Here is a 57292-nt window from a genome sequence, read left to right on the forward strand (position 1 = left end):
TCATGACCAGCCTGATCAACGCCAACTCGCCGATGGTCTTCGATGGCACCATGCTGGGCGCGCTGAAAGTCTATGCCCGCGCCAATCAGGCCTGCATCGTCTCGCCGTTTATTCTGGCCGGTGCCATGAGCCCGGTAACCGCACTCGGCACGCTGGCCCAGGTGCTTGCCGAGGTTCTCGCCGGTGGGGCGCTGACGCAGCTCTGCCGTCCGGGTGCACCGCTTATCTTTGGCGCCTTCGTCAGCGCCATTTCCATGCAGTCGGGCGCACCGACGTTCGGCACCCCCGAGCCGACGTTGATCATTTCCGCCGCCGCGCAACTGGCACGCCGTCTCAACCTGCCGTTCCGTTCCGGTGGGTCGTTGTGCGCTTCGAAAGTCTCCGATGCACAGGCTGCCTACGAAAGCGCCAATACCTTGAACGCCACGGTGCTGTCAGGGGTCAATTTCGCGCTCCATTCAGCGGGTTGGCTGGAAGGCGGTCTGTCGTCGGGTTACGAGAAGTTCGTCATGGACTGCGATCAGCTGGCGATGATGCAGCGGCTTTGCGAAGGCTATGACCTGACCGACAACGGGCAGGCGCTGGACGCCGTCCGCGAAGTGGGGCCGGGCTCGCATTATCTGGGGTGTGCGCATACCCAGGCGAATTTCGAAACGGCGTTCATCCGCTCGAACCTGGCCGATAACAATTCCTACGAACAGTGGGAAGCGGAAGGTGCGCAGGATATGGCGCAGCGTGCGAATACACTGTGGAAGTCGTGGTTGGCCGAGTATCAGGAACCGGCGCTGGACCCGGCGACGGACGAAGCGCTGTTGGCCTATATCAACGAACGCAAGGCAAGTTTTCCGGATTCCAACGTCTAGGGTGCCATCCTTCGGGACGCACTGTGCGCTCCTCGGGATGAGGTTGAGATGTGTCTCATGCTGAGGAGGCCTGAAAGGCCATCTCGAATCATGGGGCGTGCCCTGCACCTTCATACTTGATCGTTCGTGCGCGAAGGCTTACCTAACGGGTAATCCCGAGTGGAACGGTTGGAGACCCATCATGCGCACGTACCTACATATCGACCTGGCAACGCAGGATGTGAAACGCGAAACCTTGGACGGTGAACAACTGGCCCGGGCCGGCCGTTATCACATTGCCAAGACGCTGTATGAACGCGGTCTTGCCACCGTCGATCCGATGTCGCCTGAAAATCCGCTGATCTTTTCGGCCGGGCCGTTCGCGGGATCGAACATGTCGAATGCCAATCGCATCAGTGTCGGCTGCAAAAGCCCGCTGACGGGTGGCATCAAGGAAGCCAATGCCGGCGGCACGTTCGGATTCGCCATGGGCCAGAGCGAGATTTGCGGTCTGACCCTGGAAAATGCCGCCGAAGACTGGGTTGTCATCTACATCACCAAGGAAGGCGAGGTCACGTTCCATGACGCCGCCAAATACATGGGTAAAGGCGTCATCGAAACAGCGGCGCTGCTGCATGACGATTTCGGCGAAAAAGTCAGCCTCGGGATCTGCGGCCCGGTAGGTGAGTATCAGGGGCTGATGTCAGGTATCTCGTTCTCCGACCCCGAGGGACGACCGGTGCGTATCGCCGCGCGCGGCGGTGTCGGCGCCGTCATGGGACTGAAAAAGGTCAAGGCGCTGGTTTGCGACAAACACAAGATGCCGAGCTTCCATGACCGCAAAGGTGTCATGCAGGGCGTCAAGGAATATACCGCCAAACTCCGCGTCGATGAAAAAGTCATCTCCATGGGCGAATACGGCACGGCCCTGGTCGCCGACGTGATGAACGGCATGGGCGGCTTGCCGACACGGAATTTCTCCAGCGGACAATTGGTCGACGCCAGCAAGGAGCGGATGCGGATGGGCGGCGATTTCATTCGCGAACAGAACATGGCACGCGGCGGCGAGCCGACGCACGCCTGCATGCCGGGCTGCATGATCAAGTGCTCGAACATCTACGTCGACAAGGACGGCAATGAACTGGTCTCACCGCTGGAATACGAAACCATCGGATTGCTTGGTACGAACTGCGGTATCACCGATCCCGATGATGTGGCGCGGCTCAACATGACGGCCAACGATCTCGGCATCGACACTATTGAGCTTGGCGCGACGCTAGGCGTGCTGATGGAAGCGGGCGAGGCCGAATTCGGCGACGTGCCTTTCATGGAAGCGGCGCTTGAGGACATCCGCACCGGCACTGAGCGCGGCAAGCTTTTGGCGCTGGGTACGGCGCGGGTTGCCGAGCATTATGGCGTCAAGCGCGTGCCGGTCATCAAAAAACAGGCGATCAGCGCCTATGATCCGCGCGTCATCGAAGTCACCGGCATTTCCATGATGTCGACGGCGCAGGGCGCGGACCACACCACCGGCAACATTCCGACGCATGAATGCGATGGGCAGACCACGGAACAACTCGTCGAAGAAAGCATGAACGTGCAGATGTTGTGCGCGGCGGCGGACAGCGTCGGGCTTTGCCTGTTCGGGCGCACCGTGACCAACATCAACCTCGATCTGATCATGAGCGCGGTCAACAATGCCGCCGGGACCGAGCTGCCTGCGGATTTCTTCAAACAACTGGGTTTAGAGACCCTGATGTTCGAGGATGCGTTCAACCGCGATGCCGGTTTCGGCGAGGAAGATGACGAACTGCCGGATTTCTTTTACGAGGAATCCCTGGCGCCGACCAAGAAACGCGCCCGTCACCACGCTGCGGAAGTCAGGCAATATCGCGCGGCATGGCTCGACAAGGCCGGTGCCGACATGGCCGTCAATCCGCTGCCGGCGAACGCGGTGTACTGACCTCAGGTTTAGTTCTTGGTTCTTCGGAACTTTTACTCAACGACCGTTTTGCCCCATTGATCGCCATTATTTCGCGCAAGTGGCCCTGTGCAGTAAGCTGTACGCGTGATCTACGTCATACGCGTGTTTCGGCATTCGTGATATCCAGCGCTGATTAAACGGGGGGCATGATGAAACTGAGAACAGGCGATCCTTGGATGCCGGCCGATCAATACGGCAAGAGCCTGAGCGGTCTGGGGGTCAATCTTCTCGTCCCCTCCATTGATGCCGAGCGCGCGTTTCAGTTGCAGGTACTGGGTGGCGAAGAAGTGTATTCGGACCCGGATTTTGCCGTGTATCGGGGCTATGGTGCCGAATGGATGCTACACGCCGATCATACCTACGCCGATCACCCGCTGCATGGCTCGTTGCGTGACGATATGCCGCGCGGCATAGGGGTGGAAATCCGGCTCTACGGCCGGGACCCGGACGTCGCCGAGGCGGCTGCGCGAGGACTTGATATGACCATTCTCGCCGGCGCCATGGACAAACCGCACGGACTTCGCGAAAGCTTTCTTATTTCACCGTCCGGGTATCTCTGGGTGCCGAGCGTTGCCCGTGCTGGAGCTGATGCATGATGAAAATAATCAGCCTTATGTGTGCCGTGCTGCTGGCGGGGGTGGTCTGCATCGTAGATGTGCGTACGGTTTACGCCGAGGATCAATCCATTGCCCTGCAAATCAAACCGCTGGCGATGCCGGCAGTCACCGACAAGGGCTACAAGGGCCGAATGACGATGACGCCTTACATGGAGGTTGTCAGCGAAGAAGCTGTTGAACGTCTGTGCGGACGGTTGCCGAGGCTGATGGATGCCATCCTTCTCGCCTTCGAAGATCAGCCCGTGCGGTTGTCCGATCCGCAAGCCGATATGAGCCAGCGCCAGGAAGCGTTGCGTATCCTTGTCGATCAGACCATCGGCACAGGCGTTTTCAAGGCTTTCTACCTTGTTCCCGGCTCCGTAAAGCGGGGCGAGGGAACGGAGATGATCGATCTTGCCGGCGCGAAACGGGAGTGCCAGCCGATCAGGGAATTGCCGTGGATCGTGACGGAGGCCGCTGAAGCTGCTGCAGTTGCAGCAATGCCTGCGCCGGCACAAATCAGACCGCCGGATTACATCGCGCCCTCACCCCTGAGTGAGGATGAGCTTTTGAAAGCCGAGGCCGAACTGATGGCCGAGGAACCGGTGCGCAGGCCGTTTCCGGGCGAGCCCGCAAAGTCCAAGCCGTTCGCATCGTCTCAGGTCATAACGGCGGTCATTCTTATCGGGCTTGGGGGAATCATGATGGTGATCGGCAGCTACATCGGCTATCAGGTCGCCAAAATCCGCCGTGAGCGCCGCCGCGAGGAACGCCGGCAAGCGCGGAGGGATCGCCGTAGTGGGGTTGACCGGCGTAGCCGTTCCGATGGTCCGCCCGTATCCGGCGAGCGCCGTCAGAGCGAAGATCGCCGCAAGCTTCAGGACCGCCGCAAGGCTGAAGACCGGCGCACGAAAAGAGACCGCCGGGAAGAGCCTGAACCGGAAAACTGAACCTGGAGTCTTTCTTGTAAGACTTGGTGACGTTAGTGTTGGCGAAAGCACTTTCACTGACGGAGAGACGTCATGGCGACCCAGCCGACTGCAAGAAAAGCGATGCCGGAACACAGCTGGACCATTACCGGCGCGTCCGCGGAAACCCGTGAGAAAGTCAAAAAAGCTGCCAGCGCCGAAGGTATGACGATCCGTGCGTGGGTCGACAAGACCCTGAATGCGGCTGCCGACGGCAAGCTTCCGGCCCGGGGCGGGCGTGCGAATTCGGCGGAAACAAAGGCTTTGGCGGAGATGTCGGCCAAGCTCGACGAGCTCATGAAACGCCTGCCGGACGATGCCAAAGCCGCCGAAAAGGCCATGGTGACACGCACAAGCGCGGCCATTCTGAAGGCCGTCGCCGCCGGATTCAACGAGATGCAGCGCGTCGCCAAGGACCAGGCGCGCATCGCCGAAGGCAAACCGGCGAAGAAGAAAGCCAAGAAAACAGCGGCCCCGACAAGCACCGGCACGGCCTGACGTTCCCGAATCAGTCCTGCATCAATATGCATGGACCTGTCTCGTTTCCCGTTTGAGCGACAGGAATTAACGCTTTTCGAGCAGCTTTGCTGGACAAAACCGCGATCGTCGCCATATTGAAAAATGTCTGCCCCCGCACGGGGGATTTTTCACGCAGACGCCGAAAACTGAACAACGATGAAGGCATCAATATGAAAATCAAAACGATGGCGCTTGCCGCGCTGGTCTCGCTCGCCGTGAGCGCTTGTGCAACCGAACAGAAAACCGACATGGCCAATGTTCTCGACGCGAAGGGGCTGCAGGCGATCTTCAAGCAGGGCGGCGGCACGTGCACATGGAAAACCGGCTCGACCGAAGGTCAGGATTTCTACTATTCGACCGATTCCAAATCCGGCGGCGAAGCCGATCGCAACATCGGTGCAGACACCATGCAGGGCACCTGGGCGCTGAAAGGCAATCAGTTGTGCGTGAATTTCGGCAGCGAAGAGTGCTCGACGCTCGAAAAAGCCGGCAAGAAGAAATACAAAGCCAACTTCGGCGGCAAGGCCTACGATCTGGGCTGCTGATTTCGGATCGTTTCCGGCGGTAGGGGCGCAGTGCAAACTGCGCCCTTTTTCGTTGGAGGTCCAAGGCTGCGTCACTATATGATTTCAAGGGGCGCACGAAGGCACACAATCCGGGATGCCGATAACGGGGAAACCGATATGAAACTGATGATGTTCGATGCCGGCGGCAAGGCGTGCCTTGGGGTGGTCGATGGCGATACGGTGATCGATGCCGGTGCCTGCGATGCGGCGCAGCCTGAAACGCTGCTGGATCTCATCAAGGCCGGACCGGATGCCCTGGCCGCACTTCGCGCCGCGACGGATAGCGCCCCCGACAGCGCCCGGCTCAAGCTGAACGATGTCACACCGGCGCTGCCGATTGAACATCCCGGCAAGTTCGTCTGCGTCGGCCTGAATTACGCCGCGCATGCCCGCGAGGGCGGGCACGATATTCCCGATTACCCGTCGCTGTTCCCGCGCTATGCGACCTCGCTGGTCGCCGCCGAAGCGCCGGTGATCCTGCCGAAGGTATCGGAGCAACTGGATTACGAGGTCGAGCTGACCATCGTCATCGGCCGGGGCGGGCGGGCGATATCCGAACAGGACGCGCTCGATCACGTCTTCGGCTACACCGTCTTCAACGACGTTTCGGTGCGCGATTACCAACGCAAGACCAAGCAGTGGACGCAGGGCAAGAACTTCGACGCTACCGGACCGCTGGGTCCCGTGGTGGTGACGCCCGAAGACCTGCCGGCGGGGGCTTCGGGTCTCAGGATCACCAGCCGCGTCAACGGCGAGACGCGTCAGGATTCCAACACCGCCGACATGATTTTTTCGACCGCCAAAATCATCGCCATCCTGTCCGAGTTCATGACCCTGGAGCCGGGCGACGTGATCGCCACCGGGACCCCGTCGGGCGTCGCGCATGCGATGCAACCGCCGGGATGGATGACGCCCGGCGATATCGTCGAGGCCGAAGTCGAGGGCATCGGCATATTGCGTAATCCGATCGCCCAGGAGGCGTAGTAAATCTGTCCGTTCCGGGGCCATCCTTCGAGACGGCCTTTCAGGCCTCCTCAGGATGAGGGGGAGTAAGATTATCCTCATGCTGAGGAGGGCGTATCGCGCCCGTCTCGAAGCATGGACTGTGTTGAAGGATTTGGGGAAGCAGAAGCCGTCATGATCCTCGAAGCGCTGCAGTACCTGACGACACCGTGCCCCAGGCACCTCAGATCATTAGGGTATCTGAAAGAGCTGATTGCGACCGAGGCCCGTTACCGTCGATGCCGCGCCGCGTGGCAGCCGCATCTCGACAAAACCCGCGCCATGATCTCAGCCGCCGCCGGAGCAGCAAGCGGCAACGAAAAGGCCGTCGTTCTCGGCGGCGGATTGTTGACGGATATCCCGCTCCGGGTGCTTGCCGCAAAATTCGCGACCGTCGTACTGGTGGATGTCTGTTTCCTCAAGCAGACACGGCGAAACGTCTGGCGTCACCCGCACATTGAAATGCAGACCTGCGATATCACGGGCGTGGCCGAAGCGGTCCGCCGTGGCGAGATACCCGATCGCGTTGTGCCGGATATGCTGTCGCTCGAAGATGCGGATCTGGTCGTTTCCGCCAATGTGATGTCGCAACTGCCGCTGGTGCCGCTGGCGTACCTGCGAAAACGGCATGGCCTGACCGATGCCGAGACGGCGCGGACGTTTGCCGAGGGCATTTTCCGCGCGCACCTGGAGTTGTTGAAGGCATGCCGGGGGACGGTCTGTCTGATCACCGAGGTCGAACGGCAGTTTCTCGACGGCGGGGTCGTGCTCGGCAGCGAAGACCCGCTATGCGGTGTGGAGCCGGACAAGAAAGGCGCCGAGGAATGGTTCTGGGATATCGCACCCCGGCCCGAGGCCTCGCCCGACTATGACATCCGGAACCGGGTGCGGGGCGTGGTGTGGTAGGGGGCGTAGCCCCCTCTCCCGGCGCGCAATCGCGCCACCCTCTCCCCAGGGAGAGGGATATGGGGGGCGACACAAAGAAATCGTCATCCCCAACTTGATTCAGGGCCCATGGGCGAAACGCACGGACGGGTTTTCATGGATGCTGAATCAAGTTCAGCATGACGGCGTGGTGAGTAGTATCACCCCACCTTCAGGCCGTATTCGGCGGAAGCATCTTCGAGCCACGTCCACAGATACGTCGAGAAACTGCGGAGCGCATAAAGCTCATACGTCGGATCGCCGTTCCTGGCCGTCGCCGTCTGCGTCAGCATCACGCCGACTTTCGAGACGATGGTCTGGGCGCACTGGCCGGGGCCGAAGTGCGACGGGTGCAAATCGAGCGCGCAGCCCTTTTGCAGCACCATGCGGGCGCAGGCACCGGAAATCTCGATGCAGGTCCGGGCATGCGTGCTATCCGTGACCGAAGCATGTAGCCCGTCCGCCTTCAGGTTTTTCATCAGGGCCTTAAGCGCGCGCTCGGCGCCTTCGGGCTTGGTGATGACCAGCCATTCGTCAGGCCCGAGCCACATGATCCGTGTCGTCGACGGCTTTCCGGCGACGGTATTGGCGGCCACGGGCGGCGCCACGCGGACGGCTTTTTCGACGGCGCCGCTAAAGACCGTATCGGCCGCGTCGCCGCGAATGTTGATCAGGCCGCGATAGGGGATTTCCCGCATCACGACGCCGGTGCCGGAAACGTCGGCGTCCTCGTGCGCGCGCGCTTCCAGTCCCAGATGGGCGAGCGGGCTTCTCAGGCGATAAGGATCAACCATTCATCCGGCTCCCTTCGGGGTCATAGAAAACGGGGGCGACGACTTCACAGGCGACGGTTTTCCCGTCGAGCGGCACATAGACGGTGTCGCCGATGCGGTTCTTGCCGCCTTTGACCAGCGCCATGGCGATGGAATGACCGAGTGCCGCCGACCAATAGCTCGACGTCACATGGCCGATCATGTCCATCGGCGGCTGGGGCCGGGTTTCGGCGACGATCTGACCGCCTTCGGGCAGCACTTCTTCCGGGTCCGCCGTGCGCAGGCCGACCAGTTGCTTGCGGTCGTCGCGCACCGTATCGGCGCGTGAAAGCGAGCGCTTGCCGATGAAGTCGGGTTTCTTTTGCGACACGATCCAGTCCATGCCGAGATCGAAGGGCGTTACCGTGCCGTCGGTTTCCTGACCGACGATGATGAAGCCTTTTTCGGCGCGCAGCACGTGCATGGTTTCTGTGCCGAACGGTGTGATGCCGTATTTCTCGCCGGCGTTCATGATGTCGGTCCACAACGACAGTCCCGCCGACGCCGGGACGTTGATTTCGTACGACAGTTCGCCGGTGAAGCTGATCCGATAGACGCGCGCCGGGATGCCGCCGACGGTGCCGTCGCGCCATGACATGAACGGGAACGCGTCGTTATCAAGATCGATGTCGCTGGTGAACTCGCCGAGCAAATCACGGGCATTGGGACCGGCAAGCTGCAACGTCGCGAACTGTTCGGTGACCGAGGTGAGGTAAACTTTCAACTCCGGCCACTCGGTCTGCAGCCATTCCTCGAGCCACGCCAGCACGCGCGCCGCGCCGCCCGACGTGGTGGTCATCAGGTAATGGTTCTCGCCCAGGCACGACGTCACGCCGTCGTCCATGATCATGCCGTCCTCGCCCAGCATGAGGCCGTAGCGGCACTTGCCCGGCGCAAGTTTGAGCCACGCATTGGTATAGACGCGGTTGAGGAATTCCGCCGCGTCGGGGCCCTGTATGTCGATCTTGCCGAGCGTCGTCGCATCGAGCATGCCGAGCGAGCGACGCACCGCCAGGCATTCCCGCGCCACGGCGTCGTGCATGCTTTCGCCGTCCTGCGGGTAATACCACGGACGCCGCCACTGGCCGACGTCTTCCCACAGGCAGCCCTGTTGTTCATGCCAGTCGTGCATCGGCGTGCGGCGGACGGGATCGAAGAATTCACCGACGGCGCGGCCCGCCAGCGCACCCATGGTGACGGGCGAGTAGGGCGGGCGGAACGTGGTCGTGCCGGTTTCGGGGATTTTCTGGCCGAGCGCGGCGGATAGGATCGCGTGGCCCGGAATATTGCCGGTCTTGCCCTGATCGGTGGCCATGCCGAGCGTGGTGTAACGTTTGGCGTGCTCGACCGAGCGATAGCCTTCGCGCGCCGCCAACTGCACATCGGCGACGGTGACGTCGTTTTGCTGGTCGAGGAAATGTTTGCCGCGCTGGCCCGCCGGTTTCGTCGTCGGTACGTACCAAAGCGTGCGCCAGGCTTCCTCGTCCACGTCGGACGTGGCGGTCGCGACAGCCGGGCGTTCCTTGGCCGTCATACCAAGCAGGGACGCCGACTCGATTCCGGCGAAATCGCCTTCGTTGAGCGCTTCCTGCAACGAGAAGTGACCGTTGGCGGCGCCGCAGCAGATCTCGGCCTGCCCGGTCTCGCCGGGGACGAACACGTCGTCGGTATCGCGCCAGGTGTTGCGACCGCCGGAATGGCTGTGCAGGTGCACGACCGGATTCCAGCCGCCGCTGGAGCCGACGGTATCGCAGGCAATGGTGCGCGACCGTCCGGTGACACCATCCGCGTCGTCGTTGAGCTTCATTACCTCGACGCCCTTGACGCGCTTGGTGCCGAGGACGGCGGTGATCGCCGAATTGTCGATGACCTCGATGCCCGCTTCGATGGCGCGGGTCACCAGCTCGCCCGCCGGGTCGGGGCGGACATCGATAATGCAGGCGACGGCACAACCCGCCGCCTTGAGGTCCAGCGCAGAGCGATAGGCATCGTCGTTGTTGGTGAAGATGACGTGACGCTTGCCGGGGCTGACGCCGTAGCGGTTCACATAGGTTCTGAGCGCGCCCGCCAGCATGCAGCCGGGCCGGTCGTTGTCGGCATAGATCAGCGGCCGTTCGATGGCCCCGGTGGCGAGGATCACACGCTTGGCACGGACGCGCCAGACGCGCTGGCGGGTGCGGCCGTCCTGACCGTGCGCGACGTTCGTGTCGCGGTTCTGGATCAGGCCGAGGAAGTTGTGATCGTAATAGCCGAACGCCGTCGTGTGCTTGAGGATGGTGACGTCGGGATTGCGCATCAGTTCGGCTTCGACGGCGGCAACCCAGTCGCTCGCCGGCTGGCCGTCGATGACCGAGGTTTCGTTCAGCAGTTGTCCGCCCAGTTCCGGCTGTTCATCGACGAGAATCACCCTGGCACCCGTCGCGGCGGCGGTGCGTGCGGCGGAAAGTCCGGCCGGTCCGGCACCGACGACGACGACATCGGCGTGTGCGTTCATCTTGTCATAGGTATCGGCATCCGGCACTTCCGGCGAGCGGCCGAGGCCGGCGGCGTGGCGGATGAAATGCTCGTATATCTTCCAGCCCGACACCGGCCACATGAAGGTCTTGTAGTAAAACCCGGCGGGCAGCATGCGGTGAAACAGGCTGTTGACGGCCATGACGTCGAACGACGGCGAGGGCCAGCAGTTGACGCTGGTCGCATCCAGACCGTCGTACAGCGGCACCCGCGTCGCCAGCATGTTGGAAATCGTGCTGGCGCCGCGTTCAAGCTGCACAAGCGCGTTGGGCTCTTCGGTGCCCGCCGTGACGATGCCGCGCGGACGGTGATACTTGAAGCTGCGCCCGACCAGCATGACGCCGTTGGCAAGCAATGCCGAGGCCAGCGTGTCGCCCGCGTAGCCGCTCATCAGACGGCCGTTGAAATAAAAGTCGATCTGGCGCGTGCGGTCGATGCGTCCTGCGTTGTGGAGACGATGGCTCTGGCTCATGACTTTTTCGCCCCCTCGGCCCGGGTTTTGTCCATGAGGGCCTTGATCTCTTTCGGCGGCTGTTCGCCCATTTTATAGATCGCCAGGATCTCGTTGCTGTGGGTGTTGCGGCAGACGTTGAACCAGCGCCGGCAACCCGCGGTGTGGACCCAGCGTTCGAGGTGCGGGCCTTTCGCGTTCTTGCGCATGAACAGGTAATCGGCCCATTCGGCGTCGCTCAGTGCTTCCGGGTTTTCCGGGCGCGCGATGTGCGCTTCGTGGCCGTAGGAAAATTCCGTTTCCTCGCGTGCGCCGCAGAAGGGGCAGGTAATAAGAAACATCGTCTGTCCTCCCCTAATGCGCCACGCCGGCGGCGCCGTGTTCATCGATCAGGTAGCCGTTAACGAAGCGGTCCAGCGAGAACGCGGCGTTCAGCTTGTGCGGTTCGTCGCGCGCGATGGTGTGCGCGAACACCCAACCCGACCCCGGCGTCGCCTTGAACCCGCCGGTGCCCCAGCCGCAGTTGAAGTAAAGGCCATCGACCGGCGTCTTTGAAATGATCGGGCTGGCGTCGGGACATGTGTCGACGATGCCGCCCCACTGGCGCATCAGGCGCATGCGGCTGAACAGCGGGAACAGCTCGCACACCGCGGCGATCTGATCTTCGATGATGTGCAGGCTGCCGCGCTGCGAATACCCGGTCGGCGCGTCGATGCCGGCGCCCATGACAAGTTCGCCCTTGTCGGACTGCGAGATGTAGCAGTGTACCGCGCCGGACATGACGACGACGTCGATGACCGGTTTCACCGGATCGGAGACCATGGCTTGTAAGGGGTGGCTTTCGATCGGCATGCGGAAACCGGCCATGTCCGACATGACGGTGCAGTGCCCGGCGACGACGACGCCGACTTTCTTGGCCTTGATCTGACCGCGCGATGTCTGCACACCGGTCACCTTGCCTTTGTCGATGTCGAAGCCGGTAACCTCGCAGTTCTGAATGATGTCGACGCCACGCGCATCGGCGGCGCGGGCCAGCCCCCAGGCCACCGCGTCGTGGCGCGCCGTGCCGCCGCGCGCCTGATAGCTGGAGCCGAGTACCGGATAGCGGATCGTCGGGTCGAGATTGATGATCGGCACCAGTTCGCGGATCTGTGCGGGTTCCAGGTATTCGCCGTCGATGCCGTTCAGCTTGTTGGCGTAGACGCGGCGCTTGGTGTCGCGGACGTCACCCAGGCTGTGCGCCAGATTCAGGACGCCGCGCTGACTGAGCATGATGTTGTAGTTGATGTCCTGGCTCAGCCCTTCGTAGAGCTTGAGCGACTTTTCATACAGATGCGCGCTCTCGTCCCACAGATAGTTGGAGCGGATGATGGTCGTGTTGCGGCCCGTGTTGCCGCCGCCGAGCCAGCCTTTCTCAACCACCGCGACATTGGTGATGCCGTGCTCCTTGGCCAGGTAATACGCGGTCGCCAGGCCGTGCCCGCCGCCGCCGACGATGACGACGTCGTATTCCTTTTTGGGATCGGGAGAGCGCCACGCCTGCTGCCAGTCGCGGTGGTAACCCATCGCGTTGCGAAGCAAACTGAATATGGAATATCTGGTCATGCCGTCCCCAACAATCGCCGCGCCGGTTAAGTTGTCCGTGTCTCCACGCTAGATGCCCTCCTTTCCCACCGTCAAGGCAGGACGTCTGTCCGTTTTACGACGCCGATCCTCATTTTTACGACCCGCGCCGGGGATCGGCCCGCGGCGGCCCCGGTGTCCGGCGGCATTATCCCGACATATTGTCGTTCCCATGCAAGTCGCTACCAGATAATGTGCGCGAATGCAGTACAAGAGGTTCCGTTCCGGCGTGGTTCTGGCGATGATGATTTTCGCCTGTTTCGCGCTGCCGGCGGCGGCGCTGGACAAGCCGCCGGGGATCGACCTCGACATCATCGATGAATTGCCGCCTGCGGACGGAACGGCACCGGCGGGCGCGGCAGAAGAGACGGAAAATCCCCTCGACCGGGATTTCAAGATCGCCCTCGAAGCATTCCAGGAGCGCGACTATGTCACCGCGCGCGAAAGGTGGTCGGAACTGTCCGATGCCGGGCACGGTATCTCCATGCACAATCTGGCGGTTCTGAAGTGGCGCGGGCAGGGCGGGCCGGTCGATAAAAAGGCGGCGCTTGAGCTGTTCCGTAACGCCGGCGATGCCGAGGTCGGGCCGTCGCTGCATGCGTTGGGCGTGCTCGCGCTGAAAGGCGCCGGCGTGCCCGCGAACCCGGCGGAAGCCGTACGTTTTTTCGAGGCGGCCTCGGCGCTGGGCCATACGCCGTCGACGTATAACCTGGCGCTGGCGCATCTGCAGGGGATCGGCGGGGCAGGTGACAAGACACTCGGCATGGAACTGCTTGAGGCAGCGGCGGAAAGCGGGCTGGCGCGCGCGCAGTACGATCTTGCGACACTGCTTTATCAAGGCACGTATGGGAAAACGGATAAGCAAGCCGCGCGCATCTGGTTCGAGCGCGCGGCCGATCAGGGCGATCCGTTCGCGTACTACAATCTGGCGCTGATGCAGCTTAATGGCGAGGGCGGCGAAAAGGATGCCGAACTTGCCGTGCTGAATTTGACGGAAGCCGCCGTGATGGGGGCGGTGCCGGCGCAGGTCCGCCTCGCGCACATGCTGGCGCGCGGCGCAAACGGTGTCGGCAAGGACGTGGTGCAGGCGTACGCGTGGTTCGCCATCGCCGGCAGCCTGGGTGCCGAGGGCGCGCTGGAGAATGCCAAGCGTCTGGCCCGCACGCTCAAGCAAAGCCAGCTCAAAGCCGCAAAGCAGGCGGCGGCGGCATTCAAACCGCGCGGACCGGCAACGTCCGCCGACACGACGAACGCGAACACAGCCAACAGCGATGCAACGGCAGCGGACGATCTGCTGAAAACACTGCAGTAGTATGGCCAATAGTATGGCCAATAGTATGGCCAATAATATGGAAAGTCGGATAAATGCTCAGTTTTCTGGTTAGAATTCTTAAATTCACCGTCAAGGCGGCGATCGTTATCGCCGGCATTGCCGTCGTGATTTCATACGCCCGGCTCAGCGAATTCGGCGACATGAGGAAGACGCTGCTGGACAAGGTGATGAATTCCTATGCCGGGCGGATCGCCATCGACGGCGATATCGAGTTGCAGATGACGTTCCCGCCGAGCGTCGCCATCGACGGGGTGCGGATCAGCAATTCCAAATGGGGCACCCGCCCGGACATGATGACGGCGCAGCGCGTCGTCGCCGAGATCGATCTGTTGCCGCTTCTGCAGGGCGACATGGCGGTCCCCCGGCTGCGCATGATCGGCGTCGATATCGTTGTCGAACAGAAACGCGACGGCACCACGAACTGGGACGAGCTGAATGATTTCGACACCGCCGCCGGACCCGCCAATCCGGCGACGCCGATGATTTTCCCGCAGATCGGCGGCGCCTCGGTCAGTGTCGCCGGCGGCACGCTGACGATTTTGAACAATGTCCTGAGCGCGCCGATCGTCCTGTCCCTGAACGGCGCCAACATCCTGACCGGCGGGATCGTGCCGTGTTTGTAAGGGGCAGTGAGTCGGCTCGCCGGTGCGGTGCAGGGGGAATGCACACGCCGTCCATGTCGATGTCGGAGAAGGTTTATAGGTGCGCGCAGGTCTACCGAAAATGTCTGCTGTTAGCCAAAAGGAGACTAGCAGCGCCTGATTTAATTGGAGGGAAACAGTGACTTGTTAGCAACACGCAAATCAGTGAACTGCATTGACCGCTAATGGATCGCTTACTTCAAAACTGAAGCTTTTCTCTCTGAATAAGCAGAGGCAGGCATCTACAACGTCAGCATCGTACTTCGTTCGCCGCCCATCGACGATTTCAGCCAATGCCTTTTCGATACCGAGACCTGCACGATAGGGGCGATGAGATGTCATGGCTTCAACGACGTCGGCAACCGCAATGATTTTTGCCTCAAGGATAATCTCGTCTCCTTTTAGTCCTCTAGGATAACCGCTGCCATCCATACGCTCATGATGCTGGTAAGCCGCCTCTGCCAATGGCCATGGCCAGTTCATTTTGATTAAAATGTCATAGCCAGCCTTCGGATGGCCCTTCACTAATTGAAACTCTAACAAAGATATTTTTCCGGACCTTGAAAGTATTTCCAACGGGATCGAGATTTTTCCGATATCGTGCAAAGACCCTGCAATCTCCAAGCCTTCCAATCGGTTCTCATCAAGGCCAAGTTCCCTGCCAATGGCAACCGCGATAATGGCTACATTTTTCTCGTGTCCGACGGTGTGGGGGTCACGCAAATTGCTAATTTCAATAGCCACTTCCACGGTACTCAGCAGTGCTAACTTGATCTCCTCTAAATGGCCTATTGCGGCACCCTCTGCCAACTTGCGTTCACGAATATCACGAATATTGCATTGAATAACCTTCGTGCCTTCGCAATCGTAAGAATTGCTGATGAACTCAACGGCAATGACAACGCCACTCTTGGTTTTAAGGGGCATATCTTCATAGCGCACGCGCCCCTCATCTTGCAGTTTAAGGAACATCACTTTGCTTTCGGGCAAATCTTTGAATGCACCGACCTCCCAAAGCTTTTTCCCTAAGAATTCTTCATGCGAGTAGCCCAGCATTTTAATCAAAAAGGGATTAACGTCCTCAATCTGCCCTGTATCAAAATTGAGGAGAAGAATCCCATCGAGCGCTGTTTCAAACAATCGACGATATCGCGCTTCCGAGGTGCGAAAGTTTGCTTGTAAAACATCGGCAAGCCGGACGGCCTCTGCCGCACTCTTGGCAAGTTCTGCTGATATATTATCGGATGTCATTAATTTTATCCAAAACCAGTTCGGACAGGCGAGTTTTCGCCCGTCTGTGAGACGCTCACATGAATTTTTAAGTTGGTCTGCTTGAGATCTAGCCGAAGCTACCATCCACAAGAGCGCTCTAAATCATGTAAATACAAGGTTATTCGCTATGTCAGCCCACAGCGCTTTCCCGTTTCGGCTTTTAAGTGTCAGTCCTCTTCGGGTCATAAGCAGTCATTCGATTTTCGCTTCTCATGTATCGGGCAATTTTTTGCGGATGTTTGCCATGTGCATATCCTTGCGGAAATCCGCGTCCGGCATGACGAAGCGGGGGTAAGTCCGCGCTGGATCAAAAGCCGCATCGCAAAATCGGTTGCCGGCGGAGACGACATTCAAACAAACCCCGTACAACCGGCTACGTATTCGCACCGATATGTCTTTGTTGGAAAATCGGGTAGATTCATTTGCGTTGAACATAGTTTATGCCGAAACATTCGGGAGACCCGCGTGAACCCAGTCACGATCATCGGTATCATAAGCGGTTTCGCGATCGTTTTCCTGTCGATCCTGGCGACCGCCAAGGACGCCATCGTCTTTATCAACCTGCCAGGTCTGCTGATCGTACTCGGCGGCACGATTGCCGCCACGCTGGTCAGCTATCCGCCGACTTATATCTGGCGGGTCTGGCGTAACTTCATCAAGGCGCTGAAGAACGAGGGCCTGTACGAAAAGGACGATGTCGACGATATCGTCGAGATCGCCAAACGCTGGAAGACGGGCCAGATCGCCAAGGTCGACGAGAAACTCAACGAGATCCGCAGCCCCTTTCTGCAGACAGGGCTGCGGCTTCTCATCGACGGCACACCGGCCGAGGATGTCGAGGATTTGTTGCGCTGGCGGATTACCCGGCTGCGCTCAAAGGAAAACGCCGAAGCCGACGTCTTCCGCACGATGGGGTCGTATGCACCGGCCTTCGGTATGCTCGGCACCCTGATCGGTCTGGTCAATATGCTGTTCGGCATGAGCGAGGGCGGGTTCGACACCATCGGCCTCAACATGGCGGTGGCCCTGATCACGACATTTTACGGCCTGATTCTGGCGAACCTGCTTTTCAAGCCGATCGCGACGAAGCTGGAGGACCGCACGGAACAGCGCGTGCGCACCCTCGGCATGGCGCTCGAGGCGGTAAACCTTATCAGCCAGCAACGGACCCCGTCCTACATCCGCGAGACGCTCTATTCATTCCTCGCCGATTACGACGACGAGGTCATGGGCACTTCGAAAAGAGACCACCCCGAGGTCGAGACACCATGAGTAAAAGGCCTGCCAGCGGTACGAATACGGCGGAGGGGCAGGGGCATGGACTGGGGCATGGGCTGGGGCATGGACTGGGGCATGGACTGGGGCATGGACTGGGCGATCAGTCCGTGAAGCGCCTCATCAGGCGTGCCTCACGGCAGGATACATTCGGCCCGGTTCGCATGAAGGGAGAGCGTCTGGAAGAATGGATGCTCACATACATGGATACGGTGACTCTCCTCGTCACGCTGTTCGTCCTGATATTAAGTTTCGCCAGTATGGATGAGGATAGATACAACGCCCTCGTGGAAGGTCTGCGGCTCGATAAATACAGTGCCGGGATACTGGTCGGATCGAAGGGCGTCATGGAAATGCCGGCCGTCAAGCAAACGCCGCTTCCCGTCGCTGAAATACCCGCCCCCGATGAAGAACCCGATACCGGCATCAGCGAGCGGCTTGAGGACCTGATTGCCGAAAATGGCCTCGACGATCAGGTTGCGATTAAATTTTCCAAGGACCTGATCGATCTGCAGCTACAGGAGGGGGTTCTGTTCCCCAGCGGTTCCGCCGAATTGCTCGAAGGCGGCAAGCAGCTCCTGAGCCAACTGCTTTTGCTTCTGTCGGCGGGCGACTACCTGATTTCCGTTCAGGGGCATACGGATAGTGTGCCCATCTCGACGGAGCGGTTTCCCTCGAACTGGGAGCTTTCCGGTGCACGGGCGGCGTCCGTCGTTCGCGAACTGATTGCGCTGGGGATCGCAGAGAAAAGGCTCGAACTTTCAGGCTTCGCGCATACGCATCCCGTGGACGATAACGCCACGCCATCCGGGCGCGAGCGCAATCGGCGGGTCAACATCCTGCTGCATGCGACGCAGCAAGACATGAAGGCAATCCTGCTCAAGCTATCGCAGTGACGTTACGTTAAAGCGTGATGAAGTCAGGTTGAACCATTCTGACCGAGCCAATTTCGACCCGGAGCAAGAGAGCCTTGATGAGTGTATCCGGGATACGGTCGAGAGGCTCGACGCACGCCCGGGCCGAAATTGGCCGGTTCCTTCGGAATGGCCTGGGTTGGCCGCCCGCGTCGTTATCGGCCTCGCCCGATGCTTCGGCATCGCGCTTCGACCGACGTCTGGCGGCGCGGCTCAACCCAGCGCCATCAGAATTGATTCCATCTGACTTCATCACGCTCTAAAGCCACTTCGCCAGGTCGTCGTGCGTTGTCGCATGAACGGCTTCATGGGCGGCCTGGATTGAAGAGGAAGCCTTTGCTGCGGCTTCGGCGAAGACGGGGTCGAACACTTTCCCTTGCTTGGCGACGATTTCACTGATGACGGCATCATGCGTGCGGTGGGTGAGAATCCAGCCGGCTGAGCGGGCCGCATCATAATAGTCTGCAATCGCCAGTATCCGGGCATCCAGCGGGATTTCCTCACCTGCCAACCCGTGCGGATAGCCGGACCCGTCATAGCATTCGTGGTGGGCTTCAATTACCCGGCCAAGCGAGCCCCCGGAAAACAGTCTGTCGGTGATGAACTTGCCGATGGTCACATGCTTTTGCATGTACTGCAGGTCGGCAGGAGACGGTTTCTTGCGATGCAGGACTTCGGACGGCACGCCGAGCTTGCCGATATCGTGCAGCAAACCCTCAAGCCACAATTCGGACTGGCCTCGTTCCCCTATGCCGCTCTGTTTGCCGATGATCGAGGCGACTTCGGCGACGGCAATACCGTGCATCAGGCCATCGGAATCCGCTTTGTCGAGGATGTTCACGATGATACGCCCGGAAACCACGTCCTTGCGGTTAATCAGCGCGTTTCGTAGTCGTTTCATGATGTAATTAAAGCACGTTTTACGGATGATACAGTGTATTTTTTAATACGCGCTTCTTTCTTTATCAGCGGTGTGCTTGCGCTGCGGGGCGGGGTCAAAAAAACGCCCCTCCCGAAGGAGGGGCCAGGTCAGGGTTGGGGGTGGCAGAATGCCTTCAGCCGGTCGGGCTCAGGCTGATCTCGTGGCTTGAGGCATGGCCTCTGCGCAGTCTCGAGAAGATGCCTCGCATAGCCTCGGCCTGGAGCCGGCGTCCTTCGCGGATCGCTTGTTCGACTTCGCCGCTGGTGAAAATACTCGGCGCTTGCGAATGTTTTGATCTCTGATTGCTGTTCATCTCAGGGGTCCTTTCAATATGTGGGCGGGACCAAAGGGTCTCTGTCCCCGCGCTGTTGAAAGGACATTAATCGATACATAAAAAAGTCATAATGCCTAAAAAAAGACTATGTTTCGTGAAATTTATTCATTAATATACGTGTATGGATCGCTTTGGAGAAATGGAAACCTTCGCCAGGGTCGTGGAAAGCGGCAGCTTTTCGCATGCCGCGCGCGAGCTGCACATGACGCCGTCCGCCGTCAGCAAGATGATTGGCCGGCTCGAGGACCGTCTTGGCGTGCGCCTGCTCAGCCGCACCACGCGCAAACTCAGCCTGACGGAAGAGGGGCGGGTTTTCTATCAGCGCATCACCCCGATCCTTGCCGAGGTGGAGGAGGCCGAGGAAACCGTCTCGTTGTCAACTGCGGAAGCGCGGGGCGTGCTGAAAATCAATGCTTCGACCGCGTTCGGCCAATATCAGATCGTGCCGCTGATCCCGGGGATGCTGGAAAAGTATCCAAGCCTTCAGGTGCAGCTAACGATGACCGACAGCATCGTCAATCTTGTCGAAGAGGGCTACGACGTCAGTATCCGCATCGGCACATTGACGGATTCATCATTGATCGCCCGCAAGCTCGGCACCGCGCACCGCGTGCTGGTGGCATCGCCGGATTATCTGAAGCGCCATGGTGTGCCGAAATGCCCGGCCGATCTCAAAGAGCATGAATGCCTGAAACTGAGCATCCCGACATCGCTCAACAAATGGGAGTTCAACATGGATGATGGCCCCCGCACCGTCGAGGTGTCGGGACGTTTCGAAACCGACAACGCCATTGCGCTCCACGAGGCGGCACTGGCCGGGCTGGGCTTGTTCCGCGCCTCCACGTTTGTCGTCGGCGACGATATCAAATCCGGTAAGCTGGTTCCGGTGCTCCAGGAATTCGAAATTGCCGGCGATCCGGGTATTTTCGCGGTCTGGCCGCACAACCGGAATTTGTCGGCCAAAGTGCGCGCGTTCGTTGATACACTGGTTGAGGCTTTCAGCCCGATCCCGCCGTGGGAGCGCGATAGCTGACGGGTGAGTGTGTTCGCAACGGCGTCACCGCCGGACATTGCTGCAATGCAAAATTTTCAGTGGTTATTAAGCGCATTAGTGGTATCAACCGCTGGGTTTTTTGTGACGCATACGTTTGAGTCCCCGCACGGGCGGAGAATGAAATGAACAAAATCGACACTTCATCGCCACATGCCGATGCGCCTGACGACGCTGTTCATGGCAAGTCCACGATGAAGCGCTCCGTGATTCTGGCGATCTTGCTGGCGCTGGCCGCCGTGGCCTGGGTTGCGTCCGGCGCTTTTGAAGACAATACGGCTGCTCCGCAGCAAACCGTGGCGGCGCGTAATGCCGGCGATACCGCGCCGATCCGTGTGCGGGTGCTGAGCCTCGCGGCCGTCGACCATCCACGCACCCTGATCGTCACCGGGCGGACCAATGCCATCAAGGATGCCGAGATCAAGGCTGAAACGTCTGGCCAGGTGATCGCCCGGCCGGCCCGCAAGGGCAGCATGGTTGAAAAGGGCGCGGTGCTGCTTGAGCTGGCGATGGACGACCGCGCCGCGCGTCTGCGCGATGCCGAGGCACGGCTTGGCGCCGCCAAGATCACCTATGAAGCGTCCAAGGACCTGCAGCGCAAACAATTCGAATCGCAAATCAAGCTGGCCGAAAGTAACGCCGCGCTTGCCGAGGCCGAAGCTGCGCTGGCGGCGATCCGGCTGGAAGTCTCGCGGACGAAAATCCGCGCACCGATCGCCGGGTTTGTCGAGACCCTGCTGCCCGGCCCCGGCGATTACGTCGAGACGGGCGAGCTGGTGGCGATGGTTGTCGATCTCGATCCGATGCGCGTCATCGTCAACGTTACCGAGCGCGACGTCGAATTTCTGCGCCTTGACGATCTGGCGACGATCCGGCTGCCGAGCGGGCGCGAGGTCGGCGGCACGGTCCATTACATCTCAAGGGTTGCCAATGACGTGACGCGGACCTTCCGTGTCGACATCTGGACGGACAATCCGGATGCCTCGATTCCGGCCGGGCTGACGGCGGAAGTGCACCTGAACGGCGGTTCCCGCAAGGCGCACCGGATACCGACCTCGGCGTTGACCCTGAACGATCAGGGCAAGCTCGGCGTGCGCACCGTGGCCGATGGCGATATCGTCAAGTTCGTTCCCGTGACGCTGCTCGACGACACGCCCGGGGGCGCCTGGGTTTCGGGGCTCGCGGATCGGGTGACGGTGATTACCGTCGGTCAGGAATTCGTCGTCGACGGTCAGAAGGTGCAGCCGGTTTCGGCCGACACGCCGGAGGCGGGCGGAAATACAGACACGCCGAAGGCGGGCGGAGATGCGTCGTGAATGCCCTGATCGACGCCGCCGTCAGTCATAGCCGGACCGTTCTCGGCAGCCTTGTGCTGATCCTGATCGCCGGTGTCGTCGCCTTCAACGACATCCCCAAGGAAGCCGATCCCGACGTCAATATTCCGATTATCTATGTCTCGATGCATCACGAGGGCATCTCGCCCGAGGATGCCGAGCGTTTGCTGATCCGCCCGATGGAGCAGGAACTCCGTTCCATCGAAGGCGTCAAGGAGATGCGCTCCAAGGCCTATGAGGGCGGCGCCAACGTGACGATGGAATTCGATGCCGGGTTCGACGCCGACGAGGCGCTGTCGGATGTGCGTGAAAAGGTCGACCTGGCGAAACCCGAACTGCCGGGCGAAACCGACGAGCCGGAAGTGCACGAGGTCAATATTTCCCTGTTCCCGATTTTGGTGGTGACGCTGTCGGGCAACGTGCCGGAACGAACCTTGCAGAATCTCGCGCGTGACCTGCGTGACGATGTCGAGGGAATTCCCCAGGTCCTCAAGGTCGAGATCGCCGGCGACCGCGAGGAACTGGTCGAGGTGGTGATCGATCCGGTGGCCATCGAAAGCTACGGTCTGTCGCCGCTCGATACGGTGTCGAGCATTTCCAGCTCCAACCTGTTGGTCGCGGCGGGCGCGCAGGATACCGGCAAGGGCCGTTTCGCGGTCAAGGTGCCGGGCCTGTTCGAGAACGTTGCAGATATCGCCGGGATGCCGGTCAAGGTCGACGGCGACAGCGTCATCAGGCTTGGCGATATCGCGGAAATCCGCAGGGGCTTCAAGGACCCGGAAACATTTGCCCGCGTCGACGGTCATCCGGCCGTGGCGCTCGAGGTTTCCAAGCGGACCGGACAGAACATCATCGAAACCGTCGAGGCCGTGCGCGCCACCGTCGAGGCGGCGCGGGCCGAGTGGCCCGAAGCGATGCACGCCGCCGTGCAGGTCGAATACCTGCAGGACAAGTCGGACGATATCCGCCTGATGCTGGCCGATCTGCAGAACAACGTTCTGTCGGCGATCCTGCTGGTCATGGTGATCGTCGTCGCCGCGCTCGGACTTCGGACCGCGGGGCTTGTCGGGATCGCCATTCCGGGCTCGTTCCTGGCCGCCATTCTGGTGCTGTATTCGGTCGGCATGACGGTCAATATCGTCGTTCTGTTCAGCCTGATCCTGGCCGTCGGCATGCTGGTCGACGGCGCCATCGTCGTCACCGAATACGCCGACCGCAAGATGATCGAAGGCGACAAACCGCGCCAGGCGTATACGCTGGCGGCGAAGCGCATGGCGTGGCCGATCATTGCCTCGACGGCGACGACGCTGGCGGCGTTCCTGCCGCTGGTGTTCTGGCCGGGGCTGGTCGGCGAGTTCATGAAGTTCCTGCCGATCACGTTGTTGATGACGCTGACGGCCTCGCTGGCAATGGCGCTGATTTTCGTGCCCACGCTGGGCGCGCAGATCGGCAAGGCGGGCGGCGCCGTCGATGCCGACCTGATGCGCGAGCTTGCCGGCTCGTCTTCCTTCCGCACCGATCACCTGAGCGGCGGTACGGGTGTGTATGTCCGCCTGCTCGACAAGGCGCTGCGCCATCCGGGAAAGATCCTCTTGCTCGCCTTTGCCCTGCTGATCGGCGTACAGGGGGTTTACGGCACGCTCGGCAAGGGCGTCGAATTCTTCCCCGAGGTTGAACCGGAACTGGCCAAGCTGCAGGTGCGCGCGCGCGGCAACCTGTCGGCGTGGGAAAAGAACGACCTGATGAAAGAAGTCGAGGGACGCATTCTCGACGTTTCCGGCATCCGTTCGGCGTACACCCGCGTCGGCCAGCAGGAACGCTCGGAAGAAGCCGAGGACATCATCGGCGAGATCACGCTGGAATTCGAAGAGTGGTATCTGCGCCGCAAGGCCGACGTTATCCTGAACGAGGTCAGCGACAAAACCGGCGACATCGCCGGGATCTTCATCGACCGCCGCAAGGCCGAGGCCGGCCCGCCGGTCGGCAAGGATGTTCAGGTGGAATTTTCCAGCCGCTACGTCGATCTTCTGGCGCCGGCGGCGGCGCGGCTCCGCGCCTATATCGAAAGCGACGGCGAGTTCGTGAATATCGAGGACAGCCGCCCGTTGCCGGGGATCGAGTTCGAAATCAACGTCGACCGTGCGCAGGCGGCCAAGTACGGGGCCAACATCGAGCTTGTCGGGCGCGCCGTCCAACTGGCGACCAATGGCCTCAAACTCGGGGAATACCGCCCCGACGACGCCGATGACGAGATCGATGTGCGGGCCCGCTATCCGGAACGTTTCAGGACTTTAGACGAGTTGCAGCAGATACGCGTCGACACCACGGGACAATCTGTGCCGATCGGCAACTTCGTCGACGTCGTCGCGAAACAGAAAACCGGTACGCTGAACCGGACCGACACGCGCCGCGTGATGTCGGTGAAGGCTGACGCCGTCGAAGGCGTGCTCGTCGACACCAAGGTCCGGCAGGTCGAGAAGTGGGTCGCCGAGGCCGGTTTCGACCCGCGCATTTCTGTGCGCTTCAAGGGCGAGGACGAAGAACAGAAAAAGGCCCAGGATTTTCTCGTCAAGGCGTTCGGCGTGGCGCTGTTCCTGATGGCGCTGATCCTCGTCACGCAGTTCAACAGTTTCTATTCGGCGTTCCTGATTCTGTCCGCCGTGATCATGTCGACCATCGGCGTCTTCATCGGGCTTCTGGTGACCGGCCAGCCGTTCGGCGTGGTGATGAGCGGCATCGGCGTCATCGCGCTGGCGGGGATCGTGGTCAACAACAACATCGTGCTGATCGACACTTTCGACCGCCTGAAAGAGGACGCGAACTCGGTCCGCGACGCGATTCTCAAGACCGGCGCGCAGCGCCTGCGCCCGGTTCTGCTGACCACGGTGACGACGATCCTCGGGCTGATGCCGATGGTGCTCGGCATCAACATCGATTTCGTCAACCGCAGCGTCAATATCGGCGCCCCGTCGACGCAGTGGTGGACGCAACTGTCGACGGCGATCGTCTTCGGTCTTGCCTTCGCGACGGTCCTGACACTGATCGTCACACCGTGCGCGCTGATGATCCGCGGCAATCTCGCCGATTGGCGTCAGGCGCGCCGGACGCGGAAGCAGACGGCGGTTTCAGCCGGCTAACAGCGCACGTCACCCTGAACCACAGAGGCGCCGAGGACACAGAGGCTGGCCCGTGGCTTCTCTGCGTCTCTGTGGTTTTAATTCATGGATGCTGAAATAAGTTCAGCATGACGGGGGCGTGTCGTCGGGCGTCTCGCCCAGTTCCTTGTCGAGCAGGACCGCGGCCATTTTCTTTGCGATCATTGCGGATTCCGGTGTGCCGCGTACATGCGCCATCACGATCGCGCCTTCCTTGAGGAGCGACAATTGCTCGGCCAGGTCTTCGGGGTCGCGGGCGCCGGCCTGGGCGCACAGCTTGCCGAGATATTCGGCGATACGCCGTTTGTGCTCGGCCGCCAAGCGGTGCGCAGGATGGTCCAGTTCTCCAAACTCGCACGCTGCATTGATGAAAGCACATCCTGAATAGCCGAGCCCGGCAAACGCGCGGCCCTGGAACCATTCTTCAAGCGCATCGAACATCGAAAGCAGCCGGCCGCGTGGCGTCGCCGACGCTTTCTCCATTTCGCTCATCAGCCAGTTGCGGAACGTTTCATCGCGCCGCTGCAGCGCGGCAAGGATCAGTTCCTCCTTGGAGCGGAAGTGTTTGTACAGCGTCATTTTGGCGACGCCGGCCTCGGCCAGGATCTTGTCGATCCCGGTGGCGTTGAAGCCGTGCTTGTAAAAGAGGCGCAAAGCAGTGTCGATCAGTTCGTCGCGGCGCGATTTCAAAGGAATCTCCTTAAAGCATACTACTCTGTCTATCATTCATTAGGTCAGGCAATCAAGAATAACAACAAAAAAGTCATGGTCTCTTGATTGGGCTCATATATCTGACATCACATAAAGGTCTGTATACAAAAAACATACAGATATACGGGCCCTGATGCAGATCAATATCAAGGAATCCCATAAAAAGGGACATAGGCGGAAATATTTATAAAAAAACCTATTGACTAAGACAGACAGGTCTGTATATTACGCTGCATCACAACGACACAATGAATTGCCCAAACGAAGGAGAACACCAATGCCCCGTACGAATCTTCCCACCACGACCAATGACGCGCCGGCAGCAGCTCAGCCGCTGCTCGACGGCGTCAACAAGGCGCTCGGCAGCGTTCCGAACATGTTTCGTATTATTTCCAACAGCCCGGCCGCCCTCGAAGGGTATCTCGGGCTTAACGGTGCTCTGGCGAAAGGCACGCTTTCCCCGCAGACGCGCGAACGGATCGCTCTCGCGGTAGGCCAGGTGAATGGCTGCGGATATTGCCTGTCCGCGCATACGTACCTGGGTAAAAACCTCGCGAAACTGGACGACGCGGAAATTGCCGCCAACCGTATCGGCGCTTCGACCGACCCCAAGGCTGATGTGGCTGTGCGGTTCGCCGTGAAACTGGTCGAAAATCGCGGCCGTGTCAGCGAGGCCGACGTATCCGAACTGAAGATCGCCGGTTACGAGGATGGCGATATCGTTGAGATCGTGGCCCACGTCGCCCTCAACACATTGACCAATTACATCAACGAGGCCCTTGAAACGCCGATCGACTTCCCCGTCGTCAGCACCAAGGTCGCCTAAGACGGACCCCCAAGGGCGCCCCGGCTGTTTCTGCCCCCTGGAAACGCTCCTGGGCCGGGGCGCCCGCCCCCCCTAAAGGGACAAAAAGCTAAAGGAATAAGAAAATGTCACGCCCCCCCTTGCCACCGTTTGACGAAGCAACGGCCAGGATAAAGGTCCGAATGGCCGAGGATGCATGGAACAGCCGTTCGCCCGAGAGGGTCTCGCTTGCGTACACAGCCGATAGCCGGTGGCGAAACCGGGCCGAGCAACTGGAAGGCCGCGAACAGATTGTTCTGTTTCTGACCAGGAAATGGACACGTGAACTCGATTACCGCCTGATCAAGGAACTTTGGGCATTTCATGAGAACCGGATTGCCGTTCGTTTTGCCTACGAATTTCATGACGACAGCGGAAACTGGTACCGGGCTTACGGAAACGAGAACTGGGAATTTGCCCCCGACGGATTGATGCGTGTGCGCATTGCGTCGATCAACGATCTGCCGATCTCGGAAGAGCAGCGGTTGCTGCGCTGGCCGCTCGGCCCCCGCCCGGAGGATCACCCGGGCCTCTCGACCCTGAAATTATAGCGAACACCCGAATACCGGCGCCGGCACCCCGGCACCGGGAGCAGAGGACCGTGGATGCATTTCCCTGCGCCGCAAGCGTAGCGATTTCTGCGACAGGACGAGTCTTGCCTGAAGACAGGGATTACAGGTCCGTCAACCCGGCGGTGCGGCATGGCGATCGCACCGTCTAAACCTAGACGAGGAGTAACAAATGGATACGAACATAGCTGACGAATGCGGTTGCGGTGTTACGCACGAGAAAGTGGATATGGCCCGCCGCCGTCTCATGTCAGGTGCAGCCGGCGTTGCCGCCTTGGGCGCGGTGGCCGCTACGGGCGGCGTTGCTTCGGCGGCAACCAGCGAAGCGCGGGCACAGTATGCGGATCCCGAAAAACCGGGGCTGCCGCAAATCGATATGACGATCGATCCCAAGCGAACCGCGCTTGTCGTCACGGATCCGCAAATCGACTTTCTCTCCGAAAAAGGCGTGACGTGGGGTGTCGTGGGCGAGAGCGTTACCGAGCAGGGCACCGTCGACAACATCGAGCGTCTATTCATCGCCGCCAAGAAAACGGATATGCCGGTCTTCATTTCGCCGCACTATTACTATCCGCACGACCACAAATGGCAGTTCGAGGGCACGCTTGAAAAAACCATGCACTCGATTGGTATGTTCAATCGCCTTGATCCACTGAATGTGGACGGTTTCAAGGGCTCCGGCGCGGATTGGATGCCGCAGTACAAGAAATACATCGAAGACGGCAACACGATCGTCTGCTCGCCTCACAAGGTCTACAGCCCGGCGCAGAACGATCTCAATCTGCAACTGCGCAAACGTGGCATCGACAAGGTGATCCTCGCTGGCATGTCGGCGAACCTGTGCACCCAGGCGCACCTTTACGACCTGCTGGAACTTGGTTTCGAGGTTGCGGTCGTACGCGATGCGACGGCCGGAGCCAAGGTTCCCGAAGGGGATGGTTACCTCGCCGCGATTATCAATTTCCGGATGGTCGCCAATGCCGTCTGGTGGACGGACGATGCCGTTAAACGCATCACCAATGCTGTCATCTGACCTCAAACCCAAACCTCAACTCACTCAAAAACCTGAAAGGATCAATCTCATGGATATCAAGTCTTACTTCGTTGTTGCCGTAATGATGGCACTGTCGGTCTTCTTTACGACCGTGGCGTTCGCCGATGATGAATACAACGTCGCGAAAGGTCTGACGCTGACAGGCAACCCGCTCGGGATGCATGGCGTCGATCCGATTTCGCTGTTTGAAAGCGACGAACCGAAAATCGGCAATGCCGAATTCACTTCGGAACATGAAGGCGTCGACTACTACTTTGCCTCTGCCGAGGCAAAGAAACGCTTCGAGGCGAACCCGGAGTTATATGTGCCCCAGTTCGGTGGTTTCTGCGCCTTCGGGGTCAACGTTGGCAAGAAACTCGATGGCGATGCCCGCTACGCCGATATCCTCGACGGCAAGCTCTATCTGTTCGTGAACGACATTATTCTTCAGAAGTACCTGAAAAACAGGGAACAGATCATCGCCGGTGCTTACGATAAATGGCCGGGGATCCGTTCCACGCCCGTGGAAAACCTCTGACGGGATTGTTGAAGGCCGGATTGTGACCTCGCTTATCCGGGGCGTGCAATCCGGCCTTCCCGTGCCGGCTGAAGCGTAGGAGACACAGAGACCGGTTCGAATTGGGACCGCTCTGTGTCTCTTTGCTTTTATGGACGCTGGGGCAGGGGCATTCCGCGCTCAGGCGCGCGGCCGGGAAACCGCATTCTCGCCGTCATCGTCATCGTCGTCTTCGATCTCGTCGATATCTTCCGGCGGCAGCCCCGCGGCGTCGCGTGCCTTCAGACGCCGGTAACGTCGGATACTGACCGGGATCAGACCGAGATAGAGAAACAGCACCGCCGCCAGTGTCCACCAAGGCGCGGAAACGGTGAACGTCACCGTCACGGCAATTACGATCATCACCGGCAGGAACCAGGCGCGGGGAATGCGCGAAGCCTTGAACGAAAACGTCGGTACCGTGCTGATCAGAAGCGCACCGGATGCCAATTCCCATATCGCGACAGTGCCCGGGTTACGGAAGAAGTCGTCCCCCAGATTGAGCGACATGATCAGCGGCAGCAGAACCAGCCCTGCACCGGCAGGGGCCGGCACGCCGGTGAAGAACTGCCCCGCCCACTTCGGTTTGCCCGGGTCTTCGAGCGCGACATTGAAGCGCGCCAGACGCAGCCCGCAGCACATGGCGAACAGCATGCACACGATCCAGCCCCAACGCCCGGCATCCTGCATTGCCCACAGATAAAGGATCAACGCCGGACAGACGCCGAAACAGACGAAATCGGAAAGCGAATCCAGCTCGGCACCGAACTTGCTGGCGCCTTTCAAGAGCCGGGCGACACGGCCGTCCAGCGCATCGAGCAGCGCCGCGACAGCGACTGCCATGGCGGCGAATTCCCATTGTGCGTGCAGTGCGAACCTGACCGATGTCAGCCCCGAGGCCAGTCCCATCAGTGTCAGGACGTTGGGGATCAGCTTGTTCAGGCTCATGACGCGGATGCCGCGGCGTTTCTGCGCAGCGCCGGCCGCTTGATCGGCGTCCTGAGCGGACGTCGGGTTTTCTGGCGCTTCTTCGGTCATCTAGCGAATCTCGCCCTTTAACGGTTCGCCGTTTCTGGCGAGATCGGCAATGACCGTCTCGCCGGCAACGGTGGTCTGACCTTCGATCACCAGCGGCTGCACGTCGTCCGGCAGGTAAATGTCGACACGCGAGCCGAAACGGATCAGGCCGAAACGTTCGCCGGCCTTGAGCGGCGAACCGGTTTCAACGTAGCACAGGATGCGCCTGGCCACGAGACCGGCGATCTGCACGAAGGCGATCTCGGTGCCGTTATCGGCTTTCACCTTGAGCGACATGCGCTCGTTGAATTCGCTGGCCTTGTCGAGCGATGCATTGAAAAAACGGCCGGGCCGGTAATGCTTTGCGCTGACAATGCCGGAAATCGGTGAACGGTTCACATGCACGTTGAAGACGTTCATGAATACCGCGACGCGGGTCATCGGCTCGGTACCCATGTCCAGTTCGGGCGGCGGCGGCGCCTTGATCACCGACTGCACGACGCCGTCGGCGGGGCAGATGACGAGGTTGTCGCCGCTCGGCGTGATCCGGTCCGGATCGCGGAAGAAATACACGCACCACGCCGTCAGAAGCGCACCGAGCACGCCGGCGGGTTCCCACCAGATGTAGAGGATTACCGCAACGGCGGCAAAAATCGCAATGAACGGGTATCCCGCTTTGTTAATCGGGACGAGAACGATTTTCAGCAAAACACGGCTCCTGATCTAACGCGACGTCAAATCTCAGTTGACGCTCGGAATTTCAAAGACTTGGCCCGGATATATCAAATCCGGATCGATAATCCGACCCTTGTTCGCCTCGAATATCTGAGTATAGGAAAAACCCGAGCCGTATACACGTCTGGCAATACGCCACAATGAATTGCCGGGTTGTACCAGCACATAGGTGCCTTCGGCCATGGCCTTGAGATCCTCGGCACGCGAGAACGGATACTCGACACGGGCCAGGACCTTGCCTTGTGTGCCGATCTGGTCGGCCCGCAACGTATAAAGCCCCGGCGGGATGAGGTCTTCGGGGCGGGCGACCCACTGGCTGTCATCGCCGGCGGTCGTCCGGGCGATCAGATCGCCGTCCAGATAGAGCAGGACGCTCGCGCCCTTCGGTGCCGCGCCACCGACGATGACATGCCCCTTGGCATCGTAATCGATGGTGTCGATGGTCAGCGGAAATTGCGTGCGGTCCGTCGGCCCGGCCGGATTCTGGACGATCTTTGTCGGCGCGTTGGCGGCCTTCGGGAACTTCAGGACCATGGCGTTCTGTTGTTTCGGGGTGTCGGTCGCGGCATCTCTGGCCGGCACGGCAATGACCACATCTTCGCTCGACGCAATAACATTGCCGTTTTCAAGCACGGCCCTGAGCGTCAGATTGCGCGAGCCGGGGGACAGCGGTTCGGCGGGGATGAACACCCACTCGCCGCGCTCGTCGGCTGTCACTTTGCCGATCAGCGTATCGCCATCGAGAATCTGCACCTCGCTGCCCGGTGGCGCCTTGCCGGCGATGACCGTATCGCCCTCGGGATTGACGCGGATGACATCGAACGACGGCCCGTGCGGGGTAGGGGCTTCCGGTTCCGCGGCGGCCGTGCCGTCGGCCGGCTTTGCGGTGTCCTGGACGGTGGTTTCCGTGCCGTCTGCGGTGATTTCTTCCTGCCAGGCGAACTCGTTCAAACCGATCGCTGCTGCAATCGCGGCGAGGCCAAGAAGGACCAGCAGGATAGGTGTTTTAGACATTGCTATTTGATTGCCATATTTATGCCCTGCATAAAAGAAATAGATGCATTCGCCGCGATACCGGCCGTCAGGCGCTAACGCGAACTTGATTGGACGTTTCGGCTGTCGCGGGCGATTTTTTAACCACGACATTATGACTGATTGAGGGAATCCCATGTCAGAACACACCCCGGAACAAATCCAAGGCACTGAAAACGTAGGTTCTACGCCGGTCTATGTCTGGGACGTTCCGACCCGCATATTCCACTGGTCACTGCTGGCCGCCGTCGCGACATCCCTGATTTCATCGGAATTTGGCCCGATGTCGGTGCACCTGATTTCCGGGCATGTGGTCCTGGCATTGCTGATTTTTCGCCTGTGCTGGGGGTTTTTGGGCGGCCGGCACGCGCGATTCGCAAGTTTCGTCAAGGGGCCGGTCACGGTCCTTAAATATGCCTGCCGTCTGAAGTCGGGTGAAACGCCGGCGCATCTGGGCCATAACCCGATGGGCGGATGGTCGGTGCTGGCAATCATCACCGTGCTCGCCGTGCAGGCGACAAGCGGCCTGTACGCCAATGACGATATTCTGACCGAAGGGCCGCTGGCCGACACCGTCTCCAAATCAACCAGCGATTATCTGACGTATATCCATCACCTCAGCTCGAACGCGGTGTATGCGCTGATCGTGCTGCATCTGGCGGCGGTCGCGTTCTATACGTTCAAGGGGCACGGCATCATTCGTGCGATGATCGACGGGCGGACGCGTGACATACCGCCAACGAGCGCAGATGTGCCGGCCGCACGCGACGCCAGGGGATCGATAATCGCCGCGTTGGTCATCGCCGCCTTTGCCGCGGCCGCGGCGTACGCAATCAACGTGTATTGAACGGATAGGCCCTGCGGATGGCGGGGGATGATCCTGAACCGGCATGCGCGCAGGCAATAAGCTTCTGGCCGGTTGGTTTTATAGCGGTTGTGTGATCTGATTTTGCCCGCGCCATTTCTTGTGACAATAACGGAGACAGCGAATGTCGTTTGATCAAGCCAGCCTTGACGACCTCGCAACCAGATACACGGCAGCCTGGAATACGAGAGTTCCCGAGAACGTTGCGGCCTTTCACGCGCCCACAAGCCGGATCATCATCAACAATGGCGAACCATCCGAAGGACACGATGGGATTACCGAGATGGCGGCGGGTTTTCATGCCGCTGTGCCGGACCTGGCGCTCCAAAATGACGGTATCCGAGGCGCCGGGGACCATGTTGTCTACATGTGGACGTTTAAGGGGCATGACGCCAACACCGGACATCCGTTATGCGTCAGCGGCTGGGAGGAATGGGAACTCGACGGGGATATGAAGGTCGCTTCGGCGCGCGGTTGGTTCGATGCCGAGAATTACCAACGACAGATCGACGGTCTCTGACTCCAATCCCCGTGGCACTTGTCAGAACTTGCAGATCAGGTAACAAATATTGCAAAAATTGCGAATGCACGGTTTTGAATTACGTATTGTTTGCTCCCTTAAAAGTAGGTTGTACGGGTAATGACAGTAACTGCGGTCATTATTGATGATGAAGAATTGATGCGGCGGGTCGTTAGTGCCGGCCTGGAACAACTCGATGTATCAATCGTCGGCGAGACAGAAGACGGCCGGGCCGGGGTTGATCTTGTCCTCGAGTTGGAGCCGGACCTTGTTTTGCTCGACATCATCATGCCTGAATTAAACGGATATCTGGCCTTGGAAGAGATTATCGGGCGTGCTCATGACCCCTATGTCGTCATGATGACCGCCATAGCGGATGAAGAAGTTTCCAGGAATTGCAGACTGGCCGGCGCGCAGGACTATATCCTGAAATCAGCCCCAATGACCGAGACCGTTGAGCGTTTGAGCCGGCACGTTAAGTTTCTGAAATCCCGCAAGTAGCGCTTTATTCGACAGAGCCAATAGGTGCTCAGATGACAGCCTATGGCCACACCGTTCAGTTGTTTCCCCGGTAAAATACTATTTGCCTATACCTGCTTGCGCCGATACATCACCGGGCCTCGATCCGGGCGCCGTCCGTGACCTGATCGGATGGGTGCAGGATCACCCGTGCGCCCGCCTCAAGCCCCGATACCACCTCGGCATGCTCCGCATTGCGGGCGCCGAGTTCGACCGTCCGCAGGACCGCGCGGCCATCTTCCTCTGTGAACACGGACCAGGTGTCACCGGTGCGGAAGACCGCGCCGAGCGGTATCGCCAGCGACTCGATCTCATCCAGGACGATGGTCACGTCGACCCGGTATCCATGCCGAAGCCGGGCCCACGTGTCAGGCGCGCCGATGAGATCGAGCAGCACGTCGACCCGCTGTTCATCGATCCCGAGCGCCGAAACCTTGGTGTACCCGAACGGCTCAACCCGGCGCACTATGGCCTTCAGAGAAGAACCGCCCCAGCCGTCAATCACGGCGGGCATTCCGGCCAGCACCTTGACCGCGTCTTCCGAAAGCAGGTCGACGACGATTTGCAGGTCGCGCGGATCGCCGATTTCCAGTACCCCCGCGCCCGCCGGTAATGTGGTTTCGCTTTCCTCCAATATCTGCAGGATTTCGCCGTCAACCGGCGCCCGCAGGATCAAGCATTCGCAGTCGCTGAAACTGCGTTCCGTCGACGTCGGTGAAACCAGCCGCGCCTGGGCCACTTCAACCTCGTGCCGCCGTTGATCGAGACGCGCCTGTGCGGTCAACAGGTCCGCCACGGCGATACGGTTGGCGCGTTCGTCCTGATCCAGTTTCTGTTTGGCGATCGTGCCGTTGGCGAACAACTCGCGGCTACGCTCGACCTCGGCCGCGGTGAACGTCAAGTCCGCCTGTGCGCGTTTCAATTCCGCGGCGGCAAGGTTTTCGCTGGCGCGTGCCGCTTCCAGGGTGGCGCGCGCTTCGGTCTCGGTACGAACGTCAAGAAACACCGGCGCCGATGGTTCGATCCGCGCGATTTCGCTTTCGCCCGCGACGACGGCATCACCGACCTCGCCTTGAACCCTGAGCAGGCGGCCCGCGACGGGTGCGGAAACCCGGTACACTTCCTGCACTTCCGCCATGCCTTCGTCGGCGACGGTGATCCGGATTTTGTCTTCGCTAACGGTCGCGAAATCGACGGCAACCGGCTGCGGGCGGAAAGCGAACACCAGGGCAGCAACGACAAGAGCCGAGGCACTACCCCACAGGAAATACCGGACAAGATTTTTTTGCATGATCACTCTCGCGTTTTCAGAACTTCTATCATATCGAGTTTGTCGAGCCGCCGGCGTATCACCAATGCGCAGATTACCACCGTGCCCAATACGCCGACAGCCGCCAGCCCGGCGGTGGCATCGTGGACAACCAACGGCACGCGGAACAGCTCGGTTGAGAACTTTTCGGCGATATATTCGGATAAAAGATATCCGCATCCGACACCGACCGGCAGGGCGGCGAACGTCAGGATGCCCGTCTCGCCCAGCAGGATGTAGGAGATCTCCGCCCGGTTGAACCCGAGAACCCGCAACGTCGCCAGCTCTCGGCTGCGTTCCGCGAGCGCAATGCGCAATGTGTTGTAGATGACGCCGAATGCCAGCGAACACGAAAACAGGGTATAGAAACCGATGAACACCATGATGTTCTTTTCGATGGTGTCGCGGAAAATGGTTATACCGGACTCGCGGAAACTAACGGCGCTCAGGCGCGGTGTTTCCTTTAGTGCGCTCAGGAATGCGGCGCGTTCGGCTGCGTCGACCCGAACGTGAATCCAGTTTACCTGGCGGCTCTCCAGCAACAAACGGCTCAGGGCGTCGAGATGCATGTAAATCGGCGTATCGATATACGCCTCAAAGGTCTCGGCGACACGTAATTCGCGTATCGGACGGCGCCCTTCGAGAAGTTCGAGCCGGATCCAGTCGCCTTTGCCGACGCCCAGAACCCCGGCCATGCTGGTCGAGAGGACGACGCCGTTTTCCGGCAACGCGAGCGCGCCGCGTGTCACGTCGTGGATCGGCGCCAGACGTGCCGCTTCGGTGATGCCGATGACGCCATGACGGCGCGAGATGTGCCCGGCGTGTATCTTGGCTGAAACGACCCGTTGCCCCTCGACGGCCATGACGCCCGGTAGTGCGGCGACGTCGTGCAGTACCCGCAACGGTCCCGGCTCGAGCAGCGAGATCGTCGCGTCCTGATGACTGGCGCGGAAGAAATAGTCCTCGATCATTTCGTTAATCGCGTCGTCCCATTGTAAGGCCAGCAATAATACTGAAAGCGATAACGCGATCCCGAACATCGACAGAGCTGCACCGATCGGCCAGCGTCCGAGGCGGCGCAGTACCATCCGGGTCGGCTCATCCAGGGCGTCGGCGATACGTGTCCGTGCCAACCAGCTCTTTCTATAGATCGGCGGTGCCGGCGGTCGCATCGCTTCGGCGGGCGGCAACGAAGCCGCGGCACGCACCGCACGCAGACTGCCGACGACGGCGGTCCCGATGCTGACGAGGAAGGAAATCGCATAGCTTTGCGGACTGGGGCGATAGATGAGAAACGGGAACTGATAGTTCTCGCCGTACATCGCCAGCATGATTTGACCGAACCAGCTGCCGATGACGATGCCGATGGCTATGCCGAGGCAGGCGATGACCAGCACCATTTTGATGTAATGCCAGGCCACTGCGCGGTCGCTGTAACCGAATGCCTTGAACAGGCCGATTTCTTCGCGCTCCGTGGCGATCAGCCGGGTCATGATCATGTTGGTCAGGAACGCGGCGATGGCCAGGAAGATCGTCGGCAGAATCACGGCCATGGTGTCCGCCTGATCGATTTCATTCTGGACGAACCGGTTCGACAACTGCCGGTCCCTGGGAAAGGCTCCGGCGGATCCGTACTTGGCGAGCAACGTATCCAGGCGGGCAACGACACGGTCCGGTTCAACGCTGCGGTTCAATGACAGCGAAATGTCGTTGAAGGCCCCTTCCATGTCGAACGCACCGGCGAGTGCATCGCGGTTCATCCAAATCACGCCGAACCGTTTATCGTCCGGCATGATCGCGCCTGGGGCGATGACATAGATGAACTCAGGCGCGAGCGAATGTCCGACCACCGTCACCTTACGCTGCCGCCCGTTCAGCAGGATCGAAATTTTTGCACCGAGATTGAGGCCGTGTGCAGCGGCGAAGCGCTCGCCCAGCACAGCCTCGTCGACGCGGCCGGGGTGCGGTGGGCGCCCGGCGCTGAGCGCGATACGGTTGAGCAACGGGACGCCATCGTCAGGCAGGCTGACAATGCGTGCGGTGGCGGGCTCGGCAAATCCCGCGATATCGACGGTGGCGATATCGACGATGCGGGACTCCGCCTGTTTGACGCCCGGGATGTTGGCGATATCCACGACAAGAGTTTCCGGCGCGCGCTTGACCGACGCGAACACGTCGGCGAAGCGATAGCGCTCGTAATAGGCGTCGGTCGTTTCCCGCAGGGCCTCACCCGATGTCAGCGCGGTAATCAGTAACGCTACGCCGGATGCGATCACCATGGCGATGGCGATCACCTGGGCCCGCAACCGCCAGAGATCGCGCAGCAGCTTCTTGTCGATGGCGGAAAGGGCGTTCACCACGCCATCTCGCGCGCGAGGCGTTTGTTGGTATTGGTTTCGGTTCGGGCGATCTCACCATCGGCAAAATAAAAGACCCGGTCGGCCATCCCGGAAATCACGGCGTTGTGGGTGATAATGGCGGTGTTGGTGCCGAGTTCGGCGTTCACCCGTTCCAGGGCATCGAGCACGAGAAGACCGGTGGTACTGTCCAACGCCCCCGTCGGCTCGTCACACAGCAAGATGTCGGGCCGCTTGGCGATGGCGCGGGCGATGGCGACGCGCTGTTGTTCGCCGCCCGAGAGTTGCGCCGGGAAATGGTCCTGACGCTCCGCCAGGCCGACCAGGGCCAAAGCGTCTTCGGGTGCCATTGGATCGCGGGCGATTTCCGTGACCAAGGCCACGTTCTCGCGCGCGGTGAGGCTCGGGATCAGGTTGTAGAACTGGAACACGAACCCGACATGCTCGCGCCGGTATCGGGTTAGTTCACGCTCCGTCGCGCCGCTGATGGCGTGGTCGCGAAATACCACGGTACCGCCGCTCGGCGTATCCAGCCCGCCGATAATATTCAGAAACGTCGATTTGCCGCTGCCGGACGGCCCCAGCAGGACGACCAGTTCCCCCTCGTACAAATCCAGACTGACGTCGTGCAACGCATCGACACGGACTTCGCCCATGACGTAGATCTTGCTCAAATCCCGGACGCACAACGCTGAACGCGTCGGTGCCTCCGGCTGTGGCTGCCCGGCAGACGGCATTTCTATCCTTTCGCGCACAACGGTGGGTGGCGATTTTCCTTAATATCAATCGCAGAATACGATCCATTGGTATCGCCGACGTTGACTCAGATCAACTCCGCTTGGCGCAGCTTTACCTCGTATTTGCAGCGAAGCCCCCTCGCGATAGCGGGCGAGCCGTGTTGCTTCGGGATATGCGGGATGTCTCAGGATATGCGGGATGTCAGGCGGACATTACCCGCAACGTCTCTGAACGCACGCCCGTCGAGCATGGTTCAGAGACGTTCGGAAGGTGCGCGGGATTATTTCTTTTCGCGGAAGTTGTCGTGGCACGTCTTGCAGGCGTTCTTGCCGAGCGCGCCGAGCTGCGCACCGATCGCACCCTTGTCGCCGGACTGCGCCGCTGCGGCCAGTTTGTCGGCCTCGGCGATAAACGCCATGGTGACTTTCTTGAAGTCTTCAGGCTTTTCCCAGACAGCCATCAGGGCTTCCGTCTTGCCGTCCATGGCACTCGATTCCTTGGGGAATGCGCCTGCGGTGGCTTTGGCAAGACCGGCCATTGCCGTGGCATGCGTGCCAAGGTCCTTCATGTCGCCGGCCTGGCCTTTGACGATCAGCGACATTGCCTTCATGTGACCGCCGACGGCCTTCATGACAGACTTGCGGTATGTAATGTCATCCTCGCTGGCAGAGGCGATACCTGCGCTTGTGACAAGCACGCCAGCGGCAAGGATGGAAAACAGGGCTTTCTTCATCGTCATTCAAAATCACTCCAATTCCCTCGGCATGGTCATTCGGCTGGAAGCCCGGTGCCGATTGGGGTAAATATGGCCTCCAGCAACAGACAATATAGCCGTTTGGTGCGCATTCCACGTATCACACTATTGTGAACGTTATCAGCAGGCGAAGCGAAAGGCACTATGAGCTTTCCATCGAGCATTGCCGTTTTTTGCGGCTCCAAGGCCGGACACGATCCGATGCAGATCGAAACCGCGCGGAACCTTGGCCGGGAAATGGCCGGGCGCGGGATTGAATTGATTTACGGCGGCGGGCGTGTCGGACTGATGGGAGCCGTCGCGGATTCCGTGCAGGAAGCAGGCGGCGCCGTCACCGGCATTATTCCCGATTTCCTGATGCAGCGCGAAGTCGGTAACACCAAGGTCGACACCCTTGAAGTGACCGACAGCATGCACAGCCGCAAGCGGCGCATGTTCGATCTGGCCGACGCCTTTATCTCGCTCGCGGGCGGTCTCGGCACGCTCGACGAAACCATCGAGATCATCACCTGGAAGCAGCTGAAACTGCACGACAAGCCGGTCATCGTCATCAGCGTCGGCGGGTATTGGGACTTCCTGAAGACGACCACGGCGCATTTCACCGATGCCGGTTATGCCTATGCCAGCGATGCCGACCTGTTCCATGTCGTCGACAGCGTCGACGCCGCGTTCGAGGTCCTGAAGCATGCGGCCCCGTCCACACCCGGCGCTTCGAGCGAAAGACTGTGACGATGGCCATTCCGATGATCGACCTGTCACGCATGGACGAGGCCGGAGCGGCCCGGGCCATCGATGCGGCGTGCCGGGAAGCGGGATTTTTCCATGTCGCCGGTCACGGCATCGACCCGATGCTGACGGCCGGGATGTTCGATGTCATGCAGGCGTTTTTCGAGCAGCCGCTTGATTTCAAGCAGCGCTATCACATCCGCTTTTCGCATCCGCATCAGCGCGGCTATGTCCCAGTGTTCGAGGAAAACCTCGGCGAGGATGCGGCCACCGACTTCAAGGAAAGCTTCGATCTCGGCGTCGATCTTGCGCCCGATCATCCGGACGTCATGGCCGGTAAGCCGTTCCAGGCGCCCAACGTCTGGCCCGACATGGCGGCGTTCCGGGCCACGGTCTCGGCCTACCATGCCGAGATGCTGCGGCTTGGCGACAGGCTTGTGAAGTTGACGGCGCTGGGCCTCGGGCTGGAGCGGCATTTTTTCGATCCGGCGATGGCCGATCCGGTGGCCAATCTCAGGCTGTTGCATTACCCGCCGCGCGTCCCGGACGCGGATGTCGTCGGTTGCGGCGCACATACGGATTACGGCTTTCTGACCATCCTCGCGCAGGACGGCGTCGGCGGCCTGCAGGTCGAAGGCGAGGGCGGTGCATGGATCGATATACCACCGCTGGCCGACGCCTTCGTCGTCAACCTGGGCGATCTTCTGACGCGTTGGACGGCGGGGCTGTACCGGGCGCGCCGCCACAAGGTCACAGGCGCCGGGGTGCGGGACCGCTATTCGATCCCGTTTTTCCTCGACCCCAACGTGGATGCGATGATTGAAACGGTGCCGACGTGCCGCGGGCTGTCCGGTGCCGACGCCGCACCGGTATCGGCCGGGGCCTTCCTGCAGAGCCGTTTCGACGACACCTTCAATTACCGTGAAAAGACGCCCGCGCACCTTGCCAGCAACTGACCTGCACCGTATGTTGCGGCGCAGCAAAGTCGTGCGCGAAGTGGTCACGGCGCAGCGCCCCGGCGTCAGCTCAGGAGAACACCATCATGTCGAAGATTGAGGTCAAAAATCCGATTGTCGAACTCGACGGCGACGAGATGACGCGGATCATCTGGGAATTCATCAAGGACAAGCTGATCCTGCCGTATCTCAAGGTGGATCTGAAATATTATGACCTGAGCATACAGAAACGCGACGAGACCGACGACCAGATCACCATCGATTCCGCGAACGCCATCAAGCAGTACGGCGTCGGCGTCAAATGCGCGACGATCACGCCGGACGAACAGCGCGTCGAGGAATTCGGCCTGAAACAGATGTGGCGTTCGCCGAACGGCACCATCCGCAACATCCTCGGCGGCACCGTGTTTCGCCAGCCGATCATCTGCAGGAACGTGCCGCGCCTGGTGCCGGGCTGGACCAAGCCGGTGGTCATCGGCCGCCATGCCTTCGGCGATCAGTACCGCGCCACCGATTTCCTGTTCCCGGGGGCCGGCAAGCTGACCATGAAGTTCGAACCCGCCGACGGCAGCGAGGCGATCGAGCGCGAAGTGTTCGACGCGCCCAGTGCCGGGGTCGCGATGGGGATGTACAATCTGGACGAAAGCATCATCGGCTTTGCGCGGGCGTGTCTGAACTACGGTCTCAGCGTCGGCTGGCCGGTGTATCTGTCGACCAAGAACACGATTCTCAAGGCCTATGACGGCCGCTTCAAGGACCTGTTCGAGGAAGTCTACCAGTCGGAATTCAAGGACGCCTTCGAGAAAGCCGGGATCACCTATCAGCACCGCCTGATCGACGACATGGTGGCTTGCGCCATGAAGTGGGAAGGCGGCTATGTCTGGGCCTGCAAGAACTATGACGGTGACGTGCAGTCCGACACCGTGGCGCAGGGCTTCGGCTCGCTTGGGCTGATGACGTCGGTTTTGCTGACGCCGGACGGCAAGACGGTCGAGGCCGAGGCCGCGCACGGCACCGTGACGCGCCACTATCGCCAGCATCAGCAGGGCAAGGAAACCTCGACCAACCCGATCGCCTCGATCTTTGCGTGGACCCGCGCACTGGCCTATCGCGGCAAGTTCGACGCCACGCCCGAAGTGACGCAGTTCGCCGAAACCCTGGAAAAAGTCTGCATCGACACCGTCGAGAGCGGTTTCATGACCAAGGACCTGGCGCTGCTGGTCGGCCCCGAACAGGGCTGGATGACGACGCAGTCGTTCCTCGCCAAGATCGACGACAATCTGAAAGCGGCGATGGACCGAGGCTGAGGGTTCATGCTTCGAGACGGCCTGACGGCCTCCTCAGCATGAGGTGCTTGTCTATTCCTCATCCTGAGGAGCGGCGCAGCCGCGTCTCGAAGGATGCGTATGGATGCTGAATCACGTTCAGCATGACGGTTATTGGTTGGTTTCTGCTTCGCCGCTCCCGCGCATCTGCTAGAATGCTTTTCTCAAGTGGAGGAAGACCAATGCGCGCCTTTTTTCTCCTGCTGCTGACATTGTTGATTCTGAACGCCGTCCCGGCCAACGGGCGGGCGGCGGAGATGGACGCCTACATCGCCGAGGCCGAGAAAGTCCTGCAGCGCCTGCGCGGCGAAATGATGCAGGAAATGGTCAACGCGCAGCAGCACGGGCCGGCGGCGGCGATCGACGTCTGCCGCCACCTGGCGCCGGAAATTAATTCAAAGATCGAACAGGAGACCGGCTGGACGCTGCGGCGCACCGGATTGCGGGTGCGCAACGCTGCGAATGCGCCGAACGATGATGAAAAGTCGCTGATGCAGGCTTTCGAGCTCAAGGCCATGGCTGGGCAGCCGCCGCAACTGCTGCGCACGGCGCGGATCATCGAACAGGATGGCGAAAAGGTCTTTCACCTGATGCAGGCGGTGCCGATGCTCGACACCTGCCAAGGCTGCCATGGCTCGAACATCGATCCGGAAACGCAGAAGCGCATTCTTGAGCTGTACCCGGACGACGACGCCAGCGGTTATGCACTCGGCGATATCCGCGGCGCGTTTTCGCTCTACAAGCCCGTGGACGCCTTCGATACAGCCCTGGCGGCGCCGGTGACGCTGGCGTCGCTCGGCTACAAACCGACCCGCGATCCCGCCGCCAGGGGGGATGCGACCGTCGGCGAAGGCCTTTACGAACGCTACTGCGAGAGCTGCCATGCGCCGGCCGATCTGGCGCGCCATGTCTTTCCCGACCCGGAAAAGAAACCCGACGCCGAAGTGTGCCGGTTTCTCGGCACCCACGGCATGACCAAGGGACAGGAAGACTGTGACGTCACGGCGTACCTCAAGGATATCGCCCGCTTCCTCGCCGCGCACGGGCGCTGACGGGAGAGAACAAGCGGCTCCGTTTCGCGCCCCCTCTCCCGGCGCGCTGCCGCGCGCCACCCTCTCCCCAGGGAGAGGGCTGTTTGTGCGTGAGTCCCCTCTCCCTTGGGAGAGGGACAGAGAGAGGGGGCGTGCGGCGAGGGGCGTTGGCCTTCCGCAAAACTTCCGCCAAGATGTCCCCGTCAAAACACAACATCATCAGGGGAGAGACGTTCATGTCGGGCAGGCTCGAAGGTAAGGTCGCGATCATCACGGGGGCCGGATGCGTTGGGCCGGGGTGGGGCAACGGGCGCGCGGAATGCGTTCGTTTTTCGCAAGAGGGCGCCAAGATTTTCGCCGTCGACCTGACCGCCGAGCCGATGGCGGAAACGCTGGCGCGCGTCGCCGACGTCGGCGGCGAGATCGAAACGCACCTCTGCGACGTCACCGACAAGGCTCAGGTCGACGCCATGGTCGACGCCTGCATCGCGCGCTTCGGGCGCGTCGATATCCTGATCAACAATGTCGGCGGCTCGGCGCGCGGCGGCCCGGTCGAAATGGACGAGGAAACCTGGGACAACCAGATGTCGTTCAACCTGAAATCCGTTTATCTGTGCTGCAAGGCGGTGCTGCCGCATATGGAAGAACAGGGGTCCGGCGTGATCATCAACACCGGCTCGTCGGCGGGGCTGCGCTGGACAGGCGTGCCGCAGTCGGCCTATGCGGCGGCCAAGGCGGGGATCATCCATTTTTCCAAGGTTCTGGCCGTACAGTACGCGCCCAAGGGCATCCGCGTCTGCACCGTCGTGCCGGGGCAGATGCACACGCCGATGGTCGCGGCACGCCTCGCCGGGCAGCATGCCGGCGGCGACGTCGAGGGGCTTTTGAAGAAGCGTCAGGCGCGCATTCCCTTGGGCTTCATGGGCGACGGGCGCGACATCGCCAACGCCGCGCTGTTCCTGTGTTCCGACGAGGCGCGCTTCATCACCGCGACCGAGCTTGTCGTCGATGGGGGCATGACGGCCCGGTGCGACTAGGGCTCTTAAAAACCCCCCTCACCTAACCTCTCCCCCTTGAAGGGGGAGAGGGATGAGTGATGGTATCCGATCCGAGAGTCCCTCTCCCCTGCGATAGCGGGGGAGAGGACAGGTGAGGGGGCTTTCCGCAGACCTTGCCAAACGCCCGGCTGGGTAAGATTATGCGCCGAATTTTCAATATGAGGGTGACGAGACATGTCCGAACACGCCGATATCATTTACACGCAAGTCGACGAAGCGCCTGAACTGGCGAGCGCGTCTTTCCTTCCGATCATCCGCGCCTTTGCCAAGCCGGCCGGAATCACCGTCGGGACCAAGGATATCTCGCTTGCCGGACGTATTCTGGCGCAGTTCCCGGACCTTCTCGCGGACGGCCAGAAGCAGTCGGACGATCTGGCCGAGCTGGGCGAACTGGTCAAGACGCCGGGCGCCAACGTCATCAAGCTGCCCAACGTTTCGGCCTCCATGCCGCAGCTTAAAGCGGCCATTGCCGAGTTGCAGGAACAGGGCTATGCGGTCCCCGATTATCCGGACGATCCGAAAACCGACGCCGAAACCGCGATCCGCGCCAAGTACGACAACGTCAAGGGCAGTGCCGTGAACCCGGTGCTGCGCGAAGGCAACTCCGACCGCCGCGCACCCAAGGCGGTCAAGGAATTCGCCAAGAAGCACCCGCATTCCATGGGCGCGTGGCTCCCAACGTCGAAGACCCATGTCGCGGCGATGAGCGGCGGCGATTTCTACGCCAATGAAAAATCCGTCACGCTGACGGCCGCGCAGGCCGGTAACGGCAAGATCGAATTCGTTGCGAAGGACGGTACGGTGACGGTTCTCAAGGCGCCGGTCACGCTGACCGACGGCATGGTCGTCGACGGCACGTTCATGAGCACCGCCGCGCTGCGCACGTTCCTTGCCGAACAGATCGCCGACGCCAAGGCCAAGGGCGTGCTGTTCTCGATCCACCTCAAGGCGACGATGATGAAGGTCTCGGACCCGATCATCTTCGGCTACGCGGTCAGCGAGTACTTCAAGGACGTGTTCGACAAGCACGCCGCCACGTTCGCCGAGCTGGGCGTCGATCCGAACAACGGTTTCGGCGATGTGGTCGCGAAGATCCAGAACCTCGATGCCGCCAAGCGCGCTGAAATCGAAGCCGATATCGACGCCTGCATGGCCGCTCAGCCGGACATGTACATGGTCAACTCGGACAAGGGCATTACCAACCTGCATGTACCGAGCGATGTGATCATCGATGCCTCGATGCCGGCGCTGATCCGTGCCGGCGGCAAGGGCTGGGGACCGGACAACAAGGAACACGACACCAAGTGCGTGATCCCGGACCGCAGCTATGCAACGGTGTACGACGAAGCCGTCAATTTCTGCATTGAGAACGGCGCCTTCGATCCGTCGACAATGGGCACGGTGCAGAACGTCGGCCTGATGGCGCAGAAGGCGGAAGAGTACGGCTCGCACCCGCAGACGTTCCAGGCCCCGGCCGACGGTATCATCCGCGTCGTCGACGGCGCCGGCAACACGATCATCGAACATACCGTCGCCAAGGGCGATATCTGGCGCATGTGCATGACCAGGGACGCGCCGATCCGCGACTGGGTCAAGCTCGCCGTGACGCGTGCACGCGCCAGCGGCATGCCGGCGGTCTTCTGGCTCGACAAGAACCGCGCCCACGACGCCGAACTGATCAAGAAGGTCGAAGCCTACCTGCCGGAACACGATACCTCCGGCCTCGATATCCAGACCCTCGCACCCCGCGAAGCGACGCGGTTCTCGATGGCGCGGATGAAAAAGGGCGAAGACACGATTTCCGTGACCGGCAACGTGCTCCGCGACTACCTGACTGATCTGTTCCCGATCCTCGAAGTCGGCACCAGCGCCAAGATGCTCTCCATCGTGCCGCTGATGAACGGCGGCGGCCTGTTCGAGACCGGCGCCGGCGGCTCGGCGCCGAAACACGTGCAGCAACTGGTCGAACAAGGCCATCTGCGCTGGGACAGCCTGGGCGAGTTCTGTGCGCTGGCGGCGTCGCTCGAGCATCTGGCCAACGTCACCGGTAATGCCAAGGCGAACGTTCTGGCACAGACGCTGGACACGGCGACCGGCAAACTGCTGGATGAAAACAAATCGCCGGGCCGGAAAGTCGGCCAGATCGACAACCGCGGCAGTCACTTCTATGTCGCCATGTACTGGGCCGAGGCACTGGCCGCGCAGGACGACGACGCCGAACTGAAGGCGTATTTCGCGCCCCTGGCCGAAAAGCTGCGCGAGAACGAAGAAAAAATCATCGCTGAAATCGCCGCCAGCGAAGGCAGCCCCGTCGATCTCGGCGGGTATTACCATCAAGATCAGGCAAAGCGCATAGCCGCGATGCGCCCGAGCGCCACGCTCAACAGCCTGATCGGCTGAGCATTCAAAGGTCCCCTCTCCCGGCACGTTTCACACGCCCCCTCTCCCCGGGGAGGGTGAAAGGGAGAGGGGCTTGTGTCTGTTTCTGAAGGCTGCCGAACACTGCATTTGCAGCTCGAAGCAATATAACCGTATCCTGTCGTCATCAGGGCGTGTGGGGATATGGTGAATTACGCATCGCAGATAGCTGAATTGGGCGCAACGGCGAAGCACATCGCGTTCTGTGAATTTATAGATGCGAACCTTAACGGCGCTGCGATGCCGGATTACAAGTCGCTGGATCTCATGAAGATCCCGCATCTGGTGCCGAATATATGGGTTCTCGACGCGCGGGAGGGCGGAGGCAAGGAGTTGAAATTCCTGTTTACAGGCACTGTGATCGATCGTCATTTCGGCCGCAACATGATGGGTGGGTATCTAGCCAAAAATTATGCCGGGAATTATGCGAAGGAAGTCTATGCCGCCTACTGTTCGGTGTTTGCCGATAAGAAGCCGGTCTATACGGAACGTTCCGACTATTACCCGGACGTCGAGCCTGAGGTCGAACGCCGGATCAAGGTTATTCTTCTCCCATGTTCGAGCAATGGTGAAATCGTCGATTTTGCCATCGGTCTGACGACCTTTGAAAAAACAGACAGAAACGTCCTTGGCGAGCTTATAATCGCTGAGCTGTCCGTCACGACCCCTTGAACCCGCGCCCCTTGCCGATGGCCTTTTCGCCGAATTTGTCGCGCACCGCATCGATGGCGTCGGCGACCCGGACCCGCTTTGGGCGGTCGGGATCGGCAAGGTCGGGCTGGTCCGCATCGTCGCCGGGAAGCAGCCGTTCCGCGCCGACACCGATCAGGCGGTACAGTTTCTTGCCGTCGGCCTCGCCCGCCAGCATCGCCTCGGCGGCCTTGTAGATTTCATCTGCGAGCTTGGTCGGGCCGGACAGTTTGCGCGACCGCGTGATGCTTTTGAAGTCGGCGCTCTTGAGCTTCAGTTGTACGCCGTCGCAGGCGTATCCGGCGCGGCCCAGCCGGCGGGCGACTTTTTCCGATAACGTCCACAGGCTGACACGCAGGGCTTCCGTGTCGGCGACATCGTCCTCGAACGTGGTTTCCGCGGAAATCGACTTGGTGATGCTTTCCGGATCGACGTTTCTGACGTCTTTGGCTTCCGAAAACCGCTTCAGACGCGTGCCGATGGCCCCGTACCGGGCGACCAGTTCGCTTTCCTCATAGCGCGCGAGGTCGCCGATTTTGCCGATGCCGTCGCGTTCCAGCTTTGCCCTGAGCGCCTTGCCGACCCCCCACAGGATGCCGACCGGCTTTTCGGCCAGGAACGAGACCGCTTCGGCACGGCCGATGGCGGCGAAACCGCGCGGTTTGTCCATGTCCGACGAGAGCTTGGCCAGAAACTTGTTGAAACTGAGTCCGACCGAGACGTTGATGCCGACCTCGTCCTCAATTCGTTTGGCGAGCCGGACCAGGGTTTCGGCCGGCGAACCGTGGTGCAGTTTTCGTGTCCCGCTCAGATCGAGAAAGGCCTCGTCGATGGAAATCGGCTCGACCAGGGGGGTGACGCTCTGCATCATTTCGCGCACCTGATGGCCGACAACGCGGTATTTTTCCATGTTCGGGCGGATCACCACGGCGTCGGGACAGGCCTTGAGCGCCTTGAACATCGGCATCGCCGAACGGATGCCGTAAATCCGCGCGATATAGCAGCACGCCGAGACGACACCGCGCCGGCCGCCGCCGACAATCACCGGCTTGCCGCGGATGTCCGGGTTGTCGCGCTTTTCGACAGAGGCATAGAAGGCATCGCAATCGATGTGCGCGATCTCGAGATCGAGCAATTCCGGATGCGTGAAGAATCGGCTGCTTCCGCATTCAGGGCAATTGTCGGCAGGTGCGACTTTGAATACCCGTGCGCAATCCCGGCACACCGCGCTCATCAACGGTTGCCCATAGGTGCATCGCCCGACGCATTATAATTGCTGCAGATACGGCTCATGGATACTATGATATCAAAGAGTTATGGGGAGTGTGCACGAAGTTTAATGGCTGACACAGCAACACTTGTCGAGGAAGAGCCGAGCGAGCTTCACCAGGCGACAATGCAAAACCGTCAACTGGAGCAGACCGTCTTTGCGTTACGCGAGGAACTTGAACGGCTGCAGGTTGAAAAAGAGCAGGCGGTACAGGAAGCGGTTTCCAATTCGGTCGATGAGATCAAACAGTTAAAGGAAACGGCACAGGCGCTTCGCGACGAACTTGAAGCGCACCGGATTGCCGCCGAGGCCAAGGTTCAGGAAGCGGTCGTCGGGTCGGCCAGCGAGATCAAGCAACTGAAGGCCGCGGCGCAGGCGTTGCGCGACGAGCTGGAGCGGTTACAGATTGAAAAGGCGGATGCGGTTCAGGACATTGTGCGCGAAACGACGGATGAAATCCGCCAGTTGAAGGAGACTGCGGCTTCGTTGCGTGAGGAGCTTGAAACGATGCGCTTCGATAACATCGAGCAACTGCAGGAACAGGAACGGATCTCGCGCGATGAACTGGGACAACTGCAGCAGACGGTTGTTGAAATGCGAAACGAGCTGGAGGCGTTAAAGGGTGGCAAGTAACATCCGGGTCAGGGCAGGTGCACGGCGCGCGCAGGGGCGCGGCGGCACTGCTGCGCGTGCCAAGGTGCCGGGCAACGAAAGCGCCCAGGCGGGTGGCGACGCCGAAGAGGTGAAAGCCGCCGTTCCGGCAAGGAAGAACCCGCCGGTCCCGCCGTCGCAGCGCAGAAAAGCCGCCAAGGAAAATGCCCGAGCCAACGATGCGGATTTCGACGACCCCGAGGATATCGAAGTCCCCGGCGGGCGCGAAGGCCGCATCAGCCGCATGGACAAGCTGCGCCAGGCCGACCGCAAGCTGAAACAGGCGGAAATGCTTTTGAACGTGTCGCGCCGTGTCGCGGCGATCGAAAGCCTGGACGAAGTCCTGGAAACCATGGTCGAGATGACGACCTGGGAGCTGCAGGCCGAACGCGGCACCCTGTTCCTCAACGACCCGGTCACGGACGAGCTTTATTCGCGTTTTGCGCAAGGCAACTTCCAGCGTGAAATCCGCATTCTGAATAACAGCGGTATCGCCGGCGCCGTGTTCCAGTCGGGCCAGGGACTGATCATTCTCGATGCGTACTCGGACGATCGCTTCAACCGGACGGTCGATGAGCAGACCGGCTTCAAGACGCACTCGATCCTTTGTGCCCCGGTGAAGACCGTCAAAGGCGACCTTATCGGTGTGATTCAGGTTCTGAACAAGAAGAAGGGCGAGTTCACCGAAGAGGACCTCGAACTTCTCGAGGCGATGACGACACAGGCTTCCGTCGCGCTGCAATCGACGCAGTTCGTCGAGAAGATGAAGAAGTCGCGCGAACAGGAACTTGAATTCCTCGACATCGTCACCGACGTGACGTCCGATCTGGAGCTGGGTTCGCTGCTGGCCAAGGTCATGAGCGAAGCGACGCGGATGCTCAGTGCCGACCGCGGCACGTTGTTCATCAACGACGAAAAAACCAACGAACTGTTTTCACGCGTTGCCATGGGCGACAGCATCGGCGAAATCCGCCTGCCGAATACGGCCGGGATCGCGGGCGCCGTGTTCTCGTCGGCGAAGTCGGTGAACATTCCCTATGCCTATGCCGATCTTCGCTTCAATCCCAGCTTCGACAAGCAGACAGGCTATTTCACCCGCTCGATCCTGTGTATCCCCGTCACCAACAAGGACGGCAAGGTTATCGGCGTCACGCAGGTGCTGAACAAGCGTGGCGGCCCGTTTACCGAGGAGGATGAAGCGCGGCTCAAGGCATTTACCTCACAGATCGCCATCGCGCTGGAAAACGCCAAGCTCTTCGAAGACGTTCAGAATATGAAGAACTATAACGAGAGCATGCTGGAATCGATGACCAACGGCGTCGTGACGCTGGACGATGACGGCAAGATCGTGACCTGCAACGCCGCCGGGCTGCGTATTCTGCGGGCCAAGGCCGGCGATATTATCGACAAAAAAGCGGAAGAGTTTTTCATCGAGGAAAACGCCTGGCTCAACGATCAGGCCAAGGAAGTCGACGAAAGCGGCGAGGGCGACATCAAGATGGATGCCGAACTGGTTGTCGGCGACGAAGAGGAAAAAGACAAAATCTCCGTCAACGTCACCTGCCTGCCGTTGTTGAGCCCCGAGCAGAAGAAGCTCGGCGTGATGTATATGCTGGAAGACATCTCGTCCGAGAAGCGCATGAAGTCGACGATGTCGCGCTACATGGATCCGGGCCTCGCCGATCAGCTGATGGCCGGCGGGGACGATGCCTTGGGCGGTCGTGCGATCACGGCGACGGTACTGTTCTCGGATGTGCGGGGCTTCACGACGCTCACCGAATCCCTCGGCCCGCAAGGCACGGTGCAGATGCTGAACGAGTATTTCACCATCATGGTCGAATGTATCTCCCGCGAGGGCGGCATGCTCGACAAGTTCATCGGCGATGCCATTATGGCCGGCTTCGGCGTGCCGATTCCGCGCGACGATGACGAAGACCGGGCCGTGCGCGCCGGTATCGCCATGATCAGCGAACTGTGGGAATGGAACAAGGAACGCGTCGCCAAGGGTGAAATGCCGATCGACATGGGACTTGGCCTGAATACCGACAACGTGGTGACCGGGAACATCGGTTCGCCGAAGCGCATGGACTACACGATGATCGGCGACGGCGTGAACCTGGCGGCGCGACTCGAATCGGCCTGCAAGCAGTACGCGGCGCGCATCCTGATCAGTGACCTGACCTACAAAAAGCTCAAGGGGACGTATCGGATTCGCGACATCGACCGGGTTATCGTCAAGGGCAAGACCAAGCCGGTCGAAATCCTGGAAGTGCTCGACTATCATACCGAAGAGACGTTTCCCAACCTGATGGAGGTCGTGAACAACTTCAAGGGTGCCCGTGGCCATTACAACAAGGGCGACTGGGACAAATCGATGGCGTTGTTTCGCGAGTGCCTGAAGGCAAATCCCAATGATAAACTGGCGCAGATCTACATCGATCGTTGCGAGGCGCTGAAGGCGGATCCGCCAAAAGACTGGGATGGCGTCTTCGTTATGACGTCAAAATAACCTCCGATGAGGTTTTTTCCAAAAACACACTTTTAAGTCGCGGTCATATATGAAATCTTTCTCCTAGGTAAATCTCGGAGAAGTTGAATGAACGCGCGAATGCTAACGCGAAATATCATGATCGCCAAACGGCGGACGACGGTACGGCTGGAAGCTGCCGTGTGGGATGCGCTCGATGAGATTTGCAGCAATGAAGGCGTTACGCGTCACGAACTGTGTACGCGGATCGATCAGGTGCGCGGCGAGGCAAATCGCGCACAGGCGGTAAGGGCGACCGTCGTCAATTATTTCCGGCTGTCGCAGAAACCGTCATTCAAAACCCGGATGATCGATCAGGCACTGCTGGGTGTGGATAATCAAAACGCTTAGGCATCCGGTGATGCCTCATCCTCATCACCTACATAGAATTTCGGCCAGCGCCTTTTAACGATCGGGCTGGTCGCGGCAAGGGTGTGGCAGGTGTCCAGCGTGGCCGGCCGTATGCTGTCGCCGACGTCATCGCCGCGCTCCCGGCGCGCCGGAATGACCGCCTGATACGCGGTCACCGGAAGAGGCCCAAGCACAAGATCGGAAATATGCGTGCAGCCATGTGTGCGGCCCAGACGCGCAACCACGTTCTTGCGCCAGCCACGCCCGATCTTCAGTCCGACAAGTTTCTCGTAATCAGGTGCAATATCGCCGCACATGTTGAATGGCGCGGCGTCGGTTACGGCTTCGGCGGCATGCACCACCATCTCGTCGTCAATGGTCAGACGGACCCGCATCTGATGCACGGCTTCGCCGGCCGCGACCCCGTCACGGTCCTGATTTTCAAAGGAATAGGACTTGGTATCCGTTATGACCCCCTCAACATCCCACAGGCCGTCGTCACGCTGATAGGCATCGCAGCGGATTTCACGGGTGTGCATGTGTTTGCGGGGGCTGGCCTTGGAAAGCGGCATGCTGATCACTCCTGTCGTTTGATGTCACATTTCGCTTTTGTCCGGCTCGTGTGCAAGGTATAAGTTGACCTAACAAACGTTTGTTTAACGGGAAGTCATGGACGGACAAGACCTCATAAACGACGAAACGGCAAGGCCCAGAAACAACAATCGCCGGGCTGGAGTGTTGGATGCGGCTGCTTACCGTTTCCGCCGGCAGGGTTATGCGTCGACGACCATGCGCGACATCGCCGCCGATGCGGGGATGCTGGCAGGGTCGCTTTATTATCACTTCAAATCCAAGTCGGCGCTGCTGCTGGCGGTTCACGAAGAAGGCGTGCGACGAATCGCCGAAGCCGTCGATGGTGCCGTGGCGGCTTGCGATCCGAACGATCCCTGGCAGCAGCTCGAAAACGCACTGGCGGCACATCTGCAAAGTCTTCTGGATGGGGGCGACTATGCGCAGGTGGTGATTCGCGATCTGCCCGCCGATGCGCCGGAATTGCGCACCAAGCTGATCGGGCTGCGTGACGATTACGAAAAGCGCTTCCGCCATCTGGTCGATGCCTTGCCGCTGCAGAACGCCGGGGACGCGGGCTGGATGCGGCTGATGCTGCTGGGTGCTGCGAACTGGTCGAAAACCTGGTACCGGGCGGACGGAGATACGCCGGCGGAAATCGCCGGTCATTTCGTCCGCTTGTTACGCAACGATAAAACCGTGGGAACAAAGCCATGAATACAGTTGAAGCGTCTCAATCCTCCGGCATTCCGTCCGCTGTCGCCGGTCTGGCCCGCCCGCCGAAAGTGATGGTTACCAAGATCGGCCTCGACGGGCATGACCGCGGTTCCAGGCTGGTCGCTTCGTTCCTGCGCGATGCCGGGATGGAGGTGATCTACACCGGCCCCTGGCAGCAGGTCGAAACCGTCGTCAATCAGGCGGCGCAGGAAGATGTGGACTGCGTCGGCGTCAGTTCGCTGGCGACGGACCATCTGCTGGTGCCGAAGCTGATGCGCGCGCTGAAGGACGCCGGGTTGGACGATGTGATCGTCATCGTCGGCGGTATCGTCCCCGATGACGAGGAACAGATGCTGAAGGAAGCGGGGGTTGCGCAGGTATTTCATCCGGGCTGTTCACGCACCGATATCGTTGACGGCATTGCCGCGCTGATCGTCGAACGCCGCAAGAAGTTGGGAGAGTGACAATGAGCGAAGATCGTAAAAACACAGCGCTGGGCCAGGATTTCGAAGCCGCCCGCGACAACTGGCGGGATTCCTACGAGGCGCACCTGCCGAACGAAAAACCGCGCCGCAACCGTTCCGGCATCGAGATCAAGCCGCTGTATACGCCGGAAGACTGGTCGCCGGACGAGTACATGCCCGATCTCGGCTTTCCGGGCGCGACACCATATACGCGCGGCATCTATCCGACCATGCACCGCGGCCGCTCGTGGACGCAGCGCCAGTTGATCGGTCTCGCCACGCCGGAAGACTACAACGCCCGCATGCGCCGTATCGTCGACACCGGTGCCACGGCGCTCAGCATGATCCCGTGCAATTCGGTCTATCGCGGCTACGACATCGATGAAGTGGATATCGAGATTCTCGGCACCTGCGGCACCACGATCAACACCATCGAGGATATGGAAACCTGTCTCGACGGCGTGCCGATCGGCGACATGTCGGTGGCACTGAATGACCCGTCGCCGTTCACGCTGCTGGCGTTCCTGCTGGGGGTCGCCAACCGCCGCGATATTCCGTGGTCCAGGATTTCCGGCACCTCGAACCAGAGCGATTACATCTCGCACTATGTCGCCAACCACATGTTCTTCCGGCTTGCGCTGGGCGGCGCGCGCCGCGTGTTCGTCGATCATGTGCAGTTCGCCAACGAACGTCTGCCGATGTGGAACCCGGTCTCGGTGGTCGGGCAACACATGCAGCAGTCCGGCGCAACGCCCGCCGAAGCCATGGCCTTCACGCTGGCGTCGGCGATCCAGTATGCCGAGGACTGTCAGGCCCGCGGGCTCGACGTCGACACCTTCCTGCCGCGTTTCACATTCTTCTTCGATATCTCGATCAGCTTTTTCGAGGAAATCGCCAAGTTCCGCGCCGGGCGGCGCATCTGGGCGCGTCTCGCCAAGGAGCGGCTGGGCGCGACGGATTCCCGGGCCTGGCGGTTCAAGTTCCACGCCCAGACCTCGGGCGTCGATCTGACCCGCCAGCAGCCCTTGAACAACATCGCCCGGACCACGGCGCAGGCGATTGCCGGTATTCTCGGCGGGCTGCAGTCGATGCACACCGACGCCTATGACGAGGTGCTCTCCACACCGACCGAGGCGGCGGCCAAGATCGCCATCCAGACGCAGAACATCCTGCGCGAGGAAGCGGGCCTGACCGACGTCATCGATCCCTTGGGCGGATCGTACTATGTCGAGGCGCTGACCGATCAGATGGAAGAAAAAATCATGGCCGCATTCGACGAGATCGATGCCGCCGGCGGCATGTTCGCCGCCGTCTCTTCGGGGCTGGTGCAGGACAAGCTGGGCGAGTCATCGCTCGACTTCCAGCGCCGCGTCGAAAGCGGCGAGCAGACGGTTGTCGGCGTCAACGCCTACGCCGATGACGAGCCGGTCCCGGTGACGCCGCTGGAACGCCCGGAACGCGCGGCCATGGAGGCGCAGATCGCCAAGCTGAAGACGTTCAAGGCCGAACGCTCCAACGCCGCCGTCGAAAAAGCGCTGGCGGCGATGGCGCGGGCTTGCGGCGACGAAAGCCTGAATGTCTTCGAGGCGCTGGTGGCTGCTGCCGAAGTCGGCGCAACGCATGGCGAAATGTGCGCCTGCCTGCGCCGTGAGCTGGGCTTCGGTCAGCCGTTGATCGCGGCGTGAGGGACCCGGTAACGAACATGGATACCAGCATGGACACGAACGTGGGCGCACACAGCGAAACGCGCGCCCGCGTCGAGGCGATGCTGGCCCGCGACAACTGCGCCGGGGCGCTCGGCATAGAAGTGGTGAACGCGTCGCCGGGGCTTCTCGATCTCAGGATGACGATCAGTGCCGAGCACCTGAATTTCCTGAAATGGGGCCATGGCGGGGTTCTGTTTACCCTGGCCGATACGGCTTTCGGCATGGCATCGAATACCTACGAGCAGGTGTCGGTGGGTATCGATGCGCACATCTCATATCTGTCGGGGGTGCGCGAGGGCGATGTCATAGAGGCCCGGGCCCGGGAAATCAGCCGCACGCGCAGAAAGGCGGTTTACCGCGTCGACGTGGTCCGGCCATCGGACGATGTCGCCATCGTCGCCTTCACCGGGACGGTTTTCATCACCGAACAGATGGTCGAAGACACGCTCAAATAAATCAGGGGGCTGTTTCCAGCGGCGGCGGCGCCTTGGGCGCGCGCTTGCGTTCGCGATAGATCGTATAAAGACCGCTGGCGACGACAACCGATGCACCGACGACGGTCCAGAAATCCGGCAGGTTGTCGAAGAACAGATAGCCGATCACGGTGGCGAATACCAAAAGCGTATAGTTGAACGGCTGCAGCGTCGAAGCGGGGGCCGCTTCCAGTGCCTTGATCAACAGGAAATGTCCCGACGCCGCCGTGAACGACAGACAGATCAGCCAGAACCAGTCGATCAGCGGCGGGTCGATCCAGTAAAACGGGCCGATGCACGTCAGTACGACGGCACCGATCACGGCCATGTAGACCGTCGACGTTTCGCCGTCGTCGTATTTGGCGACAAGGCGCGTCATGACGTTGTAGCCGGCGAACATCAGTGCCGTCAGCAAAGCCAGAAAGACCGCCGGTTTGATATCGATGATGCCGGGACGGATGATGATCAGCACACCGATGAAGCCCGCGAATACGGCGCTCCAACGGCGGATACCGACGGGCTCGCGGAGGAAAAGCGCGGCGATGCCGGTGACCATCAGCGGAAACGTCGCCAGCAGTGCATGCATCTCGGCCAGCGTCATGTAGCGGATGGCGACGATGAACATGCCGATTTCCGTGACGATCAGCAAAGAACGCGCGATCTGCAGCCACGGCGCGTTGCTTTTCAGGCAATATCGCAGCGGCCGTTTGCGGGCCGAAAACGCCAGTGCGAACAGAGCATAGAAAACGAACCGCACCCACAGGATCTGCGGCACCGAATAGCTGGCGGCCAGCGTCTTGGTGATCGCGTCCTGGGTTGCGAAAATAAACATCGCCGAAACCACAAGTGTGATCCCGAGCGTGGCATTGTCCTGGTGCGGGGCGTTTCTCATCAACGCCGATTAAGGCATAAGCGGGAAAATGGAAAGCCTGCAAGCTGCTTTATTTCGCCATGCCTGCCATGCGCCCACGGGGCGGTCTTATGCGCCGTAACGGTCGCCGAAGACGAACGCCTCGGTTTCGCGGATGCTTTCCTCGAGTGATTCCTTCACCGAATTGAAGAGGTCGCGGACGGACACCACGGCAATGCATTTTTTACCCTCGACGACGGGCAGGTGGCGGTAATTCCGGGTCTGCATCAGTTCGAGTGCGTCCGATGAACTGTCGCCCGGTGCCAGCGTGTCCGGGTTGACGGTCATGATTTCCGATACCTTGGTGGACCCCGGATCCTTGCCTTCGGCGGTCGCGCGGAAAACGATATCGCGTTCGGTGACGATCCCCGTCAGGTCGCCGTCCGCGTCGACGACGATCAGGGCGGCAATTTTCCGGTCGCGCATGATCTTTGCGGCATTAAGCACGGTGTCATCGGGCGTGACACTGGCGACATCGACGGGTTTAACGATATCGGGGACGATTTTCCGCTGCATGGTGACCTCCAAAAAGCGGCCGCAACATTCTTAACCGCACGACTTCCCTGCGACCGCATGAACTAGTCTACGTTACTCCAATAATTTGGTGAAGTGTAAAAGCCACGTTGCGGTCGTAGGTGGAAAAAACCCTTATTTATCAGTCTATTCCTTGGCGCCATCATGATCCCCGCTGGGCGGTGTGACGCGGATGCCGGTAATCTGGTTGCTTTGCCGGCTGACGATATCGAAACGGAAACCATGAAACATGAAACTCTGCCCGACTTCCGGAATACGCCGGCTTTCATGTAAAACAAGCCCGGCAATCGTCGAGGCTTCTGCGTCCGGCAGGTCCCATTCGTA

56 protein-coding genes (2 of these 56 only partly in view) are annotated in these 57292 nt (G+C 60.4%); 36 read left to right on the forward strand and 20 right to left on the reverse strand.

Going from position 1 to position 57292, the window contains the following annotated elements; translation table 11 throughout:
* From L2D14_08285 to L2D14_08320, 8 genes are all read left to right on the forward strand, one after another.
* Positions 1-863 carry the 3' portion of a trimethylamine methyltransferase family protein gene (locus tag L2D14_08285; GenBank protein WNK01419.1) on the forward strand. The gene continues 667 nt to the left of window position 1, outside the view, so 863 of the gene's 1530 nt are visible here — the last part of the coding sequence; its start codon lies beyond the left edge, outside the window; its stop codon occupies positions 861-863.
* A gap of 181 nt (positions 864-1044) precedes the next feature.
* Complete coding sequence (locus L2D14_08290) at positions 1045-2805, forward strand: aldehyde ferredoxin oxidoreductase C-terminal domain-containing protein (protein ID WNK01420.1); 1761 nt, start codon at positions 1045-1047, stop codon at positions 2803-2805.
* Between the two features lie 170 nt (positions 2806-2975).
* Entirely contained in the window at positions 2976-3422 is a 447-nt protein-coding gene (locus L2D14_08295; protein WNK01421.1) for a hypothetical protein, read from the forward strand.
* On the forward strand, positions 3419-4372 hold the full coding sequence (locus L2D14_08300) for a hypothetical protein (GenBank protein ID WNK01422.1): 954 nt from the start codon (positions 3419-3421) through the stop codon (positions 4370-4372). Before L2D14_08295 ends, L2D14_08300 begins: the two co-directional genes overlap by 4 nt.
* A gap of 72 nt (positions 4373-4444) precedes the next feature.
* Positions 4445-4888, forward strand: a complete 444-nt coding sequence (locus L2D14_08305) for a hypothetical protein (protein WNK01423.1) — start codon at positions 4445-4447, stop codon at positions 4886-4888.
* A gap of 191 nt (positions 4889-5079) precedes the next feature.
* Entirely contained in the window at positions 5080-5454 is a 375-nt protein-coding gene (locus tag L2D14_08310) for a hypothetical protein (GenBank protein WNK01424.1), read from the forward strand.
* A 138-nt stretch (positions 5455-5592) separates the two neighbouring features.
* The gene (locus tag L2D14_08315; GenBank protein WNK01425.1) at positions 5593-6459 is read left to right on the forward strand and encodes a fumarylacetoacetate hydrolase family protein; all 867 of its coding nucleotides are present in this window, start codon (positions 5593-5595) and stop codon (positions 6457-6459) included.
* 153 nt (positions 6460-6612) lie between these two features.
* A complete protein-coding gene (locus tag L2D14_08320; protein ID WNK01426.1) occupies positions 6613-7383 on the forward strand; it encodes a hypothetical protein in 771 nt (256 codons plus the stop codon).
* A gap of 179 nt (positions 7384-7562) precedes the next feature.
* Here the strand turns inward: L2D14_08320 and L2D14_08325 are convergent, their stop codons facing one another.
* From L2D14_08325 to L2D14_08340, 4 genes are read right to left on the reverse strand one after another with little or no spacing between them, the layout of a single operon-like run.
* Positions 7563-8195: a sarcosine oxidase subunit gamma family protein gene (locus L2D14_08325; protein WNK01427.1), complete on the reverse strand. Its 633-nt coding sequence runs from the start codon at positions 8193-8195 to the stop codon at positions 7563-7565.
* Positions 8188-11199 carry a sarcosine oxidase subunit alpha gene (locus tag L2D14_08330; protein WNK01428.1) on the reverse strand — a complete coding sequence of 1004 codons (3012 nt, stop codon included), beginning with the start codon at positions 11197-11199 and terminating at the stop codon, positions 8188-8190. The genes L2D14_08325 and L2D14_08330 overlap by 8 nt, the downstream gene beginning before the upstream one ends.
* Positions 11196-11519 carry a sarcosine oxidase subunit delta gene (locus tag L2D14_08335; protein ID WNK01429.1) on the reverse strand — a complete coding sequence of 108 codons (324 nt, stop codon included), beginning with the start codon at positions 11517-11519 and terminating at the stop codon, positions 11196-11198. The genes L2D14_08330 and L2D14_08335 overlap by 4 nt, the downstream gene beginning before the upstream one ends.
* 13 nt (positions 11520-11532) lie before the next feature.
* Positions 11533-12783 carry a sarcosine oxidase subunit beta family protein gene (locus L2D14_08340; protein WNK01430.1) on the reverse strand — a complete coding sequence of 417 codons (1251 nt, stop codon included), beginning with the start codon at positions 12781-12783 and terminating at the stop codon, positions 11533-11535.
* Positions 12784-13003: 220 nt separating this feature from the next.
* Between L2D14_08340 and L2D14_08345 the strand changes: the two genes are divergently transcribed.
* Positions 13004-14113: a tetratricopeptide repeat protein gene (locus tag L2D14_08345; GenBank protein WNK01431.1), complete on the forward strand. Its 1110-nt coding sequence runs from the start codon at positions 13004-13006 to the stop codon at positions 14111-14113.
* Between the two features lie 53 nt (positions 14114-14166).
* A complete protein-coding gene (locus tag L2D14_08350; GenBank protein WNK01432.1) occupies positions 14167-14757 on the forward strand; it encodes an AsmA family protein in 591 nt (196 codons plus the stop codon).
* Positions 14758-14937: 180 nt separating this feature from the next.
* Here L2D14_08350 and L2D14_08355 read toward each other — a convergent pair whose 3' ends face one another.
* Positions 14938-16026, reverse strand: coding sequence for a PAS domain S-box protein (locus L2D14_08355; protein ID WNK01433.1), 1089 nt, complete (start codon positions 16024-16026; stop codon positions 14938-14940).
* A gap of 486 nt (positions 16027-16512) precedes the next feature.
* On the opposite strand from L2D14_08355, the gene L2D14_08360 reads away from it, so the two are divergent.
* Both L2D14_08360 and L2D14_08365 read left to right on the forward strand, forming a co-directional pair.
* Positions 16513-17319, forward strand: coding sequence for a MotA/TolQ/ExbB proton channel family protein (locus L2D14_08360; protein WNK01434.1), 807 nt, complete (start codon positions 16513-16515; stop codon positions 17317-17319).
* Entirely contained in the window at positions 17316-18218 is a 903-nt protein-coding gene (locus tag L2D14_08365) for an OmpA family protein (protein ID WNK01435.1), read from the forward strand. The genes L2D14_08360 and L2D14_08365 overlap by 4 nt, the downstream gene beginning before the upstream one ends.
* Before the next feature lie 277 nt (positions 18219-18495).
* Here L2D14_08365 and L2D14_08370 read toward each other — a convergent pair whose 3' ends face one another.
* Positions 18496-19137 (reverse strand): HD domain-containing protein, encoded by a 642-nt coding sequence (locus L2D14_08370; protein WNK01436.1) that lies wholly within the window; start codon positions 19135-19137, stop codon positions 18496-18498.
* Between the two features lie 154 nt (positions 19138-19291).
* A complete protein-coding gene (locus tag L2D14_08375) occupies positions 19292-19471 on the reverse strand; it encodes a hypothetical protein (GenBank protein ID WNK01437.1) in 180 nt (59 codons plus the stop codon).
* A gap of 142 nt (positions 19472-19613) precedes the next feature.
* Between L2D14_08375 and L2D14_08380 the strand changes: the two genes are divergently transcribed.
* From L2D14_08380 to L2D14_08390, 3 genes are all read left to right on the forward strand, one after another.
* Complete coding sequence (locus L2D14_08380; protein WNK01438.1) at positions 19614-20525, forward strand: LysR family transcriptional regulator; 912 nt, start codon at positions 19614-19616, stop codon at positions 20523-20525.
* A 143-nt stretch (positions 20526-20668) separates the two neighbouring features.
* On the forward strand, positions 20669-21859 hold the full coding sequence (locus L2D14_08385) for an efflux RND transporter periplasmic adaptor subunit (GenBank protein ID WNK01439.1): 1191 nt from the start codon (positions 20669-20671) through the stop codon (positions 21857-21859).
* Positions 21856-25014, forward strand: a complete 3159-nt coding sequence (locus L2D14_08390; GenBank protein ID WNK01440.1) for an efflux RND transporter permease subunit — start codon at positions 21856-21858, stop codon at positions 25012-25014. Before L2D14_08385 ends, L2D14_08390 begins: the two co-directional genes overlap by 4 nt.
* Before the next feature lie 102 nt (positions 25015-25116).
* Here L2D14_08390 and L2D14_08395 read toward each other — a convergent pair whose 3' ends face one another.
* Positions 25117-25722: a TetR/AcrR family transcriptional regulator gene (locus tag L2D14_08395; protein ID WNK01441.1), complete on the reverse strand. Its 606-nt coding sequence runs from the start codon at positions 25720-25722 to the stop codon at positions 25117-25119.
* A gap of 298 nt (positions 25723-26020) precedes the next feature.
* On the opposite strand from L2D14_08395, the gene L2D14_08400 reads away from it, so the two are divergent.
* The 4 genes from L2D14_08400 to L2D14_08415 all read left to right on the forward strand — a co-directional run bounded on the left by L2D14_08400 (position 26021) and on the right by L2D14_08415 (position 28727).
* A complete protein-coding gene (locus L2D14_08400) occupies positions 26021-26569 on the forward strand; it encodes a carboxymuconolactone decarboxylase family protein (GenBank protein ID WNK01442.1) in 549 nt (182 codons plus the stop codon).
* A gap of 104 nt (positions 26570-26673) precedes the next feature.
* The gene (locus tag L2D14_08405; protein WNK01443.1) at positions 26674-27138 is read left to right on the forward strand and encodes a nuclear transport factor 2 family protein; all 465 of its coding nucleotides are present in this window, start codon (positions 26674-26676) and stop codon (positions 27136-27138) included.
* Positions 27139-27328: 190 nt separating this feature from the next.
* The gene (locus L2D14_08410; GenBank protein WNK01444.1) at positions 27329-28189 is read left to right on the forward strand and encodes a cysteine hydrolase; all 861 of its coding nucleotides are present in this window, start codon (positions 27329-27331) and stop codon (positions 28187-28189) included.
* 49 nt (positions 28190-28238) lie between these two features.
* Positions 28239-28727: a YHS domain-containing (seleno)protein gene (locus L2D14_08415; GenBank protein WNK01445.1), complete on the forward strand. Its 489-nt coding sequence runs from the start codon at positions 28239-28241 to the stop codon at positions 28725-28727.
* 159 nt (positions 28728-28886) lie between these two features.
* Here the strand turns inward: L2D14_08415 and L2D14_08420 are convergent, their stop codons facing one another.
* Genes L2D14_08420 through L2D14_08430 form a run of 3 tightly spaced genes read right to left on the reverse strand, consistent with a single transcriptional unit; the run spans position 28887 to position 31511 of the window.
* Positions 28887-29783 carry a phosphatidylcholine/phosphatidylserine synthase gene (locus L2D14_08420; protein ID WNK01446.1) on the reverse strand — a complete coding sequence of 299 codons (897 nt, stop codon included), beginning with the start codon at positions 29781-29783 and terminating at the stop codon, positions 28887-28889.
* Positions 29784-30467 (reverse strand): phosphatidylserine decarboxylase, encoded by a 684-nt coding sequence (locus tag L2D14_08425; protein ID WNK01663.1) that lies wholly within the window; start codon positions 30465-30467, stop codon positions 29784-29786.
* Positions 30468-30503: 36 nt separating this feature from the next.
* The gene (locus L2D14_08430) at positions 30504-31511 is read right to left on the reverse strand and encodes a LysM peptidoglycan-binding domain-containing protein (GenBank protein ID WNK01447.1); all 1008 of its coding nucleotides are present in this window, start codon (positions 31509-31511) and stop codon (positions 30504-30506) included.
* 154 nt (positions 31512-31665) lie between these two features.
* Here L2D14_08430 and L2D14_08435 point away from each other — a divergent pair, with 154 nt between their 5' ends.
* From L2D14_08435 to L2D14_08445, 3 genes are all read left to right on the forward strand, one after another.
* Positions 31666-32376, forward strand: a complete 711-nt coding sequence (locus L2D14_08435; GenBank protein ID WNK01448.1) for a cytochrome b/b6 domain-containing protein — start codon at positions 31666-31668, stop codon at positions 32374-32376.
* A 142-nt stretch (positions 32377-32518) separates the two neighbouring features.
* A complete protein-coding gene (locus L2D14_08440) occupies positions 32519-32914 on the forward strand; it encodes a nuclear transport factor 2 family protein (protein WNK01449.1) in 396 nt (131 codons plus the stop codon).
* A 120-nt stretch (positions 32915-33034) separates the two neighbouring features.
* The gene (locus tag L2D14_08445; protein ID WNK01450.1) at positions 33035-33415 is read left to right on the forward strand and encodes a response regulator transcription factor; all 381 of its coding nucleotides are present in this window, start codon (positions 33035-33037) and stop codon (positions 33413-33415) included.
* A gap of 109 nt (positions 33416-33524) precedes the next feature.
* On the opposite strand, the gene L2D14_08450 is transcribed toward L2D14_08445, so the two are convergent.
* From L2D14_08450 to L2D14_08465, 4 genes are all read right to left on the reverse strand, one after another.
* A complete protein-coding gene (locus L2D14_08450; GenBank protein WNK01451.1) occupies positions 33525-34724 on the reverse strand; it encodes an HlyD family efflux transporter periplasmic adaptor subunit in 1200 nt (399 codons plus the stop codon).
* A gap of 2 nt (positions 34725-34726) precedes the next feature.
* The gene (locus tag L2D14_08455) at positions 34727-37099 is read right to left on the reverse strand and encodes an FtsX-like permease family protein (GenBank protein ID WNK01452.1); all 2373 of its coding nucleotides are present in this window, start codon (positions 37097-37099) and stop codon (positions 34727-34729) included.
* Entirely contained in the window at positions 37096-37773 is a 678-nt protein-coding gene (locus L2D14_08460) for an ABC transporter ATP-binding protein (GenBank protein ID WNK01453.1), read from the reverse strand. The genes L2D14_08455 and L2D14_08460 overlap by 4 nt, the downstream gene beginning before the upstream one ends.
* 344 nt (positions 37774-38117) lie before the next feature.
* Entirely contained in the window at positions 38118-38576 is a 459-nt protein-coding gene (locus L2D14_08465) for a cytochrome c (GenBank protein ID WNK01454.1), read from the reverse strand.
* Positions 38577-38735: 159 nt separating this feature from the next.
* Between L2D14_08465 and L2D14_08470 the strand changes: the two genes are divergently transcribed.
* The 7 genes from L2D14_08470 to L2D14_08500 all read left to right on the forward strand — a co-directional run bounded on the left by L2D14_08470 (position 38736) and on the right by L2D14_08500 (position 46777).
* Positions 38736-39320 carry a TIGR00730 family Rossman fold protein gene (locus tag L2D14_08470; protein ID WNK01455.1) on the forward strand — a complete coding sequence of 195 codons (585 nt, stop codon included), beginning with the start codon at positions 38736-38738 and terminating at the stop codon, positions 39318-39320.
* Between the two features lie 2 nt (positions 39321-39322).
* On the forward strand, positions 39323-40273 hold the full coding sequence (locus L2D14_08475) for a 2-oxoglutarate and iron-dependent oxygenase domain-containing protein (GenBank protein WNK01456.1): 951 nt from the start codon (positions 39323-39325) through the stop codon (positions 40271-40273).
* A gap of 86 nt (positions 40274-40359) precedes the next feature.
* A complete protein-coding gene (locus L2D14_08480) occupies positions 40360-41580 on the forward strand; it encodes an NADP-dependent isocitrate dehydrogenase (protein WNK01457.1) in 1221 nt (406 codons plus the stop codon).
* Between the two features lie 200 nt (positions 41581-41780).
* Positions 41781-42650: a DUF3365 domain-containing protein gene (locus L2D14_08485; GenBank protein WNK01458.1), complete on the forward strand. Its 870-nt coding sequence runs from the start codon at positions 41781-41783 to the stop codon at positions 42648-42650.
* Positions 42651-42865: 215 nt separating this feature from the next.
* The gene (locus L2D14_08490) at positions 42866-43666 is read left to right on the forward strand and encodes an SDR family oxidoreductase (GenBank protein ID WNK01459.1); all 801 of its coding nucleotides are present in this window, start codon (positions 42866-42868) and stop codon (positions 43664-43666) included.
* Between the two features lie 195 nt (positions 43667-43861).
* On the forward strand, positions 43862-46087 hold the full coding sequence (locus L2D14_08495) for an NADP-dependent isocitrate dehydrogenase (GenBank protein ID WNK01460.1): 2226 nt from the start codon (positions 43862-43864) through the stop codon (positions 46085-46087).
* Positions 46088-46249: 162 nt separating this feature from the next.
* Positions 46250-46777, forward strand: a complete 528-nt coding sequence (locus L2D14_08500; protein WNK01461.1) for a hypothetical protein — start codon at positions 46250-46252, stop codon at positions 46775-46777.
* Here the strand turns inward: L2D14_08500 and L2D14_08505 are convergent.
* On the reverse strand, positions 46764-48029 hold the full coding sequence (locus L2D14_08505) for a DNA polymerase IV (GenBank protein WNK01462.1): 1266 nt from the start codon (positions 48027-48029) through the stop codon (positions 46764-46766). The two genes, L2D14_08500 and L2D14_08505, sit on opposite strands and share 14 nt — an antisense overlap.
* Before the next feature lie 105 nt (positions 48030-48134).
* On the opposite strand from L2D14_08505, the gene L2D14_08510 reads away from it, so the two are divergent.
* The 3 genes from L2D14_08510 to L2D14_08520 all read left to right on the forward strand — a co-directional run bounded on the left by L2D14_08510 (position 48135) and on the right by L2D14_08520 (position 51594).
* Positions 48135-48698 (forward strand): hypothetical protein, encoded by a 564-nt coding sequence (locus L2D14_08510; GenBank protein WNK01463.1) that lies wholly within the window; start codon positions 48135-48137, stop codon positions 48696-48698.
* On the forward strand, positions 48688-51225 hold the full coding sequence (locus L2D14_08515; protein WNK01464.1) for a GAF domain-containing protein: 2538 nt from the start codon (positions 48688-48690) through the stop codon (positions 51223-51225). The genes L2D14_08510 and L2D14_08515 overlap by 11 nt, the downstream gene beginning before the upstream one ends.
* Before the next feature lie 87 nt (positions 51226-51312).
* Complete coding sequence (locus L2D14_08520) at positions 51313-51594, forward strand: ribbon-helix-helix domain-containing protein (GenBank protein WNK01465.1); 282 nt, start codon at positions 51313-51315, stop codon at positions 51592-51594.
* Here L2D14_08520 and L2D14_08525 read toward each other — a convergent pair.
* The gene (locus L2D14_08525; GenBank protein WNK01466.1) at positions 51591-52166 is read right to left on the reverse strand and encodes a DUF2889 domain-containing protein; all 576 of its coding nucleotides are present in this window, start codon (positions 52164-52166) and stop codon (positions 51591-51593) included. The genes L2D14_08520 and L2D14_08525 overlap by 4 nt on opposite strands.
* A 97-nt stretch (positions 52167-52263) precedes the next feature.
* Between L2D14_08525 and L2D14_08530 the strand changes: the two genes are divergently transcribed.
* From L2D14_08530 to L2D14_08545, 4 genes are read left to right on the forward strand one after another with little or no spacing between them, the layout of a single operon-like run.
* Positions 52264-52881: a TetR/AcrR family transcriptional regulator gene (locus L2D14_08530; GenBank protein WNK01467.1), complete on the forward strand. Its 618-nt coding sequence runs from the start codon at positions 52264-52266 to the stop codon at positions 52879-52881.
* The gene (locus tag L2D14_08535; GenBank protein ID WNK01468.1) at positions 52878-53345 is read left to right on the forward strand and encodes a cobalamin-dependent protein; all 468 of its coding nucleotides are present in this window, start codon (positions 52878-52880) and stop codon (positions 53343-53345) included. Before L2D14_08530 ends, L2D14_08535 begins: the two co-directional genes overlap by 4 nt.
* Before the next feature lie 2 nt (positions 53346-53347).
* A complete protein-coding gene (locus L2D14_08540) occupies positions 53348-55030 on the forward strand; it encodes an acyl-CoA mutase large subunit family protein (protein ID WNK01469.1) in 1683 nt (560 codons plus the stop codon).
* Between the two features lie 29 nt (positions 55031-55059).
* A complete protein-coding gene (locus tag L2D14_08545) occupies positions 55060-55506 on the forward strand; it encodes a hotdog fold thioesterase (protein WNK01470.1) in 447 nt (148 codons plus the stop codon).
* 1 nt (position 55507) lies between these two features.
* Here the strand turns inward: L2D14_08545 and L2D14_08550 are convergent, their stop codons facing one another.
* From L2D14_08550 to L2D14_08560, 3 genes are all read right to left on the reverse strand, one after another.
* Entirely contained in the window at positions 55508-56416 is a 909-nt protein-coding gene (locus tag L2D14_08550; GenBank protein ID WNK01471.1) for a DMT family transporter, read from the reverse strand.
* Between the two features lie 87 nt (positions 56417-56503).
* On the reverse strand, positions 56504-56950 hold the full coding sequence (locus L2D14_08555; GenBank protein WNK01472.1) for a CBS domain-containing protein: 447 nt from the start codon (positions 56948-56950) through the stop codon (positions 56504-56506).
* Positions 56951-57094: 144 nt separating this feature from the next.
* Positions 57095-57292, reverse strand: partial view of an HlyC/CorC family transporter gene (locus L2D14_08560; GenBank protein WNK01473.1) — the final stretch only. The gene runs 1080 nt beyond the window's last position; 198 of the gene's 1278 nt are visible here — the last part of the coding sequence; its start codon lies off the right edge, out of view; its stop codon occupies positions 57095-57097.

This window comes from Thalassospiraceae bacterium LMO-JJ14 (genome assembly GCA_021555105.2).
Classification (GTDB): domain Bacteria; phylum Pseudomonadota; class Alphaproteobacteria; order Rhodospirillales; family Casp-alpha2; genus UBA4479.

Bases quoted from the DNA above. Each gene is read 5' to 3' on its own strand.
- L2D14_08290 (WNK01420.1), top strand. From the start codon at position 1,045: ATGCGCACGTACCTACATATCGACCTGGCAACGCAGGATGTGAAACGC.
- L2D14_08295 (WNK01421.1), top strand. From the start codon at position 2,976: ATGAAACTGAGAACAGGCGATCCTTGGATGCCGGCCGATCAATACGGC.
- L2D14_08300 (WNK01422.1), top strand. From the start codon at position 3,419: ATGATGAAAATAATCAGCCTTATGTGTGCCGTGCTGCTGGCGGGGGTG.
- L2D14_08305 (WNK01423.1), top strand. From the start codon at position 4,445: ATGGCGACCCAGCCGACTGCAAGAAAAGCGATGCCGGAACACAGCTGG.
- L2D14_08310 (WNK01424.1), top strand. From the start codon at position 5,080: ATGAAAATCAAAACGATGGCGCTTGCCGCGCTGGTCTCGCTCGCCGTG.
- L2D14_08315 (WNK01425.1), top strand. From the start codon at position 5,593: ATGAAACTGATGATGTTCGATGCCGGCGGCAAGGCGTGCCTTGGGGTG.
- L2D14_08320 (WNK01426.1), top strand. From the start codon at position 6,613: ATGATCCTCGAAGCGCTGCAGTACCTGACGACACCGTGCCCCAGGCAC.
- L2D14_08325 (WNK01427.1), bottom strand. From the start codon at position 8,195: ATGGTTGATCCTTATCGCCTGAGAAGCCCGCTCGCCCATCTGGGACTG.
- L2D14_08330 (WNK01428.1), bottom strand. From the start codon at position 11,199: ATGAGCCAGAGCCATCGTCTCCACAACGCAGGACGCATCGACCGCACG.
- L2D14_08335 (WNK01429.1), bottom strand. From the start codon at position 11,519: ATGTTTCTTATTACCTGCCCCTTCTGCGGCGCACGCGAGGAAACGGAA.
- L2D14_08340 (WNK01430.1), bottom strand. From the start codon at position 12,783: ATGACCAGATATTCCATATTCAGTTTGCTTCGCAACGCGATGGGTTAC.
- L2D14_08345 (WNK01431.1), top strand. From the start codon at position 13,004: ATGCAGTACAAGAGGTTCCGTTCCGGCGTGGTTCTGGCGATGATGATT.
- L2D14_08350 (WNK01432.1), top strand. From the start codon at position 14,167: ATGCTCAGTTTTCTGGTTAGAATTCTTAAATTCACCGTCAAGGCGGCG.
- L2D14_08355 (WNK01433.1), bottom strand. From the start codon at position 16,026: ATGACATCCGATAATATATCAGCAGAACTTGCCAAGAGTGCGGCAGAG.
- L2D14_08365 (WNK01435.1), top strand. From the start codon at position 17,316: ATGAGTAAAAGGCCTGCCAGCGGTACGAATACGGCGGAGGGGCAGGGG.
- L2D14_08370 (WNK01436.1), bottom strand. From the start codon at position 19,137: ATGAAACGACTACGAAACGCGCTGATTAACCGCAAGGACGTGGTTTCC.
- L2D14_08375 (WNK01437.1), bottom strand. From the start codon at position 19,471: ATGAACAGCAATCAGAGATCAAAACATTCGCAAGCGCCGAGTATTTTC.
- L2D14_08380 (WNK01438.1), top strand. From the start codon at position 19,614: ATGGATCGCTTTGGAGAAATGGAAACCTTCGCCAGGGTCGTGGAAAGC.
- L2D14_08385 (WNK01439.1), top strand. From the start codon at position 20,669: ATGAACAAAATCGACACTTCATCGCCACATGCCGATGCGCCTGACGAC.
- L2D14_08400 (WNK01442.1), top strand. From the start codon at position 26,021: ATGCCCCGTACGAATCTTCCCACCACGACCAATGACGCGCCGGCAGCA.
- L2D14_08405 (WNK01443.1), top strand. From the start codon at position 26,674: ATGTCACGCCCCCCCTTGCCACCGTTTGACGAAGCAACGGCCAGGATA.
- L2D14_08410 (WNK01444.1), top strand. From the start codon at position 27,329: ATGGATACGAACATAGCTGACGAATGCGGTTGCGGTGTTACGCACGAG.
- L2D14_08415 (WNK01445.1), top strand. From the start codon at position 28,239: ATGGATATCAAGTCTTACTTCGTTGTTGCCGTAATGATGGCACTGTCG.
- L2D14_08420 (WNK01446.1), bottom strand. From the start codon at position 29,783: ATGACCGAAGAAGCGCCAGAAAACCCGACGTCCGCTCAGGACGCCGAT.
- L2D14_08430 (WNK01447.1), bottom strand. From the start codon at position 31,511: ATGTCTAAAACACCTATCCTGCTGGTCCTTCTTGGCCTCGCCGCGATT.
- L2D14_08435 (WNK01448.1), top strand. From the start codon at position 31,666: ATGTCAGAACACACCCCGGAACAAATCCAAGGCACTGAAAACGTAGGT.
- L2D14_08440 (WNK01449.1), top strand. From the start codon at position 32,519: ATGTCGTTTGATCAAGCCAGCCTTGACGACCTCGCAACCAGATACACG.
- L2D14_08445 (WNK01450.1), top strand. From the start codon at position 33,035: ATGACAGTAACTGCGGTCATTATTGATGATGAAGAATTGATGCGGCGG.
- L2D14_08450 (WNK01451.1), bottom strand. From the start codon at position 34,724: ATGCAAAAAAATCTTGTCCGGTATTTCCTGTGGGGTAGTGCCTCGGCT.
- L2D14_08465 (WNK01454.1), bottom strand. From the start codon at position 38,576: ATGACGATGAAGAAAGCCCTGTTTTCCATCCTTGCCGCTGGCGTGCTT.
- L2D14_08470 (WNK01455.1), top strand. From the start codon at position 38,736: ATGAGCTTTCCATCGAGCATTGCCGTTTTTTGCGGCTCCAAGGCCGGA.
- L2D14_08475 (WNK01456.1), top strand. From the start codon at position 39,323: ATGGCCATTCCGATGATCGACCTGTCACGCATGGACGAGGCCGGAGCG.
- L2D14_08480 (WNK01457.1), top strand. From the start codon at position 40,360: ATGTCGAAGATTGAGGTCAAAAATCCGATTGTCGAACTCGACGGCGAC.
- L2D14_08485 (WNK01458.1), top strand. From the start codon at position 41,781: ATGCGCGCCTTTTTTCTCCTGCTGCTGACATTGTTGATTCTGAACGCC.
- L2D14_08490 (WNK01459.1), top strand. From the start codon at position 42,866: ATGTCGGGCAGGCTCGAAGGTAAGGTCGCGATCATCACGGGGGCCGGA.
- L2D14_08495 (WNK01460.1), top strand. From the start codon at position 43,862: ATGTCCGAACACGCCGATATCATTTACACGCAAGTCGACGAAGCGCCT.
- L2D14_08500 (WNK01461.1), top strand. From the start codon at position 46,250: ATGGTGAATTACGCATCGCAGATAGCTGAATTGGGCGCAACGGCGAAG.
- L2D14_08505 (WNK01462.1), bottom strand. From the start codon at position 48,029: ATGAGCGCGGTGTGCCGGGATTGCGCACGGGTATTCAAAGTCGCACCT.
- L2D14_08510 (WNK01463.1), top strand. From the start codon at position 48,135: ATGGCTGACACAGCAACACTTGTCGAGGAAGAGCCGAGCGAGCTTCAC.
- L2D14_08520 (WNK01465.1), top strand. From the start codon at position 51,313: ATGAACGCGCGAATGCTAACGCGAAATATCATGATCGCCAAACGGCGG.
- L2D14_08525 (WNK01466.1), bottom strand. From the start codon at position 52,166: ATGCCGCTTTCCAAGGCCAGCCCCCGCAAACACATGCACACCCGTGAA.
- L2D14_08530 (WNK01467.1), top strand. From the start codon at position 52,264: ATGGACGGACAAGACCTCATAAACGACGAAACGGCAAGGCCCAGAAAC.
- L2D14_08535 (WNK01468.1), top strand. From the start codon at position 52,878: ATGAATACAGTTGAAGCGTCTCAATCCTCCGGCATTCCGTCCGCTGTC.
- L2D14_08540 (WNK01469.1), top strand. From the start codon at position 53,348: ATGAGCGAAGATCGTAAAAACACAGCGCTGGGCCAGGATTTCGAAGCC.
- L2D14_08545 (WNK01470.1), top strand. From the start codon at position 55,060: ATGGACACGAACGTGGGCGCACACAGCGAAACGCGCGCCCGCGTCGAG.
- L2D14_08550 (WNK01471.1), bottom strand. From the start codon at position 56,416: ATGAGAAACGCCCCGCACCAGGACAATGCCACGCTCGGGATCACACTT.
- L2D14_08555 (WNK01472.1), bottom strand. From the start codon at position 56,950: ATGCAGCGGAAAATCGTCCCCGATATCGTTAAACCCGTCGATGTCGCC.